Origin of the sequence: Pseudarthrobacter raffinosi, from assembly GCF_023913735.1 — a bacterium.
Classification (GTDB): Bacteria; Actinomycetota; Actinomycetes; order Actinomycetales; family Micrococcaceae; genus Arthrobacter; species Arthrobacter raffinosi.
The window spans coordinates 112,951-170,621 of record NZ_JAMXBH010000005.1 but is presented as its reverse complement, the minus strand read 5'-3'; the positions used below and the strand labels follow the sequence as shown (position 1 = coordinate 170,621).

Below are 57,671 nucleotides of genomic sequence, written 5' to 3'. Positions count from 1 at the left end.
CATGTGCATCGGCGGCATCATCATGGCGCTGCGCGAGGACATCAGCCTGTCGTGGCTGGTCTGGGTCTCCGTGCCCGTGCTGATCGTGGTGGTGGGCTACCTGGTGGTCCGGCTCATGCCCCTGTTCCGTTCCATGCAGAAGAAGATCGACCGCATCAACGCGGTCCTTCGCGAGCAGATCATTGGCATCCGCGTAGTCCGCGCATTTGTCCGCGAACCATATGAAACCGAGCGTTTCGGCGTTGCCAACAAGGACCTGACCGACGTCTCCCTGAAAATCGGGGCCCTGTTTGTCCTGATGTTCCCGGCCATCGGCATGATCCTGCACCTGTCCACGGCCGCGGTGCTGTGGTTCGGCGGCCAGCGCGTGGATTCGGGCGAAATGCAGGTGGGCGCCCTGACCGCCTTCCTGCAGTACCTGCTCCAGATCCTGATCGCCGTCATGATGGGCACGTTTATGGCCATGATGATCCCGCGCGCCTCCGTCTGCGCGGACCGCATCGGTGAAGTGCTCGACGTCGAACCCTCCATCCACGATCCCGAACGTCCTGAGACTCCCGCCACGCTGGCCGGGGTAGTGGAATACCGGAACGTCACCTTTGCCTACCCCGGTGCCGAGACGCCGGTGCTGAGCAACATCAGCTTCACCGCCAAGCCGGGCGAGACCGTTGCCATCATCGGTTCCACCGGTGCAGGCAAGACCTCGCTGCTGGCCCTGCTGCCGCGCCTGTACGACATCGCCGAGGGCGAAGTCCTCCTGGACGGCGTCTCCGTCAGCAACCTGGACCGTGCCGAGATCACCAAGCGCGTGGCCCTGGTACCGCAGCGGCCGTACCTCTTCTCGGGCACCATCGAGCACAACCTGCGCTTCGGCAAGACCGAGGCCACGGACCAGGAACTCTGGGACGCGCTGCAGATCGCCCAGGGCGAGGGCTTTGTCCGCGAGAAGAAGAACGGACTGAACGCCCGCATCGCGCAGGGCGGCACCAACGTCTCCGGCGGCCAGCGGCAGCGGCTCTGCATCGCCCGGGCGTTGATCACAAAACCCAAGGTCTACCTCTTTGACGATTCGTTCTCGGCGCTGGACGTCGCAACCGATGCCAGGCTCCGCGCCGCGCTGAAACAGACCACCGCCGACGCCACAGTGATCATCGTGGCCCAGCGGATCTCCACCATCACCGACGCAGACCAGATCCTGGTCCTGGACAACGGCCGGATCGTGGACCGCGGAACGCATGAGGAACTCCTGGAAACCTCACCCACCTACCAGGAAATTGTTGAATCCCAGCTGAGCGTGGAGGAAATGGCATGAGCGCCGCCAAGAACGTCTCGACAGGCTCGACCACCGAAACGACAGGCTCGACCACCGAAACGAACCCGGATTCCGTAACTCCGGAAGACCTCCTGGAGGACGACGATTTCTTCGAGGAGGAATACAAGCCCTCCGAGGCCGACGGCGACATGTTCGGCGGCATGCCCGCCAAGAAGGCCGAGCACTTCTGGCCCTCGGCGAAGCGCCTGCTGGGGCTCCTGAAGCCTGAGGCTGTGGGCATTTACGCCGTGGTGGCCCTGGTGGTGGTCTCTGTGGTCCTGAATGTCATCGCCCCCAAGATCCTGGGCCAGGCCATGGACGTCATCTTCGGCGGCGTGGTTGGCAAGCAGCTCCCCGCGGGCGCCAGCAAGGACGAGTTCGTGGAAGGCCTGCGCCAGCAGGGGCAGGACAACTTCGCGGACATGGTGTCGCGGATGGAGCTGGTTCCCGGCACCGGGATCAACTTCCAGAAACTCTCAGTCCTGATCGCCATCGTGCTGCTGATGTACTTTGTGGCCAACATCTTCCTCTGGCTGCAGGGCTACGTGCTGAACCGCATCGTCATGAAGGTGATCCGCCGGCTCCGGGACGACACCGAAAAGAAGCTGAACCGGCTCCCGCTGAACTACTTCGACACCCGCCAGCGCGGCGACGTCCTCTCCCGAGTGACGAACGACGTCGACAACGTCCAGCAGGCGCTGCAGCAGGCCTTCGCGCAGCTGATCAGCTCGCTGCTGACAGTGATCGGCATCGTCATCATGATGTTCATCGTCTCCTGGCAGCTTGCTCTCATCGCCCTCGTGGCGTTGCCGCTGTCCGGTGTGGCTGCCGGCCTGATCGGCTCGCGCAGCCAGAAGCTCTTTGCCGCCCAGTGGAAGAACACGGGCGAGCTGAACGGCCAGATCGAGGAGTCCTTCTCCGGGCACGATCTTGTGCGGGTCTTCGGCCGTGACGCTGACATGCTGGAACGCTTCGAAGAGCGGAATGAGGCCCTCTACAAGGCCAGCTTCGGAGCCCAGTTCGTCTCCGGCATGATCTTCCCCGTCATGCAGTTCGTTTCTTACCTCAGCTATGTGGGCATCGCCGTCGTGGGTGGCCTCCGGGTGGCCTCGGGCTCGATGTCCCTGGGCGACGCCACGGCGTTCATCCAGTACTCGCGCGAGTTCACGCAGCCGCTGGGCCAGATGGCCGGCATGGCCAACATGCTGCAGTCCGGCGTCGCGTCCTCGGAGCGGGTCTTTGAATTCCTCGACGCCGATGAGCAGGACTCCGAGACCGCCACCGAGCACCTGCCGGCCAAGACCGACGGGCATGTGGAGTTCAAGGATGTCACGTTCAGCTACACCGAGGACAAGCCGCTGATCGCAAACCTGTCCTTCACGGCAGAACCCGGGCACACCGTGGCAATCGTGGGTCCCACGGGGGCCGGCAAAACCACCCTGGTGAACCTCGTGATGCGCTTCTACGAGCTCAACTCCGGGTCCATCACCCTGGACGGCGTGGATGTCACGCACCTGAGCCGGTCCGAGCTGCGGTCCAAGGTGGGCATGGTGCTCCAGGATGCGTGGCTGTTTGGCGGGTCCATTTACGACAACATCCGGTACGGCAACCTGGACGCCACCGAGGAGCAGGTCATGGCAGCCGCCAAGGCCACCTTCGTGGACCGCTTTGTGCGCGCCCTGCCGGAGGGCTACGACACCGTGATTGATGAAGAAGGCAACAACGTCAGCGCCGGTGAGAAGCAGCTGATCACCATCGCCCGCGCATTTGTGGCCAACCCGTCGCTGCTCATCCTGGACGAGGCCACCAGCTCCGTGGATACACGCACCGAGCTGCTGGTCCAGAAGGCCATGGCGGCGCTGCGGACGGACCGCACCAGCTTTGTGATCGCCCACCGGCTCTCCACGATCCGCGACGCCGACACCATCCTGGTGATGGAGAACGGCAAGATCGTGGAGCAGGGCAACCACAAGACGCTGCTGGCGGCTGAGGGTGCCTACTACCGGCTGTACATGTCCCAGTTCGCCGGTTCCGATGTTGAGGAAACCGTTGTGGACGATTCGACGGCGGTCCACAGCTGAGCGCGCTGGGAACCGGAGCCGCCCGGCGCATCGAGGTCCTGGTCCCGATGCGCTGGGGCGATATGGACGCCTATGGGCACATCAACAACGTCCAGATTGTCAGGATGCTCGAGGAGGCCCGGATCGCAGCGTTCGGGCCTCCCCGGGGTGCCGGCCTGCCCGGCATCGAACCGGAAGTGTCGCTCTTCAACGACGTTCCGGAGGGAACTCTGGCGCTGGTGGTGGACCACAAGATCCGCTACGTCAGGACGTTGGAATACCGCAATGTCCCGGCAGTGGTCCAGGTGTGGATCGGCGCGGTGAAGGGCGCCAGTTTCGACATCCACTACGTGGTGCAGGACCCGGTCACCCGGGAGGAGTGCGTCCGGGCCAGCAGCCATCTGGCGTTTGTGGACGAGGCCTCCGGCCGCGTCCTGCGCCTGACGCCGGAGCAGAAGGAGCGGCTGGCCCCGTTCACCGTTTGAGCCGTTCACGTTTTGAACCGCACGGCGCCGTGCCTGCACACCCGTTGCGCAGGCACGGCGCACACCGGAAACTGGAAATACCCAATAAGGAGCGTTGACCATGGCCAAGAAAAACAAAAAGACCTGGAAAGAGATGTCACCGGCGGCACGGGCGGGATTCGTGGTCATCGGGATAGGGCAGGTGGCGCTGATGCTGGCCGCCCAGCGCGACATCTCCAAGCGTCCGGCGGCGCAAATCAACGGGCCGAAGGCAGCCTGGCGGGTGGCCGCACTGATCAATTTCATCGGGCCGATGGGCTACTTCATCCTGGGGCGCAAGCGGCCCGGAGCCGGACTCGGGGCAGTCAAATAGCAGGCCTCGGATCTGCACACCGCCAGGGTCTTCGGAGCAGGCATCCAGTTTGAGCCTGTAAATTTGAACCCATGACCCCAAATCCCAAGACTGCCATGCACCGCGCCCTCGGTGTCTCAAAGGAGATCGAGGACGCGGCCTGGTTCGTGCTGGGACCGGGCCTGCAGGGCAAGCCGTCGGCCCTGGACGGGAACACCCTGACCTGGACAGCGGAGGCTGCGGCGGAGCTGCTGGAGCGCCTGAACCGGGGAGCCGCGGATGCCAAGGCGCCCATGATGACCAATCTCCGGCAGAACCTCGAGGACGCCTCCCGGGAGGCCAAGCAGCTGGCCGTGGAGCTACTCTTCCTGCAGTCACTGCCCCTGGCGCACGAGGTCAAGTCGCTGAAGGTCAAGCGCGCCCGGGTGGCGGAGGCCGCGTCCTGGCTGGAGCCACCGCTGGAGCTGCCCGAGGAACTCTACAAGGGCATGACGGACCACGGCGTGATCAGGGACCGCACCGCCGAATTCAACTGGACCATCTGGGACCACCTGAAGTGGCTCTGCCGGTTTGTGCAGCATGTGGACCAGCAGGTTCCGGTGGCCATCGCGAAGGCGCTGAAGGACCCGCTGAAGTTCCACGAGCTCGCCGCGGGCACCCCGGCGGACCAGCCCGCCATCCGCCGCAGCATCGAGTACCTGGCCTGGCCCAGCTACTTCGAGCCGGTAGTGGCGGACGTGGAGCGGCAGGAAATCCGCGACGCCTTCGCCTCGCTGGTAGGCGGGGCGAAGGGCGATTCCGACGAGGAAATCACCGCGGACATTAACCGCATCCGCCTGCACCTGGATGAACAGGCGGGCCAGCGCATCGACTGGTACGCCCGCCAGCTGGTCAGCCAGTGGCGCAAAGTCGGGGACCCCGGCCGACGCGCGTGGCTGCTGCGTACCCACAGCGACAACGCTGAACTCCTCACCGCGTGGCAGGACGAGGAGAAGGTGACGCTCGACGTCGAACATCTCCGCCACCTGGACCCCGGCGTGACCGCGGGGCTGGTGCAGCACGCCGTGGACGAGGACTACAAGCATCTCGGCTACGTCGAGCGGGAGGACACCAAAACGGCGGTGTTCGCCTTCCTGACCGTCATGAAGCCGGGCGACCTGGTTCTGTTCCAGCACGCCGGCACCGTGCGGCTGGGCGTGGTGCTGGGCGAACCCGAGCACAACGACGACAACCGCCGCCTGCGGCGCAAGGTGCGCTGGCTGGACGACGACGGCCACGCCACCGCGGACCTGCCCCGCCACGTCCAGCGCCAGCTGGCCACCTCGGGGATCGTTGTTGACGTGACCAGGGTGGTGCAGGCGCTCCAGGCGCTCGTGCCGGCCGAGGCGGAACCGGAGGACAGCGACGCCGACGCGCCTGCCGCCGTCGTGCCCCCTGTGCAGGAGGGCTTCCGCCCGCTCAGCCGCGACTTCGCGGATTCGCTGCACATGGACCTGGAGCCGCTGCAGGAGATCGCGGAACTGCTGGAGGAGAACCGCCAGCTGGTCCTGTACGGGCCGCCCGGAACGGGCAAGACGTACCTGGCCAAGCATCTCGCGGCGGAGCTGGCCCAGGACAGCACGGACGAGCGGGTGAAGCTGGTGCAGTTCCACCCGTCGTACGCGTATGAGGACTTTTTCGAGGGCTACCGGCCGGACAAGACTGACGAGGGCCAGGTGTCCTTCAAGCTCGTGGCGGGGCCGCTGCGCCGGCTGGCCGAGGAAGCCGCCAAGCCTGGGAACGAAAAGAAGCCCTATTTCCTGATCATTGACGAGATGAACCGCGCCAACCTGGCCAAGGTATTCGGCGAGCTGTACTTCCTGCTGGAATACCGCGATGACCGGATCTACCTGCAATACAGCCCCAACGAGCCGTTTACGCTGCCGGACAACCTGTACATCATCGGCACCATGAACACCGCGGACCGGTCCATCGCCATGATGGACGCCGCCATCCGACGCCGGTTCGCGTTCATCGAGCTGCACCCGCAGACGGAGCCCGTGAAGGGGTCGCTGCTGCGGTTCCTGCAGGTGCGGGACCTGGACACCACGCCGGCGCTGCTGCTGGATGCGCTGAACGCGGCCATCGACGAGTGGGACCGGGACCTGATGATTGGCCCGTCGTACTTCATGAAGAAGGCAGCCCAGACGCCGGCCGGGCTGCGCCGGATCTGGAAATACGAGCTGATGCCGCTGCTGGAGGAGCACTACCACGGCCAGCTGACCCGGGCGCAGCTGGAGGAGCGGTTCGGGCTGGAGCAGCTGCTGGGACGCCTTGTTACCAGCTAAGCCAACCCACACTCCCGCGCACGGCGGCGCAGCGCAGCGCGGCCGTGGCCAGGCAGCGCGCCATCTGGTCCTCGACGAGCTGTCCAAGGGCACCGTGGAACGCCTGGATGCCGCCAGTGCGGCCTTCGTGAACGCCAGCGGGCTGGCCAAGGCGTCCCCGATGGGCATGGGCTTGTACCGGATCGAGCCCGCGGGCAAGGTGGGGTCGGTCCGCACGGCCACGCTACAGCTGGATGTGCGCCCCAAGGACCGGCTGGGGCTGAGCCGGCTCCTGTTCCTCCTCAGCTATGCCGGTAATCAGGGCTTCCGGCCCGATTCCGTGGCGGCTGCCGAGGACCGCGAACTCTGGAGCGCGCTGGCCGAATCCCTCGCCCAAATGGCGGAGCGTGCGCTTGGACGAGGAGTCTTGCAGGGCTACCTCACCGTTGACGAGTCCCTCCGCACGGTCAAGGGCCGCATCCGGATTTCCGACCAGATCTCGCGCCGCCCCGGCATGCTGGTGCCGCTGGAAGTGTCCTATGACGAATTCACTGAGGACATCGCCGAAAACCGGATCCTGCGGGCCGCGCTGGAGCGGATGGGACAGGTTCCACGCGTCCGGCCGGAGGTGCTGAGCCGCCTGCGGCAGCTGAAGGGAAAGCTCGACGCCGTCACCCGCCTTCCAGCCGGCGCGCCCCTGCCGCCGTGGACCCCCAGCAGGATGAACGTCCGCTACCAGTCAGTGCTGCGCCTCGCGGAGCTGATCCTGAAGAATGCCTCCGCGGAGGCTGGGGAGGGGAAGCAGCAGACTGCGTCGTTTGTGGTGGACATGGCCCACGTGTTCGAGGATTTTGTGGGCACGGCGCTCCGCGAGGCGATGGCGGCGTATCCGGGGGAGATGCGGCTGAAGTACAACGCGCTCCTCAGCGAGGCTGTCCACGATTCCGACAGGCTGTCTGTTCGCCCGGACGCCGTGCATCTGCTGGGCGGACGCCCCGTGGTGGCCTACAACGCGAAGTACAAGGCCGCCGCTGACCTTGGCGCGTCACTGACCGCCGACCACTACCAGATGCTTGCCCACTGCACCGCCCTGGGTGTGCCCACCGCCTGGCTGGTCTATGCAGGGGCGGGCGAGATGAAACTGCGGCGGATCCTTAACACTGACATCGACATTGTTGAGTTTCCGCTGGATCTGTCGCTGCCGCCGTCGGACATCCTGGCAGCTGTGGCGGACCTGGCGCGGCAGTCCTGGGGCGAAGTGGTCCGGACTGCCCGCGCGGGAGGCTAGACCGGCACCCGGAACGTGAATGTGGTGCCCTGGCCCAGTTTGCTTTCTACCTGGATGGTTCCGCCGTGGGCCTCCACGATGGCCTTGCTGATGGGGAGGCCCAGCCCCACGCCGGGAATGGCTGTCCGGCGGACGTTGCTGGTCCGGAAAAACTTGGCGAACACCTGGGCCTGGTCGTTGGCGCTCATGCCCATGCCCGTATCGCTGACCCGGCAGGCGAGGTGGCCGTCGTCGTGCTCCAAGGACACCAGCACATTGCCGCCGTCGGGCGAGTACTTGATCGCATTGGAGACCAGGTTATCCAGCACCTGGGAGATGCGGGGGCCGTCCACATGGGCCTCCAGCTTGGCTGGTGTTTCGGCTTTCAACGCCACGCGGGAGGCGTCAGCCCGGGGCATCGCGGCGGACACGCTGGCGCGCACCAGTTCAGCGACGTCGACGGCGTGCGGGGTCACGATCAGTTGCCCGTTCCTGGTGGCGAGGAGGTCCGACACCAAGGTGAGAAGCCTTTCTGAATTGCGCTTGATGATGTTCAGCGGCTCCAGTTGGTCGTTGCCGGGATCGTCCTCCAGGAGAAGTTCCACGTAACCCAGGATGGAGGTCAGGGGAGTCCTGAATTCGTGGGACACGCTGGCGACGAAATCGTCCTTGGCGGCCAGGGCGTCCACCAGGTCCGTCACATCACTGAAGACGATCACCGAGCCCGCGAACGTCCCGTCCGGGTCCGTCATGGCCCGGGCGCTGGTGGTGATGGCCCGCTGCTCTTTGCCTGCGCCCAGCCAGACCAGGTAGTCCGTGAACGTCTCGCCCTGGACAGCCCTGCGCACCGGGCGGTCTGCCACAGGGACAGGGGTGGTACGGTCTGCGGCGAAGACCAGCAGCTGGGACTCGTTCGGATCGTCGATGTCCTTCGGGCGGGCCAGTTCGTGGTTGGCGCGCTGCTTCCGGTTCATCAGGATGTCGTGCCCGTCTGCGTCGACGGCGAGGACGCCCAGGTGCACCGTGTCAAGAACGGAGTTGAGCAAGGCTTCCTGCCGCCTGGTGCTGAGCAGGCTGGCCTGGAGCTGCTTGTCTTTCTCCTCCAGGATCCGCTGCTGACGTCTCAGGCTGAGCGTCAGCATGGTGACAGATACTCCGATCCCCAGCATCATCACAGGAAGCAGCAGCGAACGGGCCAGGTTCGGTCCGGAGACGTCTCCGCGCACAAAAAGTGGCGTCCAGATGATCGCCAACGGCATGATGAAGGACAGCCACAGTGACACGCGGACGTAGTATCCGGAGGCGCAGAGCCAGATCACGGGGAAGACCGCGAGCAGGCTGATTCCTGTGAGGCTTTCCTGGCTTCCTTCGCGGCCCACCGCAATGGAGATGAAGTCCAGCAACGGGATCACCAGGAACGTGGTGTGCGGCAGGCGGTCCCATGGCACCACGTAGCACAGCACCATAATGGCAAGTTGGGAAAAGAGGAACACCACGAACAGCGGGGTGTCCATGCTTCCGGGAAAAAACGCCGAAACGAGGACCGCGGCCAGCAGTGTGGTGACGAACAGCGGCATCTGGCTCAGGGCCACCCTGTCCGTCAGCCGGTATTCGTGGAAGGGCCGCCGGAAAAACTTCAGACGGCCCGTGGCCCATGTTGCGGGTTCACTCATGAACGGCGGCCTGAAGTGGGAGTATAGGGGAATGCATACCAGCAGGATATCGGCAGCGGGCTATACTTCTCACGTTGTCAAGCTGGCGGAGGGGGCTGGTATGAGTGAAGCGCGAGTGGGTCTGGTCATCGAGGATGATCAGGATATCCGCGAGTTGGTACGCACGGTCCTGACTCAGGCGGGTTTTGACGTCACCGTGGCCGGCAGCGGCTCCGAAGGGGTTAAGGCTGCGAGAATCTTGAATCCTGACGTTATAACGCTTGATTTGGGGCTGCCGGATATCGACGGGTTCGAGGTATCCCGCCAGATCCGTGAGTTTTCAGATGCCTACATCGTGATGCTCACGGCGCGGGCTGAAGAACTGGATACTTTGATTGGTCTCGAATCCGGTGCAGACGACTACCTCACCAAGCCCTTCCGCCCCCGCGAACTCCGCGCGCGCATAGCGGCGATGATGCGCCGGCCCAGGTCGGTTCCGGACGCGGGGGAGAGCGCTCCCGTTTCTGAACGCCCGGCGGACGCCGTTAGTGACAGCGGAAACGGTCACTACAGCCACAACGGACTGGATCTGAGTTACGCCTCACGGTCGGTCAGCGTGGACGGCCAGGAGCTCAACCTGACCCGGACCGAGTTCGAACTCCTGTATGCCCTGCTCGAGGCGGGACGGACGGTCCGGACCAAATCGGATTTGGTGCGTCGGCTCCGGGACGAGGATTACGACGTCGGAAGTTACATCAGCGAGGCGGACGAACGTTCCGTGGAGGTGCACATGGGCAACCTTCGGAAGAAACTCGGTGATTCACCGCAGCAACCGCGCTGGCTGCAGACGGTCCGCGGCGTGGGCTACCGGTTGGCGCCTGGCGGGCGCTGAGCCTGGAGCCTGTGCAGGGTCTGGCGGCTGCACTGGTTGATGGGCCGGAGGTAGTTGACGGCAAGCTGCGGCAGTGCAACGGAAGGTTCCGCACTCGGTGACTCTTCCCGGATTGAACGTTCAAGGTCCATGGCCAGGCCCGCCAGTCGTTCCGCGCCCACCATTTGGCTCGATGTCTTGAGGCTAAGGATCGCGTCCACGGCCCCATCCAGGTCTCCGGTGGTCAAGGCCAGCCGCAGCTTGCCGATCCGGAACGGCAGGTAGTCGATGAAGTTCCCTACGAAGACGCTGCAGTAGCCCTCGTCCTCGTCGAGTTCGACCCGCAGCCGGTCAAGTACGGAGGGATCTACTAAGGGGCGCCCTGCGTCATCGGATGGTGCCATTTCCGTCCCTTCCGCTCGTGCCTGCCGCCCCCAATAGCGGGATATGACTTGGTTTTGTGTCCACTTTCAGAGTAAATCTGTTACTTGGGGATGCAGCCGTTCGGGAATAGGACTGCGGGATTCCTGAGGAGACTGCGGGTTTTTCATAGGAGTTCATCTTTGCGGGCGCCGATCAATTCGGGAGGCGGCAAAGGCTCAAGTTTGACTCAAGTTCCGGCTGGCGTTTCTTGCCTGCCGCCGGCTTGCCGGGCTATTTGCTGGCGCCGAGGAACTCCACCAGGTGGGCTTCGAGGGCGGAGCCGTCCTTCAACTCGCACTCCCACACGGTGAGCACCTCCCAGCCGGCGGCCATTAACTGTTGGCGCTGGTCGGCGTCGCGGATTTTGGTGCGTGTGCGCTTGGCCTCCCAGAAGGCGGCATTCGCCTTGGGCGCGTGCTGGCCTACGCGGCAGTCGTGGAAGTGCCAGAAGCAGCCGTTGATGAAGATGACCTTTCGCCGGCCGGCGAATACCAGGTCCGGGCGGCCGGGCAGGCGGCTTTTGCCGGCGGTGCCGTGCAAGCGGTAGCGGTAGCCTTTGGCATGGAGGAGGCGGCGCACCAGCAGTTCCGGCTTGGTGTTCTTGCCCCTGATGCGGGACATGTTCCAGCTGCGCCGCTCGGGAGTGAGCCTGTCCGCCATGATTCCAGCCTACGGGCTCCTAGATTTCGTGCTCCGGCTGGTCGCCCAGCTCGAAATGGCGGCCGCTGACGGATGTGGGCACGATCTCCACGTAGAAATCCTTCAGCGTCGGCACCCAAGATTTCAGGCCGAGCGCTTCGACGACGGCGAGCTCTGCTGAGTTGGTCAGGACGCGCGCCGTTCCCCGCAGGACCACGGACCAGGCTTCGTCCGAGAGGATGCCGTCCGTTTCAAGTAGCACCCCGGAGTTGATGGTGAGCTGCGCCAGCTTGTTGCCCGGTGCGGTGCGGAGGTAGATTTTCCGGTCCGAGGTGAGGTAGTTGACGGGGAATATATCCGGTTCGCCGGCAACGGAAACCACCAGCCGGCCGTGGTGGGTAGCTTCCAGGAGTTTCCAGGACTGCTCGTCGTCGAGCTCCAGAACGGGGTGGCCATCTGCGTGCGTAAACATCATGAATCCTATTCTTCTACGTTCGGTAGAAGAATTCTAGGGGTTGCGCGTGGGAATCCGGTTTACAAGGGGCTGGGAGGGCGATTATCCGTGTGACTTTTTATTGGTCCTACGCGGTGGTAGAACCGAGGGCGGGTGGCTGTGGATAACTTTCATCGCTCAAATGTGTCCTGGGCTACCCTTAAGGTCATTGTTCGAAGCGAGGCGTCTTGAAACTATCGGGGGATTAGCTGCCCATGACATCGCACATCATTTCCGCTACTTCGCGGCGTTCGCGCCTGTACCTTGTTGCTGCTGTTGCCGCGTCTGTTTTGCTTTTGACCGGTTGCAACTCGGGTGGCGATCCTGGGGGCACCTCGTCGGCGTCTCCGACTTCGACGGCAAGCCCAAGCGCAACGCCAACCCCGACGGCGACTCCTGCTTATGTGCCCGCCTCGGCTAGCGGCCGCGCTCAGAACGTGCCGGTGCCGGTGCTTCCGGAAGTTGCGAAGACGGAGACGAAAGAGGGGGCCATCGCGTTCGCCCGCTACTGGTTCGAGGTCCTTAGCTATTCCTATGAGACAGGGGAGCTTTCACTTCATGAAAGCCTGACACCTCAAACATGCGCGCCGTGCCAAAAGTCTGCGGAGGCGATAAGAGCTTGGCATTCCGAAGGCAGGTGGTTGGTCGGAGGGCAGATCAGCACCCCCGCGGTAGATACAACGTTCTCCCGGGATGAAGCTGGGAAATACAAGGTATCCGTCCAAGTGCATCAGATTCCACTGTCATACGTCCGCGCAGATGGGACGGTTGCGCATACGGACCCACAAGGTGCGGATCAAGGCAACTTGCTGATCCTTTCGTACAGCTCCGATTCGTGGCGGCTGGACGAAGTCGGAAGCATCGTTGGATAACAATGTCTACCCGTCGACCGCTTGGATATCGCGGAATGTTACTTGCCGCGGGGCTGCTCGTAACGCTCTTTGTATCACCGGCTCATGGTGCCGGTAGTGACGATCCAGAATTTGATGGCGCTTGGACACCGGACTCAGCCGGAGTCGGAGGTTATGTGTGGGACGCCGAGGCCAACGACTTTGTTCAGCAAGCACCCGGGGCCCCAATTTTGGATCCCAACAACTACAAGTACGAACTCCAGTGCCACCTTGGCGGGGGCGACTTCGATTCTGTGTGCTTACGTGATCAGGTTGAGTGCACGAACGGGCCGGACGGCGAAGACGGGATCCCGGTCATCTGGTATTCCATGCCGAGAGGCGTTCCTGGAGCCGTCTGGGCAATTCATTCGGGGCCAACTTGTCTCTACGATGCTCGGCCCGAGGACCTCCTGCCGCGAATAGCCGCCCAGATCCAGCAGCAGTTCGAGAGCCTGCCCATCAGCGCAGGAACGGTCGTCGCGCAGCCCAGCCCCAACACGCTCCGCGGGGCCGAAACCAATTTCTACGCAGACGCGTCCGAGCAACAGTTTGACGTGACGATGCTGGGGCAGCAGGTGCATGTGGTCGCCACTCCGGTTCAGTACACCTGGAATTACGGCGACGGAACGGTCTTCGGCCCGCAAGCTTCCATGGGCGGGCCGCTGCCACAGGATCGCTGGGGTGAGAAGACCCGAACGAGTCACGTCTACGTAGACACCGGCGACTTCCAAGTCGTCCTCACCACGTCCTTCCAAGGCACGTATTCCGTGAACAACGGACCACCGCTGCCCATACCGGGCCAGGGCCAGTTCAGCGCGCCGCCTCAGTCCATCAGCGTCTGGCGGTCCATCACCCGGAACTACGCCGACGACTGCAACCAGAACCCGCAGGGACAAGGTTGCCCCGGCGTCGCATCGCCCCGGTAGCCCCCGCAGAGAGTGATCCCCGCCTCCATCGGAATACTTGCACGCGCCGCGCAGTTGGGCACAGCAGTACCAATTCACCTCGAAAGGAACTGCGCATGCTGTTTTCCCCCTTGACTCTTGGCGAGCTTGAACTGCCCAACCGCCTGGTAATGGCACCGCTGACCCGTCTCCGCTCAGGCGAGGACGGTGTTCCGGGTCCCGTGGTTGTGGAGCACTACCGGCAGCGGGCATCCTTGGGACTCATCGTCAGCGAAGGCATCTACCCGAGCCCCGCCGGACGCTCATATCCGGGTCAGCCCGGTCTCTTCACCGCGGAGCAGATTGCCGCCTGGAAGAAGGTCACCGACGCGGTGCACGCTGAAGGCGGCCGGATCTTCGCCCAGATCATGCACGGCGGACGGGTTTCCCATGCGGACATCACCGGCGGCCATACCATCGTGGGTCCGAGCGCCGTCGCCATCGAGGGCGAGGTCCGCACCCCGTCCGGCAAGCAGCCGTATCCCGTCCCGCACGCGCTGACCATCGGTGAGCTGCCCGTCGTGATGCAGGAAATCGTCACCGGTTCGATTAACGCCATTGAAGCGGGATTCGACGGCGTGGAGCTGCACTCGGCCAACGGCTACCTTCTCCACGAATTCCTTGCCCCGAACTCCAATGTCCGCGACGACAGCTACGGCGGCTCGCCGGAGAACCGGGCCCGTTTTGTGATCGAAACTGTCAACGCCGCGGTGGCTGCGGTGGGTTCGAGCCGCGTGGGCATCCGCATCTCGCCGGAGCACTGCGTCCAGGGCATCGCCGAAGCGGATGCGGTCGATGTCCGCGCCACCTACGAGGTGCTGGTGGACAGCATTGCCCCGCTCAACCTCGCCTACGTCAGCATCCTGCACCACGAGCCCACGAGTGAGCTGGTCCAGAATCTCCGGGCGCGCTTCAACGGCACGTTTTTGGTGAACTCCGGCTTCGGCACCATGACCACTCGGGAGGAAGCAACCGCCTTGGTGGCCGACGGCCATGCAGATGCGGTGGTGGTGGGGCGCCCCGCCATTGCCAACCCGGACCTCGCACGTCGCTGGAAGGAAAGCCTTCCGCTGAACGAACCGGACCCGTCCACGTTTTATGCAGACGGCTCCGTAGGATACACGGACTACCCCGCGTATTCGGCTTAGCGGTCACTGCTGGCCTCGGCCAGAGATTAAACGACGACGGCGGCACCCGGCTTGGGTGCCGCCGTCGTTGGCTGCTCGGTGTGCTGTCCCGGCAGCGCGCGCCAAATAGCCATCCGACGGCTGTTTTGGCTCATCTTTCAACGTTGGCCCGCCCAGGTTCACAAGCGCTGAGCGGTAGACATAAGAATACTCCAGTGAATGGATTATCGCTAGGGAAATAGCTAAAGGTATGCTTCCCGGCCCGTTCCTTCGCGCATCACCAGCTTGTCGTCCTCGATGGACACGAGCAGGCTTTTGGGCTTTCCGCTGACTTTGGTAATGGCTTTCAGGCCGCGGTTGGTGACTTCCACTCCCACCTGCGCCCCTTTCGCGGGCAGCTCCACGGACGTTTCGTAGGCTTCTCCCAGCAGCGGGTTGGTGGACACGCCCATGTCGCGGCGGACCTCCTTGCCGTTGACCATGACGGTGATGTTGGCCTCGTCGAATCCTTCCTGAAAGACGATGAGCAGTTCACGCATGGTGGCCCTCTTCCTCGAAGTGATTGCCTGTGACGGCATATCAACTACAGCACTTCACGGCCCGGAGCGGAATACCCCGGCCGGTTGCCCGGCCGGGCGCCGCTGGAGACCACCAGGCCCGTAGGGCAAAATGTTCAGGTGACCCAACTCGCGCACGTCCCGTCCGCCCCCATGTCTGCCCCAACTCCGGACAGCGCCATCCACGCCCAGATCGCCGCCGAGCTTGGCGTGAAGACCTGGCAGGTCAAGGCTGCAGTGGACCTGCTCGACGGCGGGTCCACCGTTCCGTTCATCGCCCGGTACCGCAAGGAAGCCACCGGGACGCTGGATGACACGCAGCTGCGCGAGCTCGACGAGCGCCTGCGCTACCTCCGCGAACTTGAGGACCGCCGTCGTACTATCCTCGAAGCGATTGCCGCGCAGGGGCAGCTGACCCCCGAGCTGCAGGCAGCGATCCTCGCCGCGGACACCAAGTCCCGGCTGGAGGACATCTACCTTCCGTTCAAGTCCAAGCGCCGCACCAAGGCCCAGATCGCCCGTGAAGCCGGGTTGGAGCCGCTCGCCGATGCGCTGCTGAAGCGGCCCGACCTGGACCCGGAACGCGAGGCTGCCAGGTACCTGAACGCCGAACACTCCATTGATGACGCGGCCGCCGCGCTCGCCGGCGCCCGTTCCATCCTCGTCGAGAGGGTTGCGCAGGATCCGGACCTCGCCGCAACCCTGCGCGAGCGGCTGTGGACGCAGGGGCGGATGGTGTCGCGGGTGAAGAAGGGCAAGGAGTCCGACGGGCAGAAGTTCGCCGATTACTTTGAGTTCGCCCAGGCGCCCACCGGGATGCCCTCGCACCGCGTGCTTGCGCTGTTGCGCGGTGAGAAGGACGGCGTCCTGGAGCTGGATCTCGCCGAGGCGGATCCGAACGACGACGACGCCCTGGCCGCCGCGCGTTCCCGTTACGAATCCGCTGTGGCCAAGTGCCTCGGGGTCGCCGACCGCGGCCGTCCCGCCGATTCGTGGCTGATCCAGACCGCGCAGATTGCCTGGCGCTCGCGTGTGCTGGCCCGGCTGACCGCCGACCTCCGCGGACGGCTGTTCACAGACGCAGAAGACGAGGCTGTCCGGGTGTTCGCCGCCAACCTTCGCGACGTCCTCCTGGCCGCACCCGCCGGAAACCGCGCCACTCTTGGGCTGGACCCGGGGCTGCGGACCGGCGTGAAAGTTGCCGTTGTGGATGGGACTGGCAAGGTGGTTGCCACCGACACCGTGTACCCGCACGCTCCTGCCCGGAAGTGGGACGAGGCCCTCGCCACCTTGGTGCGGCTGGCCCGGAAGCACAACGTGGAGCTGGTGGCCATCGGCAACGGAACCGCGTCCCGGGAGACGGACAAGCTTGCCGCGGAACTGATCAAGCTGCTGCCGGCCGCGGAGACGAAACCGCAGAAAATGGTGGTTTCCGAGGCCGGGGCGTCGGTGTACTCCGCTTCGGCGCTGGCCTCGGCGGAGCTGCCGGGCATGGATGTTTCCCTGCGCGGTGCCGTATCCATTGCGCGGCGGCTTCAGGATCCGCTGGCCGAACTCGTGAAGATCGATCCCAAGTCCATCGGCGTGGGGCAGTACCAGCACGACGTCACGGCATCGAAGCTGGAACGCAGCCTGGATGCTGTGGTCGAGGACTGCGTGAACGCGGTTGGCGTTGATGTGAACACTGCTTCGCCCGCGCTGCTGAGCCGGGTGGCCGGCGTCGGACCTTTGCTGAGCGAAAACATTGTGGCGTACCGAAACGAACACGGGCCGTTTGCCAAGCGCAGCGAGCTCAAGAAGGTGCCCCGCCTGGGTGCGAAGGCGTTTGAGCAGTGCGCCGGCTTCCTGCGAATCACCGGCGGAGCAGAGCCGCTGGACGCATCGAGCGTGCACCCCGAGGCGTATCCGATTGCCCGGAAAATCCTGGTGGCCGCGGGCTCGGCGCCGGCGTCGTCACTTGATCCACGCGCTTTCGTCGACGGCACGTTTGGTTTGCCCACGGTCCAGGACATCCTGGCGGAGTTGGACAAACCAGGCCGCGATCCCCGACCCGCTTTTGCCGCGGCGACCTTCTCCGAAGGCATCGAGAAGATCTCCGACCTCAAGCCCGGCATGGTGCTTGAGGGGACCGTCACCAATGTGGCCGCGTTCGGCGCATTTGTGGACGTGGGAGTGCACCAGGACGGCCTGGTTCATGTGTCGGCGCTGGCCAACCGCTTTGTCTCCGATCCCCGCGAGGTGGTGAAGTCCGGGCAGGTTGTCCGCGTGAAGGTTCTGGAAGCCGATCCGGAGCGGAAACGGATTTCGCTCACGCTAAGGCTCGACGACGAGCCGTCGCCTTCGGGTGGGCGGCAGCCCGCGCCCGGAGGCCGTCCGGCACGAGCGGCCGATGACGCTGCGGCACGCTCGGCCAGCCGGGGGCCACGCCCGGAGGCCAGCGGGCGCAAAGTCGCGTCGGCACCAACAGCAGCCACGGCGAGCCCGCCGAACACCGCGCTGGCCGAAGCCCTGCGTCAGGCGGGCGTTGCCACCTAGCAATTCCGGGTCCGTTCTGCCAGGCGGAGCGGCCGCCGGCGCTACCGCCGGCCGCCCCAGTCCCCAACCTCCAGCGCGGAGCCCGGTCAGCTCAGCTGCTTGGCGTGCTCCTCATGCGGAAGGAAGCGGACCGTCATCGCTTTGTAGCCGGGCGTGTTGGACTCCCGAGCCACGAGCCCGCGGTGCACGAGGGCGTTTGCCTCCGGGAAGTAGGCCGCGGCGCACCCGCGCGGGGTGGGGTAGTGCACCAGCCGGAACTTGTCGGCGCGGCGCTCCTCGCCCTGGAACGTGCTGATGACGTCCACCAGTTCGCGGTCCTGGAAACCGAGCTCGGCAGCGTCGTCCTTGTTGATCAGGATGACCCGGCGGCCGTTGGAGATGCCCCGGTAACGGTCATCCAGCCCGTAGAAGGTGGTGTTGTACTGGTCATGGCTGCGGATGGTCTGCAGGATCAGGTGCCCCTCGGGCGGGGTCAGGTACTCCAGCGGGCTGACCGTGAAGCGCGCCTGGCCGATGTCCGTCGCGAAGCTCCGCGTATCCCGGGGCGGGTTGGGCAGGATGAAGCCGTTCCTGGTCCTGAGCCGCTTGTTGAAGTCCTCGAAGCCGGGCAGGACACGGGAAATGTGGTCGCGGACAACGTCGTAGTCATCGGCCATCGCCTTCCAGTCCACGGCGTGGTCGTCGCCCAGGGTGGCCAGGGCCATGCGCGCCACGATGACGGGTTCCGCGAGCAGGTGGTCTGAGACCGGCTTCAGGCGTCCCTGCGTGGAGTGGACGCAGGACATTGAATCCTCCACGGAAAGGATCTGGCGGCCGCCCGGGTGCTTGTCATCGGTGTCTGTCCGCCCCAGGGTGGGCAGGATCAGTGACGTCCGGCCATGAACCACATGCGAACGGTTGGGCTTGGTGGAGATGTGGACAGTCAGCCCGACGCGCTGCATGGCAGCCTCCAGCATCTCGGTGTCCGAGCAGGCCAGCGCAAAGTTTCCGCCCATGGACACGAACACATCGACGTCGTCGCGTTCGAACGCCTCAACGGTTTCCACTGAGTCGACGCCGTGGCCCCGCGGGGAAGTGATACCGAACTCCTGGTCGAGGGCGGCGAGCAGCCATTCCTTGGGCTTCTCCCAGATTCCCATGGTGCGGTCGCCCTGAACGTTGGAGTGGCCGCGGACCGGGCAGGCGCCGGCGCCGGGCTTGCCGAAGTTGCCCTGCACCAGCAGCAGGTTGATGATTTCCTTGAGGGTGTTCACCGAATGCGGCTGCTGCGTCAGACCCAGCGCCCAGCAGATGATGGTGGCTTTGGAATTAACCAGCATCTGCGCCACTGTGGAGATCTGCAGGCGGGAAAGTCCGGTGGCCTTCTCGGTCTCTTCCCAGTCGATGCACTGCCGGGCGGCACGGTAAGCCTCAAACCCGGCTGTATTTGCGTCGATGAATGCGCGGTCCACCACCGATCCGGGAACGCGTTCCTCCTCCTCAAGCAAAAGATGGCCCAGGGCCTGGAACAGCGCAAGGTCTCCGCCTACCTTGATCTGCAGGAACTCATCGGCAAGCGATGACCCGTTGCCGATGACTCCGGAGACCGACTGCGGGTCCTTGAAGTTGAACAGTCCCGCTTCCGGCAGCGGGTTCACGGCAACGATCTTGCCTCCGTTGCTCTTGCAGTCAGCCAGGGCGGACAGCATGCGGGGGTGGTTGGTGCCGGGGTTTTGCCCGACGACGAAGATCAGCTCGGCCTCGTGGATGTCCTCGAGGGAAACGGTGCCCTTGCCGATGCCGATGGTCGGGTTCAGGGCGGTGCCGGAGGATTCGTGGCACATGTTGGAGCAGTCCGGCAGGTTGTTGGTGCCGATGGAGCGGGCGAACAGCTGGTACATGAACGCCGTCTCGTTGGCGGTCCGGCCGGACGTGTAAAAGACCGTGCGCTCCGGGGTGCTGGCCCGGACGTGCTCGCCGATGAGGTCGAAGGCTTCCTGCCAGGCGATGGGGGAGTAGTGGGTTTCCCCGCTCCGGACCACCATGGGATGGGTGATGCGGCCCTGGTTGCCGAGCCAGTATTCGGTCTTGGTCGAGAGCTCCGCGATGGAGTGTTCCGCCCAGAACTCCGGGGTGACCGTCCGGAGCGTGTTTTCCTCCGCGATGGCCTTAGCGCCGTTTTCGCAGAATTCGGCGGGCTTCCGCAGTCCCTGGGATTCCGGCCATGCGCAGCCGGGGCAGTCCGTTCCGTTCCGCTGGTTCAGCCGCAGCAGGGACTGGACGGTCCGGGTGACGCCGGCCTGGGCGAAGCCGCGCTCAAGGGCAACTTCGACCGCCTTCAGCCCGGCGGCCGACTTCTTGGGTTTGCCGACCAGCAGGTCATCTTCGTTGATGTCATCGACAGGAGCTCCACGTTTCATGGCTTCATACTCGCCGGTAATGGGGGTGAAAACGAAATGGGCGGTATGGTGGCGCGCCCGGTGTGCCGCGCTGGAACCGCTTACCGCGGCAATCCCACCGTTGGGCGCAAAGCGTGGTGATGCTGGTGTGACGTGCACCATAATTTGCGGAGGACCGGGCCGACGTTGCCGCGGACATTGAGGAGAAAATATGGGCTGGCTGGATCGTGAACACACTATTGCCCCACCGGGGTTCAACCGCTGGCTAATCCCGCCGGCGGCGCTGGCCGTACACCTGTGCATCGGGCAGGCCTACGCAACCAGCGTGTACAAGACAGCGCTGGTCAAGCATTTTGATGCCAGCCTGACCGAGATCGGGGTGATCTTCTCCATCGCCATCGTGATGCTGGGACTGTCCGCTGCGATCATGGGGACCTGGGTGGACAAGCACGGCCCCCGGAAGGCGATGTTTACCTCGGCTGTCTTCTGGGCCAGCGGCTTCCTGGTCGGATCATTGGGGATCTTCAGCGGCCAGTTGTGGCTCGTCTACCTGGGCTACGGCTTCATTGGCGGCATCGGGCTCGGCATCGGCTACATTTCGCCGGTGTCAACGCTCATCAAATGGTTCCCGGACCGGCCGGGCCTGGCCACCGGCATGGCCATCATGGGCTTCGGCGGCGGGGCGCTCATCGCCAGCCCGGTCTCAAGCGCCCTGCTCAAAATGTACGACCCCGCTTCCGGAGCGAAGGACTGGGTGGCCAGCGGCGACGCCGTCGGAAAGCTCTTCCTGTCGCTCGGCGTCGTCTATCTCGCCTACATGCTCTTTGGTGCCTTCACCATCAAGGTTCCGGCCCATGGCTGGACGCCCGCGGGTTTCGACCCTGCCAAGGTCAAGGCGGCAAAGCTGGTCACCACGGAGCACGTTTCGGCGGCGAATGCGGTGAAGACCAAGCAGTTCTGGCTGGTCTGGATCGCCCTGTTCTGCAACGTGACCGCGGGCATCGGCATCCTGGAGCAGGCAGCACCGATGATCCAGGACTTCTTCCGCCAGTCCGACGGCGTCTCCCTGGTGAGTGCCGCCGTCGCCAGCGGCTTTGTGGGACTGCTGTCCATCGGCAACATGGCGGGCAGGTTCGCCTGGTCAGCTACGTCCGATGTCACGGGCCGCAAGCGTATCTACATGGTGTACCTCGGCGTTGGCGCCGTTCTTTACACCGTGCTGGCACTGGCCGGCTCGGCCACCACGGCCCTGTACGTGATCCTTGCCTTCGTGATCATCTCTTTCTACGGCGGCGGTTTCGCCACCGTGCCCGCCTACCTGCGGGATCTGTTCGGGACGTTCCAGGTGGGTGCCATCCACGGCAGGCTCCTGACTGCGTGGTCTGCTGCGGGCATTGCCGGGCCGCTGATCGTGAATGCTTTCCTGGACGCCCAGGGGAAGCCGGGCCAGCTCACAGCGGCCTCGTACCAGCCTGCTCTTCTGACCATGGTCGGGTTGCTCGTGATCGGCTTCGTGGCCAACCTGATGATCAAACCAGTGGACGCCCGGTTCCACGAACCCCGCCCGGACAGCGTCCGGTCCGAAGTACCCGCAATGGAGGCCTGAGATGAGTTCAGTACAGCTTGCAGTCGGCTGGTCGATCGTAGGTATCCCGCTGGCCTACGGCGTGTTCCAGACCCTCACCCGAGTGGCCGCCCTGTTCGGGTGAGCTGACACCCGGGAGCGAACCAGGACGCTCCGGCCACCGCTACGGTGGCCGGAGCGTTGCTGTCTGACGGTGGATGAACAGCTCGCCAACTCTGTGGAAACAGGCCGGAGTTTGGCCGCGCCCGGCCTGCGGCGCCGCTACGTTAGTCCGTATGAAATCAACGGTTCCAGGGTTTACGCGGAAGAAAAGCGGGTCGCTGACGGCAGCGGGCGCGTTGGTTGCTTTGACGCTGATGGCTCCGCCGGTCGCCGGCGCGGCAACCGGCGGGGCCGGGCCAATCCCGGTCTTCGGGGAGGTGGCGCCTGCAACCAAACTCGACCTCGGCGCTCCGGACCTGCCGGAAAGCCGCACGGTGAGCACTGTTGCGCCTGGCGTGACCAGGACGTCAATTTCGCGGGGAACAGCAACCACCGCCCTGTTCTGGACGGCGGAGGTCACCATTCCGTCGTCGGACCCCAAAGTTTCCGCTTCCGCCTTGTCCAGCGAGCCCACTGCCCGACGGGTGGCTGCAGAGTTGGTCGCCGCGGGCTTCACTGCGCGCGTGGAACGGGTCGTCTCGCCTCAGCTGGCCGATGCTGGCGGCGAGCTTGGCTTCCGGGTTCGAGTCGGGGAATTCGCCAGCCGTGAGGACGCTGCTGCCACCATTGCCGGCGTCAAGGCAGCCGGCTACGCCGCGTCGGCCTGGTACGTCGGCTGGGACGGGGATCCGGCCAGTGCCGACCAGTCGCGGGGCCCGTGGAACCTTCAGGTTCTGACCATCGACCCGAAGGAGTTCGATGGCGAAATCGCTGCGACGTTCGGGCCCGACCTTGAGCGGCGGGAGACCACCAGCCAGCTCGCGGCGGACGCCGGAGCCGTTGCCGCCGTCAACGGAGGCTTCTTTGTTTTCGATCCTGCCGCCGGCGCGGAAGGCGACCCTGCCGGGGTCGGAGTCTACTCCGGGCAGATGCTGAGCGAGGCAGTAGGTGACCGGCCGGCATTGGTAGTCGACGGCAAAAAGGCGAGGGCCGGCGTCGAACGCCTCAGCTGGGAGGGTACGGTGTCCGACGGCGGCAGCGTCCTTCCCTTGGACGGTATCAACCGCGTGCCGGGGCTTATCCGCAACTGCGGCGGGACGCCGGATGACGTGGTGACCAGTGAGCCGCTGCACGACGTCACGTGCACAGACGCAGACGAGATCGTTTCATTTTCTCCGGAATTCGGTGCAACCACACCGGCGGGGCCAGGACTGGAGGTCGTGCTGGACGCCACCGGCACAGTGACCGCGGTAAACCGCAGCCGCGGCGCCTCCGTTCCTGCCGGGGGTGCCAGCATCCAAGCGATCGGGACCGACGTCCAAAGGCTCCTGGAACTGGCAAAGCCCGGGGCGCACCTGGGGCTGACGTCAGAGCTGGTTGCCGCGGACGGGAAAGAATTCGAGGCAGGTCCGGGCTCGCACGTGCTCAACGGTGGGCCCGCGTTGATTGAGGACGGCAAGATCGGAGTGACAGCGCGGCGCGACGGCATGGTGCACGACAGGAACCCGGGGATGTTTTACGGCTGGGCGCACAAACGCAACCCGAGAACGATTGCCGGAACGGACGCTGCCGGGCGGTTGGTCCTGGTGACGGTGGACGGGCGGCAGACCGGTTCCCTGGGACTCAGCCTCCAGGAGTCCGCACAGGTGGCAAAGTCCCTGGGACTGACTGAAGCGATCAATCTGGACGGCGGCGGATCCACCACCATGGTGGTCAACGGCGCAGTGGTGAATACGCCGTCCAATGCGGGGGCCGCCGAGCGGCCGGTAGGCGATGCGCTGGTGGTCCTGCCCGGCCGCGAGCCAGCCGCACACTGACAGGTCCGGTGCCTGCGCTTTTTTGACGGGTCAACCGGCCACGCTGGATGCGATCGCGCCGAAAACGCGCAGCATCATCGTCTTCCCGCGAGGGACCGACCAGGACCGTGAGCTTAGCTGCCTATGTGGGTCACCCCGAAGGACGCCCAAACACCCAGACAGCGGCCGGCGCCGCAGGGGCCGCAAGTGTACGCTCGCGCCCGGCCTCAGGTGTTGGCTCGCCATGGTGGGCAGATAGGCGGCTGGCTTAGGGGTGGCGGACTGCGGTGCGCGCCAGAACTGCCCGGTAACCTTCCCGGAACGTCGGGTAGGTGAACTCAAGCCCGGTTCCGCGGAGCAGCGTATTCCTGCAGCGTTTGTTGCCGCCGCGGGCCTCGCCGGCGGGTCCGACGGGCGGTTCCGGATACCCTATTTCCAAAGCCAGGAACCGCAGTACGTCCCCAAGTTCAGCGGGAGAGTTGTCCACGCCGACATATACCGGCGCAGGCATAGCTTCCATGGTGGCCAAATGCACTATCGCCGCAGCGGCGTCGTCCCGGTGGATCCGGTTGGTAAAGCGCTGCTCGTCGGGAATCACGGCAGTCCCGTTACGGACCTGATCAATCAACCGGGTCCGGCCCGGACCGTAAATCCCGCCCAGCCGCAGCACAACGGGCGAAGTACCAGTGCCGCGCAACCGCGACACCAGGAGTTCCTCCGCCTCGAGGAGGACACGTCCGGAGAAACCGCCAGGTGCCGCCGTCGTACTCTCATCAACCCAGCCACCGGCAGCGTCGCCGTAGACAGCGGTGGAGGACACAAAGAGCACCCGGCGCGGCGTCACGCCGTCGCGTTTCAAGGCGTCCAGAACGTGCGCCAGCCCGTCCACATAGGCGGCACGGTAGGCCGCTTCCGTGGGTGAGTCAGCCGCAACGGCCACGACGACGGCGGCCGTGTCCGCCGGGACAGCGGGCAGATCCGCAGAGCCAAGGTCGGCCGCCACGCCTTCGATCGCAGAGGGCAGTTTTTCGGGCGAACGACGCCAGCCCACCACCCGATGACCTGCCGCACCGAAGCGCAGGCCCGCTTCGGTGCCAAGATCGCCGCAGCCGGCCAGGAGGATGGTCACGGACTCAGGGAGCGGGAACCGGGAAGAACACCCGGGGGTCCTGCAGGAGGGCCGGGTAATCGAACGCGGACCGGTCGATCACCTCGGTGACGCTGAAGGTGCGGCCGAAGCGGCCGTCGGCGAGCGTGATAGGACGGCCCAGCACCTGCCCAACGGCGAACTTGCTGCCGTCCTCAAACGAAACCGCGACAGTCGTCTTGCCGGGGAGGGTGGCGAACGCTTCCTCCTGCGCCTGGCGCTTCCGGGTCGGCTTCTTCACGAGCTGCTTGGGCGGCAGCTTGCGCGGCTGCTTGGACGGGCGGCGGGAGCCGTCGTCGACATAAACGGGGGAGTAGCCGTCCTCAGGGGCGGAGGGCGCAACAGCGCCGCCGCGGCGGATCGGCGGCAGTGCCACGGTATCCAGCGTCTGGGGATCGATCTCGGCGTGCGGGTCGCGGAGGATCCAGAGGATGTCGCCCTCGGGTTCTGCCGGATAGAACTCGTGCTTGGGCTCCGGCCAAATGAAGTCCAGGTCCAGATCGGCGTCCGGGAACACAGCCTTGTAGAACTTTGGTTCCTTGCGGAGCAGCTTCGCGCGGTGGCTCAGGTGGAAATCAGGGTTTCCGAGCCACTCCGGCAGCGGGATCTTGGCCGCGTAGTCCGGGTGCGCGGCCTGGGGCGCGAACTCGGTGATGTTGGCGCGCGTGTTGTCTGCATGGCCGCGGTTGGTCCATTCGTCCACCATCGCCAGGCCGTACATGGTGAGCGCCGGAACGTGGCCCATCCACATGCGGACGGCGGGGTGGTCCAGCCAGCCGTACTCGGGAATCACCAGAGCCCGGAGGGTCTGCAGCGCCTCGACACGCTGCTTGCCAAGCCTGGCGGTGTCCAGTGCTGCGGCGCTCTGCCGGAAATCGGGATACGGAAGGAAGGTTTGCATCCCTTCAGTCTGACGGCATGCGGCGGATGTTCCAATTGCAGTGCCCGGCGCCACACGCGAGGAACCGGTGGTAGGGCCCCTTGATCGTGACGGAGCGGCGGAATATTTCACATAGTGGACCGATACATACAGCGGGAGCTGCTAACCACTAAGATCACCGAAACGCCCCACCGTCCCGGAAGCCCTCTCATGACAATTTCACCTGAAGTGACCGCCGGTTCAACGCAGCTGTTTGTGCCCAAGTTTGGGCAGATGCTTGATCCGGAGGCCAAGGGCATCCTGGTCCTTGATGAATTTACCCTTGATCCGGCCGCGGCGCGCCACGAGCAGCACGGCTTTCGTGCGGCCATGGCCTCAGTGGCCCTGACCCTTCGCCGGATCGTCGCGCTGCGGATCGTGATTGCGCTCGTGGCGATCGGCAACCTGCCCCTGTTCCTGATGTCCAGCGGCTGGTGGATCTACGCTGTCTCCCTCGCGTTGGTGATCGGTGTGCACCTTGCCGTCTCCTTGCTCAACAAGCACGAGCCCAAAGTGCGCCAGCGCCAGATGCTGGAACTTCACCTGCACCGCGAGAAGAGCGCCAACTACCGCAAGGTCCGCGACGCCGTGAAGTACATGATCGACACCCCCAGCCGCATGAACGAGCACCTCTACCTTGAACTGCTGGCGGCCAAGCGTGTGGCATTGAACCTCGCCCACGGCACGGTGGCACTGCTGGATACCACCGACGACGCCGCGTGGAAGGTTCGCATCGTCCGCGAGATTCCGGCCGCGGTCAAGGCAGCAGCCTAAGCACGAAGGATCGCGGACGGTAGGAAGATCAGGTCCCTGCCGGCCATTCAGAACACAACAACGGACGACGCCGGAGCTCCCCAGCGAGGGGCGCTCCGGCGTCGTTGTTTCCCGGGGGTGTTGCTGCCGGGCCTTTGTTGTTTCCGTGGGCCGTCGTTCTTGGGGAAAGGGGCGGATCCCGCGGAAAGTGTTGAAGCTTTAGGCGGGAAGCTGGAGGACCTGCCCGGAGAACACGAGGTCCGGGTTGGCAATTATGTCAAGGTTGGCGTCCGCCAGGCTCTGCCAGCCGCCCTCAACGCCAAGCTTGTCGGCGACGGTGCTCAGGGTGTCGCCGGGCTCAAGCGTGTAGGTCTCGCCACTCAGTTCCACGGGCGCGGCGTGCTGCGGAGCCGTCACGGCATCCGTCGCGGCAGGCACCGCTGGCACGCTCTCCACAGGCACCTGGACTGGCACGCTCTGGACCGGTGCACTCTGGGGAGCCACCGCCGTCGTACCCCCTCCGCCGCTCAGGCCAAGCTCCGCGGCGCAGGACGGCCACGCTCCCCAGCCCTGCGATGCCTGGACCTGTTCGGCCACGGCGATCTGCTGCTCGCGGCTGGCGTCGGCTGCGGAACCGGTTCCGCCGTAGGCAGCCCACGTGCTGGCGCTGAACTGCAGGCCGCCCGAGTAGCCGTTGCCGGTATTTGTGGCCCAGTTCCCGCCGCTTTCACACTGCGCCAGTGAATCCCAGGTTGTGCCGTCGGTGGCCGCGTTTGCTGCGGTGACGGAGAGTGCAAGGCCGGCTGCGGAAATGGCAGCGACGGCTACTCCACGGCGTGCGGCAGTACGAATGGTGGTGTTGTTCATGGTGTGATGCTCCTGAAGGCCACCAGCGCTCGGTCCGTCCCCGGAGGTTATTGCGCCACTGCCCGCCCCTGACGATATAGAGGTCAATTTTCGGTGTCTGCCGGCCGGGCAGTTCTGGTGGAGGCAGCACCGGGCATTCATGTCGCCCGCTTGGCGGGCTTGTATTTCACGCTAGGACATCGCCGGTCCGTTATCAAACCGAGATGATTTCTGGTGGTCCGCTGGTGACCGGCTGGGGAAGTGCCGCGGCCAGGTACGGTGCGGTGCGGCTGGCGGTGGAACCCGCGACGTCGGCGGCGGTTCCGGCGGCGACAATCCGGCCGCCGGCGTCACCGCCCGAGGGGCCCAGGTCAATGACCCAGTCCGCCGCCGCCACAACGGCCATTTCGTGTTCCACCACCACCACGGTGTTGCCGCTGTCCACCAGGCCATGGAGCTGGGCCATCAGCAGTTCAACGTCGGAGGGGTGGAGCCCGGTGGTTGGCTCGTCCAGGAGGTAGAGGGTATGTCCCCGCTGGGCACGCTGAAGCTCGGTGGCCAGCTTGATGCGCTGGGCCTCGCCGCCGGAAAGCTCCGTGGCGGGCTGGCCCAGCCGGAGGTAGCCCAGGCCCACATCCCCGAGGCTCTTCAGGCTGCGGGCCGCGGCCGGAATGTCGGCCAGGAATCCGGTGGCCGCATCCACCGTCAGGCGCAGCACTTCCGCCACATTCTTGCCCCGGTAGGTCACCTCCAAGGTCTCGGGGTTGTAGCGGGACCCGTCGCACTCAGGGCACGGCCCGTAGCTGCCCGGGAGGAAGAGCAGTTCAACCGCCACAAAGCCTTCGCCCTGGCAGGTTTCGCAGCGGCCTCCGGCCACGTTGAAGGAGAACCGCCCGGCGCCGAACCCGCGTGCCCTGGCCTGCTCCGTGGCCGCGAATTCCTTGCGCACCGCATCGAACAGGCCTGTGTAGGTGGCGAGGTTGGAGCGGGGGGTTCGCCCGATAGGTTTCTGGTCCACCGTGACCAGCCTGTCGATCCGTTCCGCGCCACTGACCGGTCCCACAGACAACGCCGTGGCCGGGCCCGCATCATCATCAGGTTCGGCCAGCTGCGGAGCCTGGTGATTCTTCAGCCCGGATCCCACAACTTCCCCGAGGACATGCGTCACCAGGGTGGACTTGCCGGAGCCGGACACCCCTGTCACTGCCGTCAGAACGCCCAGCGGGAACCGCGCATCCAGGTCCTTGAGGTTGTGCCGGCTAATCCCCGCGAGCTCCAGCCATCCGTCGGGCTCCCGGACCTGGCCTGCACGAGGCGTTGTGCCTGCACGAGGTGGCTCGCCGCCGTCGGGCCCGCTGGACCCGCCGCCGCGCGCCCCGCCGTCGTCGAACAGGAAGGGCCGGGTGACCGACTCCTCGATGGCCGCGAGCCCGGCAACCGGACCGCTGTAGAGCACCTCGCCGCCACCTTCCCCGGCGCGGGGACCTACGTCCACCAGCCAGTCGGCCCGGCGGACCACGTCCATATTGTGTTCCACCACGAACACCGAGTTACCGGAGGCCTTGAGCTGGTCCAGTACCGCCAGGAGCGGTTCGGCGTCGGCCGGGTGGAGGCCGGCGGACGGTTCATCGAGCACATAGATCACGCCGAACAGCCCGGACCGGAGCTGGGTGGCGATCCGGAGCCGCTGCATTTCGCCGGGGGAGAGGGTGGGGGTGGCACGGCCCAGCGCCAGGTATCCGAGGCCCAGATCCAGGAGAACGGTGATGCGCTGCAGGAGGTCGGCGGTGATGGCCACGGCCACCTCGTTTTCCTCGCCGGAGGACTGCCGGCGTGACGCGGTTCCGGCTTCCTTGAGCCCGGCGGTTGGGCGGATGATTTCGGCCAGCTCGGCCATCGGTGCGGCATTGAGGTCGGCTATGTTCCGGCCGGCGAAGGACACCGCAAGGGCTTCGGGCTTGAGTCCGGTGCCGCTGCAGCGCGGGCAGGGGCCGGACTCCATAAACGCCAGGACGCGCTCGCGCATGGCGGCGCTCTGGGAGTCCGCCAGGGTGTGCAGGACATAGCTTTTGGCGCTCCAGAAGCGGCCCTTGTACGGCTTGGCCACGCGGTCCCGCTCGGGCGTGACTTCCACGACGGGCTGTTCGTCCGTGAACAGAATCCAGTCGCGCTGCTTCCTGGGCAGCTTCCGCCAGGGCACGTCCACGTCGTAGCCCAGGTGGCTGAGGATGTCCCGGAGGTTCTTGCCCTGCCAGGCGCCGGGCCACGCCGCGATGGCACCTTCCCGGATGGTCAACGCGGGGTCCGGGACCAGGGATTCCTCGCTGACGGTGTGCGCGATCCCCAGTCCGTGGCATTCAGTGCAGGCGCCGGCCGCTGTATTCGGCGAAAACGCGTCGGAGTCCAGCTGACCGGCGCCGACCGGGTAGGTGCCCGCCCGCGAAAACAGCATGCGGAGCGAATTGGAGAGCGTGGTCACGGTGCCCACGGTGGAACGGCTGCTGGGGGCGCCGCGTCGCTGTTGAAGGGCGACGGCGGGCGGCAGCCCGGAGATCATCTCCACCTTGGGATTATGGCCCTGCTGGATGAGGCGGCGTGCGTACGGCGCCACGGATTCGAAGTAACGGCGCTGCGCTTCGGCGTAGATGGTGCCGAAAGCCAGTGACGACTTTCCCGAGCCGGAGACCCCCGTGAAAGCCACGATGGAGTCGCGGGGTACATCCACGTCCACGTTTCGCAGGTTGTTCTCCCGCGCGCCCCGGACACGGACGAAGCCGTCCGCCAGATGGCGGGGAGTGGGAAGGGAAAGATCGTCAGCCTGTTTAGGGTTCCGCATTGATCCGACTCTAGCCGCGAACCGGCCGGCGGGCGATATCCTGACCCGATGGACAACAACCGGGACACCGCCGCCGATCCGCTGCCACAGACGGGACCAGGCACGGAAATGCCTGAGACGGAACTTCCAGGGACGGAAGCTTCGGAGACGAATCTGCCCGAGACCGAAGCGGCGCAGCTGGTGCCTTTGGCGGAACTGCACCTGCACATTGAGGGCACACTGCAGCCGGAGCTGATCCTCGAACTGGCCGAACGCAACGGCATCACCCTCCCGTACTCAGGCCTGGAGGAGCTCCGGGGACTGTACGAGTTCACAGACCTGCAGTCCTTCCTGGACCTGTACTACGCCAACATGGCGGTGCTGCAGACCGAGCGGGACTTCGCCGATATGACCCGCGCCTACCTCGCCCGCGCCGCCGCCGCGGGGGTCCGGCACGCGGAGATCATGATGGATCCGCAGGCCCACCTGTCCCGCGGCGTCAGCCTGGAAACCTGCGTCAAAGGGGTGGCGTCGGCGCTGGCCACCTCCCAGGAGGACTTCGGCATGTCCACCCTGCTGATTGCCGCATTCCTGCGGGACCAGTCCGAGGAATCCGCGCTGGAGGTCCTGGACGGACTGCTGGCCATGAATGCCCCCATCGCGGCCATCGGCCTGGACTCGGCCGAGGTGGGCTACCCGCCGGCCAAGTTTGAGCGGCTGTTCGCCAAAGCCCGCGAAGCGGGCCTGCGGCTGACCGCGCACGCAGGCGAGGAGGGGCCGCCGTCGTACATTATCGAAGCGCTGGACGTCCTGGGAGTGGAACGGATTGACCACGGCATCCGCTGCATGGAGGACCCCGACCTGGTGGAACGGCTCGTGGAGGACCGGATTCCGCTGACTGTCTGCCCGCTCTCGAACGTGCGGCTGCGTGCCGTGGACACCCTGGCGGACCATCCGTTGCCGGCCATGCTCGCCGCCGGGCTCAACGTCTCCGTGAACTCCGACGATCCGGCGTACTTCGGTGGGTACGTAGACGACAACTTCTCCCAGCTGAAGGCCGTTTTTGACCTTTCGGACTTCGACAGGGCACGGCTCGCGGCCAATTCCATCCATTCGTCGTTCGCCTCCGAGGAGCGCAAAGCGGAGCTTCTGGACGAGCTGAACGGCGGGTAGCTCCGCGGGGTTCCGGCTCGCTACACTAGTGCCCGAGCGCGTCCGGGAAGAGCCCGGCGATACTCGGGATTTGCGCTCCAGGGTTGAGTAAACAGCCCCGTAGCCGAGACTCCTGCCTCAGTTCTGCTGTAATCCGCGTCATAGTCGGTCACGACACGCAGAGTTAACCAATTCAAGTCGCGCGATTTAACAGGGTCTTGGCAGGATGCCTAGTGACAGATCGCATTACGCAAGGGGAATCATGGCCAAGTCCATCGCAGATAACACCGACCTCCGACTCAAGACCGTGCTGCACGTCCTGACGGAAGGCGTATGGTCCGGCGGTTCACTCAATGCCGGCGAGGTTCTGGCGGAAGCCACCGCCCGCGTGCCGTTCAGTGATCACGAGGCCACGCTGCTCAGCGGTGGCATTCCGCGTGGACACAAGACGCTCACGTCCGCCACGGCCAAGCTGGTGAAGGCCGGCTGGCTGGTCAAGGGCCGTTCCGGCTGGACCATCACCGATGACGGCATGCGCGCCACGGCCGCCTTCCCCGATGCGGATTCCTTCGCCACAGCGCTCGACGCCGGCACTCCGGTTCCTGCCGACGTCGCCATTCCGCCGGCGCCGGCACCGGCAGTCAAGGCGGCTCCCGCCAAGAAGGCCCCGGCAAAGCGGACGCCCGCTAAGAAGGCCGCCGACGCTGTCGGGAAGGCCGCGAAGGCCATTGAGGACGCCATCGAGGACGCCGTAGAGCCCGTGGTCAAGGCCGTCCGCTCGCGCAAGGCAGCGCCCAAAACTGTAGCTAAGGCTGGGACCAAGGTAACGGCAGAAGCGCCTGCTGTGGAGACTTTCCCGCAGCCCGAGGCCGTTGCGGTTGCCGGCGACTTCAACACCATCCTGGGCGCGCCGGAAAACTGGGCCCCGCAGTACGACGAGGCCCAGCTGACGCTCGATGCCCTGGACCAGCTGTGGAAGATCAGCGCCGACCTGCCCGCCGGCTCGTACACCTTCAAGATCGCCCTGAACCGGTCGTGGGACGAGAACTACGGCGCGTTCGGCACGTTCGATGGCCCCAACCACGAACTGCACCACGACGGCGGCACGGTCACCATCCGCTACGACCACCGCACGCGGGACATCACCATCAACTGACCGGACCCGCCCCCGCCTGCTGAGTTTTCGTCCAGATAACGGCATCTGGGGGCGGATTTTGGGTCGGTATCTGGACAAAAACTCCGGAGTGAAGCAGTGTGGAAACCGGTCGTCCTGGCCGGTTTCCACAGCACTGTTCCCACAAAGGAGATGCAAAAGTGACCCTACCTTCAGGCCTTACCTCGGGCGTCTGGACGCTGGACATGTCGCACAGCGAGATTGGCTTCACTGTCCGGCATGCGGGCATCAGCAAGGTCCGGGGACGTTTCACGGACGCCTCGGCCGAAGCCCGCGTTGGCGCATCCCTCGCCGACGCTTCGCTTCACGCCACGGTCAAAACGGCCAGCTTCGATTCCGGCGACGCCAACCGCGACGGACACGTCAAGGGCGCGGACTTCTTCGATGTGGAGGAGTACCCCGAGATGACGTTCCGGGCCACCTCGGTGGAGGGCGACGGCGAGGATTACACTCTCACGGGCGATCTCACCATCCGCGGAATCACGAAGCCGGTGGAGCTGGAGGTCGAGTTCACCGGGGTAGCCGTGGACCCCTTTGGTGCCACCCGCGCAGGATTCTCCGCGGAGTGCGAAATCAGCCGCAAGGAGTTTGGCCTGACCTGGAATGCTGCCCTGGAAGCCGGCGGCCTGCTGGTCAGCGACAAGGTCAAGATCAACGTCGAAGCTGCGCTGGTTAAGCAGTCCTGACGGCCATGAGGTTTTCCGGGCGACGGGATGACTCCAGCCGGGACATCCCAGGCCGGGACATCCCTGGCCGGGATAATCTGCGCCGGGATAACGGCGATATCCGGCTCTCTGCCCGCGTCTTTGGCGTGGTGCAGGGGGTCGGATTCCGTTTCTGGACGATGGGCAAGGCCGACGAACTGGCCCTCAAGGGTGTGGTGAGGAACCTCGACGACGGCTCGGTGTCCATCGTGGCTGAAGGGCCGGAGCAGCAGATCCAAAAGCTCCTGGACTGGCTGAGGTCGGAGAACGCACCCGGCCGGGTGGAACGCGTGGAGGAGTCAATCTCCGCGGCCGACGGATCGTTCCGGGATTTCAGGGCCCGCTGAGAGGGCCCCGCTGACTGGTTCCGCCGAGAAGGCCCGCGCGGGAGCGGGCTATGTGGAAGTTGGTGACGTTCTTTCGGCGCCGTCTGGAGACTATGGGGACGTTGCTTCGGCCAAAGTGGCCTGGCGTTCTTTCGGCCCCGGCGGATAGGCGTGCCGCCGTCCGGCAAGGATCAGCACAAACGCGACGACGGCGGGGATTGCGGCGGCGGTCGGGATCAGGAGCGGCCCCGCGATGGTGAGGGCGGCGGCGCCGAACATCGCGCCGATCATGATCCCGATCTGGATGGTCAGCACCGTCAGCCCGTTGGCGGCGTCCCTATACTCGCCACCGGCCCGGAGGATGGCCGACTGGTTGTAAATCCCCATCGCGCCGATGCCCGTGCCCCAGACCAACATCAGGACCAGCGTGACCGGCAGCGCCAAGGCCGGCAGGACGCTTCCCACCAGCGGGAGCAAGGCCACGGACACTACAACGCCGGCGACAGTGATCAGGAGCCAGCGTCGCGGCCGGGAATCCACGGTGATGCCAGCGATCCAGATGCCCACCAGCCCGGCAACACCGAGAACACTGATGGACAGCGGGATGCTGAAGTCAGGCAGCCGAACCTCGCGCAAGAACGGCGCAATGTAGGTGAACAAGGCGAAATGGGCCATAAGCATCAGCGGCCAGCCAACGGCGACAGTCTTCACTCCCGGCTGGCCGATCGCCTTGCGGATGGATGGGTGCGGAGCATCGGGGATGCGCCGCACTGGGGGAAGCAGCCACACGGCAAGGAGCGCCAGCACCACCCCGGAGGCGGCCAGGACCAGGAACGCCGCGCGCCAGCCGACGATGTTGCCCAGGGCGGTGCCCACCGGGGCGCCGATGGCCAGTCCCAGGCTGTTGCCGCTGAACACGATGGCCAGTGCCTTGCCCACTTTGTGGGCGGGGACGATCCGCGTCACAAACGGGGCCATGGCAGACCACAGCAGGCCGTGCGCGATGCCGCCCACCACGCGTGAGCCCATGGCCGCGCCGAAATCGGAGACGATGGCCACCAAGGCGTTGCTGGCCGCGAAGAACAGGATCAGCGCGATGAGCAGGTAGTGGCGCGGGACCCGCGACAGCAGCAGCGATAAAGGGATCACGGTGACCACGATGATGGCCGCATAACCGGCCGTCAGGTACCCGGCGGTCGCCTCGGAGACCCGGAAGTCGGCGCTGATCTGGGGCAGCAGACCGGAGGGAAGGAGTTCAGTGGTGATGGCGGTGAAGCCGATGGCGGCAAGGACTATCAGGGCGCCGACAGGCAGCCTGTTGCTCTGGGAGGTCACGCCACGAACTTACCTTGATTCAGCGGTGAGAACACGGTTTCTCAGAGTGTTGCGCGGCTGTGAGTAAGAACACTGTGGATACCCGCGCTGAGGCCGATGAAAGCGCCAAGTTCCTCAAACAGCGCCGGTTTGGCCGGCATGTAATTCGTGAGCTCGGGGGAGCGGATGATCACGGCCCGCCACTGGCCCCGCGACACTGCCACGTTGATCCGGTTCCGGTTCAGCAGGAATTCGGCCCCGCGGGGAGCCTCGGCAACTGCGGAGCAGGCCATGGACACCAGGACCACCGGCGCCTCCTGGCCCTGGAACTTGTCCACCGTGCCCACCCGGACACCCGGCAGCCCGGCGTCGTGCAGGGCCTGCCGGATCAGCTGGACCTGGGCGTTGTAGGCGGCCACCACCAGGATGTCTTCCGGGTTCAGCGGCCTGGCCGGCTTGTCGTCGCCGGGAAGCCATTTCAGCCCGATGTGCCGCTGGGCCTGACTGACCACCTCCGCAGCTTCCTCGGCGGAGGACTTGGTGTTCCCGCTGTGGTCCACAAAGACTGTTTCCACCCCGGCCGGCAGTTCCGCGAGGCTGCGGAGGGATGCCGCAGGCGCAGCCTCGAGTTTTCCGTCGTAGCTGAGGACGGACACGGCCCGGCACAGGTCCGGGTGCATGCGCCAACTGTCCGCCAGGAAGTAGCCCAGTTCGCCGGGGAGGGTGGCGTGCCCGGCAGCGAGCCAGCCCAGGGCGGACTCGTCCACGGGCTCCGGGTGCGAGCCCTGCGTAACCTGCGGCAGCTGCTGCGGGTCACCGAGGAGCAGGAGCCGCGTGGCCGCGCGGGCCACGGCCAGGGTGTTGGCCAGCGAGAACTGGCCGGCCTCATCAATGACCAGCAGGTCCAAGGATCCAGCGGGGACGGACCTGCCTGTCATGGTCCAGGCGGTGCCGCCCACCAGGCAGCCGCCGGGGGAGGCGAGCAGCGCGGCGACGTCGTCGTCGGACGTGCGGTGCCACAGCACGGGATGCGGGGCGGCCAGCTTCTTCGCCACCCGCGCCGGATCCACACCGGCGGTTTCGATCGCGGTGCACAGCATGTTCTCCACCACTGCGTGGGACTGCCCCACCACCCCGATCTTCCAGCCCTGGTCCACCAGCCGGGCAATGACATGCGAGCCGACGTAGGTCTTGCCCGTCCCGGGAGGGCCCTGCACGGCAAGGTACGAATGATCGAGGTCCAGCAGCGTTGCGGTGATCGCCGTGACGTAGTCCGCTGCATCGGCCGCGTCCTTGCCGACGGCGGCGGGACCCGGCATCGAATGGAAGCGCGGCGGCACCTTGCGCAGGATGTCGACGCCGGGGTGTTCCGGAAGGACGGGGACCGAGGCGCCGACCCTCTGGGCCAGCTCGGCCAGGGCAGATTCGATGCTGGCGGTGCGGATGGGCTGGTCCTCGGTGAGCGCCTCCGGAATATGCGGGTAGGCGGGGACCTTTCCTGTTTCCCGCTCTTCGATGGTGATCATGGTCTGGCCGGCCACCCGCGGGTGGTCCTCCACAGCGGTCACCAGCGTGCCAAAGGTGAAGCCGCGGCCCGTGGGGGTTCCCAGCGGATCATCCAGGCCATCAGGGACCGGGGAATCGTAGAGCCGGCACCAGGTGCTCCCGGGTTTGAACTCCGACCCTTCGCTCATGACTCCGGTCAGCCTCAGCGTGCGGGTGCGCATCCGGGCCGTGGGCTTTGCGAGCTCCCAGTCGGTCAGTATTTCCGCGGTATCCACCACAAACACGTTGCGGTCCTCAGACCAGTGGTCGATCTCGGACTCGGTGCGGTCGAAGTGTTCCCACCAGAACTGCTTGCGCTCGCGGCGGTGGTATCCGGTAGCTGCCGCCACCATGGCGATGGCCCGTTCGTCGTTGGTCCACGGCCGGTTGTCCGGGAGGCCGGCCAGGTAGGCCTGCAGGCGGCGTTCCTCCGGTGTTGGTTCGGGTTCCGGAATTGGTGGCGGGGCAGCAACGGCGGACGACGACGGCGCCGGCCGCCCGCCGTCGTCGGCTGTTCCGGTTGACGCCGCGCGTGAGGCAGACGTCCCGCGCAGACCCAGCAGCCAGTCGCGGAGGCGGAGTGTGGAGAGGCAGTCGTACTCGTTGTAGTCGGAGATGGAGGCCAGGATGTGGGCGGCCGCGGCGGCGTCGCCGTCGTCCCGGGCGGCGCAGTAACCGGCATACGCCACCACGGACGCTCCGGCGTCCTTGACGTCCCCGGAGCGGAGGTTGCTGCCCATGTACAGGGGCTCGAGCTTCTTGATGGAGTAGGAGGGCTCGGAGATCCGCAGCGAATGCCGGGCGGTGGCGTAGAGGTCCACAAGCAGGCCGTCGCGGAGCCAGTTGTCCACGATGTCCTCGCCGGCGAGGTGCGTGACGGACAGGTTCCGCAGCGCTGATTTCTCGTAGGCGGCGTAGTGGTAGACGTGCATGTCGGGGTGCCTGGCCCGGCGCTCTTCCACGTAGGCGAGGAAGTCAAGGAAGGCCTGCCGCTCCTCGTTGCGTGAATGCGCCCAGAAGGGCCGGAACACGGGCTCGTCGGCGGCGTGGGCGTCAGCAGCGTCATCGTCAAACACAGGCGCCTCGATGACGCCGAACAGGTACTCCAGCCCCCACTTGCTGGTGGCGGGGTCCTGCCAGAGGGGATCGCCCTCGAAGTCGAAGAAGATGTCTCCGGGGCTGGGTCGCGGGATTGCCGCCAGGGCGTTCTCCGGCAGCACCTTGAACGTGACGGTGTGCTCCTCGCCGTCCTTGGCGAAGGTGCGGGAACCGTCCGGAACGTCCCGGCCCAGCTGCATCCTGGCCTGGTCGCGGAGCCGGGCCACCGAGCCGGTGGCCTTGCTGAGCGGGAGATCCGCCAGAGCGTCGATGGTGGTGATGTGATCGGCGATGAGTTTCTTCCGCCGGAGGGTGGTCATGCCGCCCACCATCAGGAGGTCGCGGTGGGACTGGACCTGCTCGGCGCAGTAGTTGCACCGCCCGCAGAACGCGACGCCGGGCTGTTGCCACTGCACCGCCGAACCGGCCTCGCGGTGGGCGGCGGTCAGGGTGCGGAAGCGGTCGCGGCGCTCGCGGAAGACCGGCAGCAGGTCCGGCAGGGAGTGGTAGCTGCGGACGTAATCGCTGTCCAGCACGGCGCCCAGCACCAGCGTGACCCGGGGCGATGGGTCCAGACCCATGCCGATGAGCTGGTCGCCGTAGGCGGCGAGCTGCAGGAGCGCGCCCACCTTGGCGTGCCGTGCCAGCTTGGTGTCCCACACCTCGTAGCGTCCAGGATTGCCGGTGCCGGCTGCCTCGTTGACGATGAAGTCGGCGTAGCCCAGGAATTCTCCGTCGAAAAAAGTTGCCTGAAAGACGACATCGGCCCCTGCGCGGAGCGCGAGTTCCGTTTCAGCGTGCTTGGCCAGCAGCTCGCCGCGCGTGTTTTCCCCGCGCTCGATCGAGTACACCCCGGCCCCGCGGCTGGCGTCCCAAGCGCCGTACTGCGCGATCAGGCCGGCCAGGACCTTGGCCTCGTGCTTGTCACCGAGCGCCCCGGCACGGCGCTGCATTTCGTCGTCGGGAAACTGCGCCTTGGGGGACCGGCCCAGTTTCTCGTCCAGGATGCGGAGCGTGCGGTACTCACATTCGCTGGCGGCCACCAGATCGCTGGCGGAAAACACCAGGTCCTGCGGCGCGCTGGGGCGGGGATCAGCGAGGCGCGGATCAACAGTACCGGGATCAGCGCTGGCTGGATCGAGCAGAAACACGGGGCCTCCCCATTGACGTGCCTGGCCGGAGGGCAGTTCCCCTGGCGCTGGTTTGAATCTAGCAAGAGGGGCTGACAATAAGGCCCCCGGCTAGTCCTGTGCTGCCCGCACCTGCGCGTCGTCGTGCTCGGTGTGGGCTTTGCGGAGGAGGTCCATGAATTCGGTTTCGTTGCGGATAAGCCGTTTGTACTTCTCCGGCAGGCTGCGGATCTGGTCTTCCTCCCGGACCATCCGGGCGAAGAGCTTGTCCCGCTCCGCCATGTCCGTTTCGTAGTTGAGGTCCAGGTATTCGGTGGCGTGCCGTTTGGCGCCGGAAACCGCGTTCTTGGCCTTGCCCTTGGGGCTGAAGATCGAGGCCAGGACGGTGACCGCCAGGACGCCCAGGATCACGGTCAGGGACACGCCGGTGCTGACTTCGATGACGTTGACGTGCTCGCCGTCGTTGATGAACGGCAGGTTGTTCTCGTGCAGGGCATGCAGGATGAGCTTGACGCCGATGAAGCCGAGGATGGCGGCGAGACCGTAGGCAAGGAAGATCAGCCGGTCCAGCAGTCCGTCGATCAGGAAGAAGAGCTGGCGCAGGCCCATGAGCGAGAACGCGGTGGCCGTGAAGACGATGAAGACGTTCTGCGTGAGGCCGAAGATGGCGGGGATGGAGTCCAGTGCAAACAGGATGTCGGTGCCGCCAATGGCAACCATCACCAGGAGCATCGGGGTGAGGACGCGCTTGCCGTTCTCATGGGTGAAGAGTTTGTCGCCATCGTAATGGGCCGACGCCGGGAGGTACTTTTTGGCGAGCCTGACCACCAAACCTTCGGAGTCGTCGTCGTGATTGTCCGGCTTGAGCAGGTTCCCCGCTGTGATCAGCAGGATCAGGCCGAAGATGTAGAACACCCACGCGAAGCTGTTGATCAAAGCGGCGCCAAGGAAAATGAACGCCGTCCGGGCGATCAGCGAAAGCACGATGCCGAAGAGCAGCACCTTCTGCTGGTCCGCACGGGGGACCTTGAAGCTGGCCATGATGATCAGGAACACAAAGAGGTTGTCCACGGACAGTGCCTTCTCCGTGATGTACCCGGCAAAGTACTCGGTGCCCATAGTGGTGCCGCCGAACAACAGCACGCCCAGGCCAAAGAGGAGGGCGATCCCCACATAGATGGAGGACCAGATGGCCGATTCCTTGAGGGTGGGGGTGTGGGCCTTACGGACATGGAAGAAGAAATCGAAAGCCAGCAGGCCCACAATTCCCGCGATGGTCAGGGTCCAGACAAAGGGAGGGACGTCCATCAGTCCACCCTACCTAGGCGTTTGCCGTTAGTCCTGCTTGACTTGGATGACCCCCTTAATAAGGGTGGACTGGGACCGTCACACCGCGCTGAAAACCGGTGCGCTGCCGATGTGAGCTTGAACCAAGGAGAGTGCAACGTGGCACGCAAGAACCCGCACGTAGAAGAGGCCAACGAGGCTGACATCGAGGTCAGCGGCCACCCCAAGACGTGGGCCGCCGGCGTCCCGGGCGTCTACCACTCGTTGGAGCCGGCCGTGCAGCACATGGGCCTGGTCAGGACCGGGAAAACCCTGCTTGCCCTGAACCAGAAGGACGGTTTCGACTGCATGAGCTGCGCGTGGCCGGACCCGGGGCACCGCAAGACGTTCGAGTTCTGCGAAAACGGCGCCAAGGCTGTCACCTGGGAGGCCACTCCGGTGGTGATCGGCTCCGAATTCTGGGCCGAGAACCCGGTCAGTGAGCTGCGGCAGCGGTCCGAGTACTGGCTGGGGATGCAGGGGCGCCTCACCGAGCCTGTCCACAAGCCAGCGGGGGAGGACCACTACCGGCCGGTCAGCTGGGAGCAGGCGTTCACCATCGTCGCCGAGAAGCTTAAAGGGCTGTCGAGCCCGGACCAGACCGCCTTCTACACCAGCGGCCGGACCTCCAACGAGGCCGCGTTCCTCTACCAGCTGTTTGTCCGGGCCTACGGGACCAACAACCTGCCGGACTGCTCCAACATGTGCCACGAGTCCTCTGGCTGGGCCATGGGCCAGACCATCGGCATCGGCAAGGCCACCATCTCCTACGATGACTTCGCCAAGGCGGACCTGATCATCGTGATGGGCCAGAACCCGGGCACCAACCACCCGCGGATGCTGACCGCCTTGGAGGAAGCCAAGGAGGCGGGAGCCAGCATTGTGGCCGTGAATCCGCTGCCGGAAGCGGGCCTGATGCGCTACAAGAACCCGCAGAAGGTCAAGGGGATCATTGGCCGCGGCACGGAGATCGCCGACCAGTTCCTGCAGGTCCGCATCGGCGGGGACATGGCCCTGCTCCAGGCCGTCTCCAAGCGGGTCCTGGACGCCGAAGCTGCGAATCCGGGCACGGTGCTGGACCACGCGTTCCTCGCCGAACACTGCCAAGGTCTGGAGGAGCTTCGCGAGCACCTTTCCCAGCTGGACGAGGCTGCCGTGCTGGCGGCCACTGGCCTGCGGACCGAGGATATCGACGAACTCGCAGACCGTTATCTCAGGGCGGAGAAGGTGATCATCACCTGGGCCATGGGCATCACCCAGCACAAGAAGGGTGTGGCCACCATCAAGGAGATCATCAACCTTCTGCTGCTCCGGGGCAATATCGGCAAGCCCGGCGCCGGTGCCTCTCCCATCCGCGGCCACAGCAACGTCCAGGGCGACCGCACCATGGGCATCTGGGAGCAGATGCCGCCGGCATTCTTGGACGCCCTCGGCAAGGAATTCAGCTTTGAACCGCCGCGCGAACACGGCGTCGACGCCGTCGAAACCATCAGGCAAATGCGCGACGGCGGCATCAAGGTTTTCGTGGCCATGGGCGGTAACTTCGTGGGAGCCATTTCGGACACCCACGCGGCGTTCGCGGCGATGGAGAACACCGAGCTCTCGGTCCAGATTTCCACCAAACTCAACCGCTCGCACACGGTCACCGGCGCCGAGGCGCTGATCCTGCCCACGATGGGCCGCACGGAGATTGACATGCAGGAATCGGGTCCGCAGTTTGTGTCCGTGGAGGACACGGTCTGCGCCGTGCATGCCTCACACGGGACGGTGGAGCCGGTGGCGCCTGGCCTGCTGTCCGAAGTGGCCATCGTCAGCAGGCTGGCCCAAAAAGTGGTGGGTGACTCCGTGCAGGCGGACTGGGCCGGGTTCGAGAAGAACTACGACCTCATCCGGGACCACATCTCGCACGTGGTCAGCGGCTGCGAGGACTACAACCGGAAGATCCGGCAGGACGGCGGTTTTGTGCTCCCGAACGGGCCACGGGATTCGCGGACGTTCACCACCCCGACGGGCAAGGCCATGCTCACCGTAAACGAGCTCGAACATATGGAGCGGCCGGCCGGAACGCTGATCCTGCAGAGCATGCGCTCGCACGACCAGTTCAACACCACGATCTATGGCAACAACGACCGCTACCGGGGCATCAAGAAGGGCCGCGAAGTGGTGTTTGTCAGCCCTGGGGACCTCGCCGAACTGGGACTCAGCGACGGGCAGCACGTGGATATCCACGGCGTGTACCAGGACAACGTGGAGCGGGTGCTGCGGAACTTCCGGGTGGTCTCCTACCCCACGGCGGCCGGCTGCGCGGCAGCCTACTACCCTGAGGCCAACGTGCTGGTGCCGCTGGACAGCGTGGCCGAGGGCAGCCAGACGCCGGCGTCGAAGGAAGTGATCGTCCGGCTGGAGCCGGTAGCCGGTTAACGGTGGGGAGCGAGACCCGGTGGCCGGGGCTCCCTACTGGCCCGTGTCCGCCCAGCCCCCAGCCGCCGGGCCGCCGTCGTGCCCGTCCTCGCACAGCCGGAAGGCGACGTCGGCCGCCTGGGTGACTGCCGCCGTCGACTTTTCCTTGGATCCGGCGCTGCCGTTGCCGGCGGCGAGCCCTGCGGCGTAACCCACCAGGAACGTGGTGACCGGTGCAGCCGCATGGATCACCGAGCCGGCAGACTTCCTGGCCAGATCAAGGAGGAGTTCCTGATCCACCTCCAGGTCCAGGATCTGCAGTGCCTGGGCCAGTCGCTGGGTCCACTGGTCCAGGACCTGGGCTTCGTTCTCGTCAACAGTCATGTTCGCTCCTAGGTTGCCGGTTCGCTGCTGGTGGGCGGCAGGGGGAGTCCTGGCCCATTGCCAACGACACTACAAGGCCTGGGCGGCTGCGTCACCGGGCTGCGGCAGCGTCCTTGACACTCCGTTTTGCCCTGAGGAATGTCGAAGGTGCCGGGGCAGTTGGCGGTCTCTTGGGAGTTCAGTTGCTGACCGGCCCCGTGAAGGGACGTGGGTGCAGGCAGTCGTTCATGGATTCAGCTCCTCCGGCCTTGCGGTCGCCGTGGCAGCGGCCGCGCTGCTGGCCTCGCTCGCAGGCTGCACCAGCGCCCCGGATCCGCCAGATCAGCAGTCCCCGACTGTTCAATCCTCTCCGGCGACGGCGACGGCGACGGCCCCGAAGACGCGGGCCTTTGTTGCTGTGCTGGAAAAGTACAGCGAGGAAATGCGCGCAAGAGGAGCGACGGCCGTCATCATCCAGCTGAAGTCAAGGCTGGGCGAATGGTCCTCGGCCGAAGGCATCCGCAGCCTTGAAACCCAGGAACCCGTGCAGTTGAGTGACCAGACCCATATCGGCGACATCACCACCACCATGGTGGCGGTGTCCGTCATGAAGCTGGTGGAGGAGGGAAAAGTCCTTCTGGATGACCCTATCCAGAAGTACCTGCCGGACTTCGAGAACATCATCAAGCCGCCTGGACCCATCACCATACGCAGCCTCCTCAGCCACCGGTCCGGGATGCCCGACTATTGGGTATCGCCCATCCACATAGTTGACGGGCCCTTCACCCATGAACAACGTGTGTCGTTCGTTGCGGGCATGCCCTGGACCGGCGGATCGGGCAGCCTGTACAGCTACTCCGGCACGAATTATTCGGCGTCAGCCCTCCTCGTCGAGAAGCTGCGGGGCAAGGACATCGGAGAGGTCATTCACGACGACAACGTGGTGCCCTTGGCGCTGCAGGACACCCTGATGACGGGGGAGCAGCCGGGCCCGCAGCGGATGCTCCACGGCTACACCCGGACGGAAACCGGCGAGCTGGAGGACAAAGCGCTCGCTCCTTTCCACACCGGTTCCCCCGACACCGGGATGATTTCCACCGTCCCGGAACTCAACACCTATTTCGCGGCCCTGCAGAAAGGGACCCTGCTGACGCTCCAAAGCGTGCAGGAGATGCATCATCCAAAGTACGAAACGTTCGGCCTTGGCCTTGTGAGGCAGTACGACGAGTGCTCCAATAATGACTATTTTGGCCATGTCGGCGTGGTGCGGGGATATGCGGCACTCGCGCTGATCAGCGCAGACGGGTCCCGGCAGGTGGCCATGGCGGTGGCCCGTGAACCCGTCCCGGACCCCGTTGGTTTCGAAGACTGGCGGTCGCTCGAGATGGCCGAAGCAGCCGTGAACGCGCTCAATCTGGCCTGTTAGCGGGAGGCGAAATAAGGGCGGGGGTACCGAGGTTAGGCTGTACGAGAAGCCGAACCGAGGAGATCCCGTGCACGATGTCACCATCCGCCACAACCCGGAGCGCCAGCGCTTCGAAGTGCTGACCGGCGGGAACGTCATTGGTAAAGCCGTGTACAAGGAGTACGACGGCGGCGGCTCGCCGCAGCGGATTTTCTACCACACGGTGATCAATGAGGAATACGGCGGCCAGGGACTTGCGGGCAAGCTCGCCAAGGTGGCGCTCAATGAAACGGTTGAGGAGGGCCGCGCCATCGTCCCGGTCTGCCCCTTCATCAAGAAGTACGTCCGCAAGCACCCGGATTACGCGGTGGCCGCGGTGGCCATCACGCCGGTGCACCTGGAGTTCTTGAACACCGCATTGGCCCCGCGCGCTCGGGCGTAGCGGTCAGTTGCCGGCCGCGCTCAGCCGAGCCGGGCGTTGACCGCGGAAGCAGAGAAAACTTGGTTCACCAACAGGGAGGACATCCCGCGGATTCCGGCGTCTTCGCCCAGGGCTGCAAGCCGGACGTCAAGGTGACGCGTGGCCCGGGGGAGCGACATGGGGTACAGCGTTTCGCGGATGCCGCCGATCAGCGAGGACGAGGCAAGGTCTCCGGCAATGAGCAGGACTGCGGGGTTAAGCAGGCACACCACGGTGGCCATCACTTCGCCCAGCCGCCGGCCCGCTTCGTGTGTCAGCCGCATGGTGTCGACGTTTCCCGCCAGCAGCTGCTGGCGCACATCCCGCCCTGAGGAAGCCTCGATGCCGAGGCCTGCGAGCTCGCGGGCGATGGCGCCTCCGCTGGCTCCCGCGGCCAGGCAGCCGAAGGACCCGCATTGGCACCGCAGCCCAGCGAAAGCAGGATGGCGGACATGGCCTATGTCGCCCGCGCCGCCGTCGACGCCTTGGTAGATCTGCCCGCCGATGACCAGCCCCGTGCCGATGCCGGTGGAAACCTTCACCAGGCAGAGTGAGGTGACGCCGGCAAAGCCCGCGCTGTATTCGCCGACAGCCATCGCGTCCGCGTCGTTTTCCACCAGGACCGGAACCGGGAACGCGTCCTGGATGAACTCCACGATCGGGTAGGCGTCCCAGCCTGGCATGATGGGCGGCTGGCTGGGCCGGAGGGTGTGCGGATCCACCGGGCCGGGGATGGAGACGCCCACCCCCGAGACCTTCGACGCCGGCGTCTTGGACCGCTTAAGGAGTCTGTGTCCCGCTTCGATGATGCCGTGCAGGACTTTCTCCGGTCCGTCGTCGACCGCAATATCCAGGGGCTCATCGGCCACGATGGCCCCGCTGAGGTCGGTGAGGGCGACGCGGGTGGAGGTTGTTTCAACCGACGCTGAAATCGTGCAGGAGTGCTGGAGGTTGAAGGCCAGGTCAGTGGGGCGGCGTCCGCCGGATGGCCTGGCAGTGCCGGCCTCGCGGATCAGTTCGGCCTTCAGGAGCGCATCCACGCGCTGTGCCACCGTCATGCGGGACATGCCTGTTTCCTCCTGGAGGTCCCCGCGCGTCCGGGCTTTACCCGACCGGATCAGTTGAAGGACGTCCCCTGGTCCCACGTACATCTGCGGCTCCTACGGTTTAAAGGCACTTTGGCAATCCTAGGTGCTCCTGAGGTGGAGGAGGCACAACCTGCTTGCGCCCGTGTCGATTGACTCTGCAGCTAATGCTAGACAGCTAGACAACATTTGGATAGCCTTTAGGCACAAGTCCCGGCTTTGTGACTGCGCTCACGGCCGGGAAGTTTTTCAGTACCTGTTTGCTGGCCCGGCCGAAGCGGTCCGGGCCAGACGGAAACGGGGGCCCAGCGCGCGAATCCGCGGCACCGTTTCCGGGGCCGCCGAAGACAGGAGCATCGAAGTGATGAGAACCAGAGGCCGCTCACAAGTGGCCGTGATTGCGGCAGCGTCGCTGACCATGGCAATGCTGGCAGGCTGCACACCCAACGAAGGTTCGAATGGCGGCCAAACCACTGGCGGCACGCAGGCGATCACCGTCTGGACGGCGGACACCCTGCCGGATCGCGTCGCCAAAACGGAGGAGATCATCGCCAAGTTCACCGCCGCCACGGGCGTTCAGGTTGACCTGGTGGGCGTGCCGGAGGACCAGTTCAACCAGGTCCTGACCTCATCCGCTGCAGCCGGGGACCTCCCGGATGTCATCGGCTCCATTTCACTTGCGCAGGTCCGCACGCTCGCCGCTAACGACCTGGTGGACCCCGCAAGCAACAAGGCGGTCATCGAGAGCCTGGGTGCAAGCACATTCTCCGAGCGGGCCCTCGAGCTGACGCGGGACGGCGACCAGCAGCTGTCGGTCCCCGACTCCTCCTGGCAGCAGCTCCTCTACTATCGGAAAGACCTCTTCGACAAGGCCGGCATTGCGGCACCGAAGACCTATGACGACATCAAGGCAGCGGCGCAAAAGCTGGACACCCCGCAGCTCGCAGGCCTTGCGGCAGCCAATAAGCCCGGCGAGGCGTTTACCCAGCAGACCTTCGAACATATTGCGCAGGGCAACGGGTGTGAAATGGTCAATGCCCAGGGGGACATCACTTTTGACAGCCCCGAGTGTGTGGGTGCCCTTGAGTTCTACCGCGACATGCTGACCCAGTACTCGGTTCCGGGCGCCCAGGATGTGGACACGGTCCGCGCTTCCTACTTCGCCGGCCAGGCAGCCATGGCTATATGGTCCACCTTCATCCTGGACGAGATGGCCGGCCTGCGTGACAACGCCAAGCCCACGTGCCCGGAGTGCGTTGCCGATCCTGCCTTCCTCGCCAAGAACACGGGCGTCGTAACAGGTATCCAGGGACCCGACGGCGAGCAGCCAGCCCAGTTCGGCGAGATTGTGTCCTGGACAGTCATGAAGGACTCTGCCTCGGATTCCGCGAAGAAGTTCGTGGAGTACTTTATGACCGACGGCTATGTTGACTGGCTGTCCATCGCCCCCGAAGGCAGGCTTCCGGTCCGTGCGGGAACGGCGGACAAGCCGACTGAATACTCGGACAAGTGGAAGACCATGCCCGCCGGTGTGGACCGGAAAGAACCTCTGGGCAACTTCTACTCCGAGGACGTCCTTTCAATCCTTGAGCAGGGTCCGGATGACCTGAAGCGCTGGGGCATCACCCAGGGCCAGGGCGACCTGGTGGGCGCAGCCTTGGGCGAACTGCCCATCGCCAAGGCGGTCAGCGACGTCACTTCCGGCGGAGTCGATCCTGAAACCGCAGCCAAGCAGGCCGCGGAATCCCTTCGCTCCATCCAGGGTTCGCTGAAGTGAGTTCGGTCAAAAAAGACGTTCCTGCCGGGCCGGCGGCATCAGCCGCCGGCCCGCGGGGGCGCCGCATGCTTTCACCGATGGCCAGGGAGGAGCAGCGGGCCGGACTTACGTTGCTTTCGCCCACGCTGGTCCTGGTCCTGGTCATGGTGGTTCTCCCGATCCTCTGGACCCTGCTGCTTGCGTTCCAGCGAGTGCGGATCCTGAATATCCGTGCCGCCGGCATCTTCGGCCCGTATACGGTGGCCAACTTCGACAGCGTGTTCTCGAGCAGCTTCTTCACGTCGCTCGGCACTACGCTGGCCTACTCCATCTTCGGCACCGCTGGGGCGATCATCCTGGGGCTGATCGCGGCACTGGCCCTCCGGAAGCCGTTCAAGGGCAGGACCCTGATCCGCGCGTCCATGCTGATCCCTTACGTATCACCCATCGTGGCCGTGACATTTACCTGGACCACCATGCTGGATCCGCAGTTTGGCCTCATCAACTATTGGGGAAAGCAGCTGCTCGGCTGGGAGGAATCCATCCCGTTCCTCAGCGAGCGGGCCAGGGAAGTCTCCTTCCTCGGCCTGAACTTCGAAATCCCCACAGCACTGATTGCCGTTATCGTTTTTGAAATGTGGCGGTCCTTCCCGTTCGCCTTCCTGTTCCTCACTGCCCGGATCAACGCTATTCCGGACAGCTTGGAGGAGGCCGCCAGGGTGGACGGGGCAACCCCCATCCAGCGCTTTGTCCACATCATCCTTCCGCAACTGTTGCCCACCATCGCCATGCTGTCCGTCCTGCGGTTCATCTGGACGTTCAACAGCTTTGATGACATCTACCTGCTCACCGGCGGTGGCGGCGGCACCGAAGTGGTGGCCGTGACCGTGTTCAACTTCCTGACCGCGCGCGGCGATATCGGTGCCGCGTCTGCCCAGGCGCTGGTGCTGGCCGTAATCCTCGGCCTGATGGTCGGAATCTACATCAAATTCTTCGGCAAGAAAGAGGAGGTCTCCTGATGGCTGTCCCCGTCGAAACGAGACGCCCGGCCTCCCCGTCCCGGCCCCCGGAGGGTTCGCGCTGGACGCGGGACGTGATCGAGACCAAGGTCTTCGGTGTGCTCCGCTGGGTAGTGATCGTGGGCCTGGTGCTGGTGACGCTGTTCCCGTTCTACTACATGTTCATCCTCTCCCTCAGGCCCCTTGACTCGCTGCTGCGCGATCCCGGCTCGCTGGCCATTCCGTTCGGCGAACTCGATTGGAGTTCCTACCGCAACATCATGACTCCGCAAGAGGACGGCGGCCAAGGCTTCCTGAGGTTCATGGGCAACAGTGCCATGGTGGCGCTGGGAACGGTGCTGATTTCGCTGCTGGTGGCCATTCCAGGCTCCTACGCCATCAGCCGGCTGAACTTCTTCGGCCGCCGCCAGATCAGTGCGCTGTTCCTGGCCGTGTATCTGTTCCCCAGCATCCTGCTGGCCATCCCGCTGTTCACCTTCTTCACGCGGCTCGGCCTGCGCGGCCAGCTGGTGGCGCTGCTCATCGTGTACGTGGCCCAGGTCATCCCGGTCACCATCTACATGCTGCGCAATTACTTCGACACCATTCCCACCAGCCTGGAGGAAGCCGCGGCCCTGGACGGCTGCAGCAGGCTCGGCGTGCTGCGCCGTATCAGCCTGCCGCTGGCCATGCCGGCCATCATTTCCAACGGCCTGTTCGTGTTCATGATCGCGTGGAACGAGTTCCTCTTCGCCCTGCTGTTCCTGGTGAACACCCGTTCCAACTGGACCGTCTCGCTGGGCCTGTCCCAGCTGGCCGGCAGCATTGAAGTGCCCACCACCGTGCTGATGGCCGGTTCGGTGATCCTCACGCTGCCCATCATCATCATCTTCTTCGCTGCTGAGCGGCTCCTCACCGAGGGCCTCACTGCCGGCGCGGAGAAAGGATAATGGCGGGCGATTCGGCCGCAAGGCCGTCCACTCCGACTACTGGACGCCGTCCTGCCCGGGCAACTGGACAACGGCATGGTGCCGCACATGCGGTACGGCGGCGCCGGCCCGGACACCTGGCTGGGCCCGGCGCCTGCAAACCGCGCCACATTACGCGTTCGGCAGGATCTCGGCCAGCGGGACCCGCCGTTGTTCGAGGGCGGAGAGGGCCACCGCCTCAACCAGCGCCTGGACGTGTACTGCCCGCTCCACATCGACTGTTACCGGGGTGCCCAGCCGGACGGCGTCTGCGAACTCCCGCCGCAGGGCAGGCCAGCATTCGGAGTGGTCCATCCCCTCGGTGGTGTAGTCCAGGCTGCCGGCTGTTGAATAGACGCTGAGCGCGGTTCTGGGCCGGGGCAGCCGAACGGAGCCGGACAGGCACGCCTGGCCGGTGGCGCCGTCACGGTGGAATGTGGTCAGCGTGACATAGTCTTTGCTGCCTTCGGCGCGGACTGCCTGGATCGGTCCGGCGGCGAGTTCCATGAGGTCCAGCAGGTGCGGGCCCAGGTCGTACAGCACGCCCAGCTCGTCGCGCCAGCCTTGGCTGGCTTTGCCGGCCGGGAATCCGGTGTTGAGGAATCCTCCGTCAAGGAATCCGCCGTGGAGGTACGTGCCGGTGATGCCGAGGACGGCCGCTTCGCTGCGCAGTTCCGTCGCCTCCGCGAGGAAGCTGCGGGTCCGTTGGTGGTAGCGCTTGGTAAGGACGACGGCGTTTGCCGCCTTGTTGCGGCGTACGGCGTCCGCCACGGCTACTGCCTGCTGCAAGGAGGCGCCCAGCGGTTTCTCGAGCAGGAGTGCCAGGCCGGCGTCGGCGGCGCGTGGGGCCAGTTCGGCCTGCACCGGGGGCGGCACGGCGAAGTCGACGGCCTCGCAGGACGCGAGCAGCTCTTCGAACGTGCCGAAAGCCCGCACGCCGTGCTTCGCTGCAAGCGTCTCGGCGGTGCTCCCGCTCGCGGACCACACGCCTGCAAGTTCGGTCTCGGCGCCTGCGCTGTGCAGTGGTGCGTGCATGGTTGCGGCCCATTGGCCGGCGCCCACCAGCCCGACTTTCACAGCCGGATAGCAGGCAGGGGATTGACTCGCGGAGGCGTCGGAAACCATGTGATGAAGATACTGCAGATTCTGCCTAACGTCTATACACAAGTAGGCTAGTTGTTATGCTAATGTCGTTTGCATCACAGTCCTAGCCACCTCACCTACCTAAGGATCGATCCGAAGTGTCCCGCTTCCTCCGCATGGCCGCGCCGCGCAGCGTCGCCGTGATCGACCAGCCTTCCGTTCCGCTCGAAGCCGGTCAGGCGCGGGTGCGGACCATCTATTCCGGCATCTCGGCGGGCACCGAGCTCACTGCCTACCGCGGCACCAACCCCTACCTGACATCCATCTGGGACCCCGCGTCGCGGCTGTTCGAGCCCGGGCTGGAGGCCCCTGGGTATCCGCTGGATGGCTGGGGATATTCCGAAGTCGGCGAAGTGGTGGAGCTGGCGCCACCCGCAGGACAGGCGGTGGACACCGTTGATGCCGATCCTCCCGTGCAGGTGGGCGACATGGTCTGGGGGATCTGGGGCCACCGGGACGAGGGCGTTCTCGCGGCAGAATCACTGCGGGGCCACGTGCTGCCGGAAGGGATGGATCCCCTCGCCGGCGCGTTCGTGCGGGTTGGCGCAATCGCCCTGAGTGCCGTGCTGGCCGCGGACCTGGGCCCCGGCTCCACCGTGGCCATCTTTGGCCAGGGCGTCATCGGACTGCTTGCCACCCGCTTCGCAGTGCTTAACGGGGCAAAGGTGATCGCCGTGGACGGAATCCAGGCCCGCCGCCGGCGTGCCCTCGAATGGGGTGCCCTGCATGCCCTCGGCCCCGCCCCGGAACTGGCAGGGGACATCCGGCGCATCACCAGCGGTGCCGGCGTGGATGTGGCCATCGAGCTCAGCGGAAACTACCGTGCACTGCACGAAGCCACCCGGGCGGTAGGTGCCGACGGCACCGTCATCGCCGCCGGCTTCTATCAGGGCGAAGCCGCCGGTGTCCGGTTCGGTGAGGAGTTCCACCATAACCGGGTTCAGCTCCTCGCTTCCCAGATCGGCTCCGTTCCTAACCGGCTCCGCTCCCGCTGGACCGTGCCCCGGCAGCAGCAGACCGTGGTGGACCACCTCGCGGACGGCCGGGTGAACGCGCCGGCGCTGGTAACCCACACCTTTTCCCTGGCGGATTCCGCCAAAGCCTACGAACTCCTGGACACGGACCCGGAGTCCGCCCTCCAGGTGGTATTGGAGTTCCCATGACCCTCATCACCGTCCAGGAGCAGCACCTGCCCGGTACCAGCCTGGAAGAGAAATTCGACCAAGCGCTTGCCTGGGGCTTCGACGGCATCGAACTGCGGTCCGCCGGCGGGCTGCGGTTCCAGGCGCGCCTGCCGGAACTGCGCCGGGCCCGGGATGCCGGTGTGGTCATGCCTACCGCCTGCGTGGAGATGCCCCACTTTGTCGGAGCCTTCGACGACGAACTGCGGAAGGACGCCGTCGTCCAGCTCAAATCGCAGCTGAGCGTTATGGCCGAGATCGGCGGCCGGGGCGTCATGACGCCGGCCTCCTACGGCATGTTCTCCAAGCGCCTTCCTCCATTCATCCCGTCGCGCTCCGAGGAAGAGGACACCGCCGTGCTGGTGGAATCATTCACGGAGCTTGGCGAGCATGCGGCCGCCGAAGGGGTGGTGATCTATCTTGAACCCCTGAACCGCTATGAGGACCACATGATCAACACCCTCGCCGACGGCGTGCGGCTGCTGACGCTTGTGGGCCTGGACGCCGTACGCCTGGCTCCGGACACCTATCACATGAACATTGAGGAAAGCGACCCTGCAGCGGCCCTCCAGGACGCCGCCGGATACATCGGCCACATTCAAGCAAGCGATTCCAACCGCCTCGAACCCGGTGCCGGGCACATCGACTGGGCCCTCTTTGGTGCGACGCTGAAATCCATCGGCTACCAGGGCACAGTGGCCCTGGAATCCCGGCTGTCCGGACCGGCGGAGGAAGTCCTTCCCCGGGTGCCCTCCCTGTTGGGGCGATACCTGTGACGGCCGTTTCGGGGACCAGCGACGGCGGGTCATCAGTAGTGGCCGAGCTGATCGCCGCGCGCTCCACGGCGGTGCTGGAGGCCAACTGGCGCACGACCCACACGGTTCCGGCCGCCGGCCTCTATCCCCACCAGTGGAGCTGGGATTCGTCCTTCATTGCCATGGGCCTCAGCCGGATCTCACCCCGCCGCGCGGGCCAGGAGATGGATGCCCTCTTCGCCGGCCAGTGGGATGACGGCCGGCTGCCGCAGATCATCTTCGATCCCCACCGGGACGAGGACTACGCCCCGGGGGCATCGTTCTGGCAGTCCCGCCTCATTCCCGGCTCCCCGAAGCAGGTGGAGACAGCAGGCTTGGTCCAGCCGCCAAACCATTCGTGGGCTGTCTGGAAAATCCACCAGGCCGACCCCGCCGAATCCCGCCGCCGGTCCTTCCTGGAGCGGAACTATTCCAAGCTGGTCCACTGGCACGAATACCTGTCCGGCCGCCGCGACCGCGGCGGGTCCGGCTTGGCCTGCATCGTGCACCCCTGGGAGTCCGGCACGGACAATTCGCCGCTGTGGGACACGGTGATGAAACGGATCCCGACGGACAACAAAACCGATCTGAACCGGCCCGACCTGCAGCACGCCGACGCCGGCGAGCGGCCCAGCCAGAAGGAGTACGGCAAATACTTCTGGATGGCTGAGCGCTACCGGGACCACGGCTGCGACGACGCCGATGCGGACTACCCGTTCCTGATGGAGGATCCGCTGTTCAACACGCTGCTGGCGGTGTCGGAGCTGGCCCTGGCGGACATTGCCGCCGAGGTGGGCCTGCCCGGCGAGGCCCACCGAAACCGGGCGCAACAGATCACCGAAGCGCTGGAGGACCTGTACGTCCCGGAACTGGGCTGCTACTCAGCCCGCGACATCACCGATGGAACAGTGGTCAAGAAGGCGACCATCAACGGCCTGATCCCGCTCCTGCTGCCTGGACAGGTCCACACCGACGCCCTGCTGGAGACCCTGAACGGACCCCGCTTCATGGACGGGCGCGCCCTGATGGTGCCCAGCTACGATGCCACGGCCGTGGACCACAATCCGGCCCTGTACTGGCGCGGCCCGGCCTGGTTCAACATGTCCTGGATGGTCGCGGAGGCGCTGGACAGGCTTGGCCACACCGACCAGGCGGCGTTCCTTCGGGGCAATATCGGCAGGCTCGCAGCGGAGCACAACTTCCCCGAGTACGTAGACCCCTGGACCGGAGCCGCGCACGGGACCCGCAGATTCAGCTGGACCGCCGCGCTGGCCCTGGAAACCACCTATCATCGGAGCACGCCATGACCGCCGTTGCACCCCCGTCCGCCGCCTCGGTCCTCGTGGCCCACGGCGCCATGATGCGCGGCGCTGCCGACGGAAGCGTGGGCCGGGCAGACGCACCCGCGCAGGGAACCGAAGGCCTCTACATTGCCGATACGCGCCTGCTGTCCCGTTGGATCCTGGAGATCAACGACTCCACCTTCTGGGATGTGGGCAGCGTCCGTGAACCGGGCCGCCGCGAGACCGCCCTCAGTCCGGCGGCACGGCGGAACCAGACGCACGACCTCTTCGTCCTCCGGACCCAGGAGCTGGACGCCGGAGGCCTCACCGATACCCTGCGCATCCGCAACCTTGGCCGGGAGCCAATCACCGCCCGCCTGGTCCTGCGGGCCGGCACAGACTTCGCGGACCAGTTCACCGTCCGCACCGACGGCCGGATCTTCGATCTCAGCGCCGCCGCCAGCAGCATGGACGTCCACGACGACGGCTCGCTGGCCTTCGATTACAGCCACACTTTCCGGGGCCGGACCTTCCAGGCCGGCGTCCGCCTGGCCGCGAGCATCCCGCCAACGGTCCGCAGGGAGCCTGCCGACGGGCGCTTCGTCGGCGCCGCCCTGTCCTGGGATCTGGCGCTGGCAGCGGGCGAGACGCAGGCCCTGACTGTTTCTGCGGTCGCCAGTGGCGGGCAGGCACCCCCGACGGTTCCGGCCGCCGTCGTACGTTCCGGCGATGGGCTGACCGCCTTGGCGCGCCAGAGCCTGAAAGACCTTGATTCGCTGCTGATGCCCTGCCCCGTCAAGCCCGAACTGACCATCCCCGCGGCCGGGCTGCCCTGGTTCCTCACGCTCTTCGGCCGGGATTCCCTGCTGGCGTCGATGCTCACGCGTGAAGAATGCCCGCAGCTGCTGGGCGATGTGCTCCGCGCGTTGGCTGCAACGCAGGGAACAGCGGATGATCCGGCGCGGGTGGAGCAGCCAGGGAAGATTGTCCACGAGGTGCGCGTGAGCGAGCTGGCCCAGCTGGGTGCCGTTCCCTACGGCCGCTACTACGGCACGGTGGACTCCACCCCGCTGTTCCTGATGGCGATGGGGCAAGTGGAGGATCCCGTGCTGCTCCGCGACCTGGAGCAGCCCGCCCGGGCCGCCGTCGAGTGGATCCTCGGCGACGGCGGCCTGAAGGACACCGGGTTTGTTCGCTACACCCCGGACCCCGCGGGCCTGCTCCACCAAGGCTGGAAGGACTCGTTCGACGCCGTGGCCGGAGCCGACGGCCGCGAACCGGTGGGCGCCATCGCCCTTGCCGAAGTGCAGGGCTACACCTGGCGCGGCCTCAGGGAATGCGCCCGCCTTGCAGCCGAGCAATGGGATGACCAGGCCTGGGCAGGCACCCTTCACGGGCTCGCCGAGGAGCTGAAGCTCCGGTTCCGGGACGCGTTCTGGATGGACAACCAGAACTTTCCCGCCCTGGCCGTGGACGGTGAAGGCCAGCAGGTTGACGCGCTGGCTTCCAATGCCGGCCACCTGCTGTGGGCGGGGATCCTCGATGCCGACGACGCCCGTGCGGTCGCTTCCCGGTTGCTCCGGGACGATTTCTTCACCGGGTGGGGGATCCGGACCCTCGCCGAAGGCCAGCACTATTACCACCCGATGTCCTATCACAACGGCTCCGTCTGGCCGCATGACAGCATGCTGGCCGCGGAGGGAATGGCAGCCTACGGGCTGACCGACCAGGCACGGGCCGTGGCAGCGGGGATCCGGGAGGCGGCCGCGCACTTTGGCAACAGCTTGCCGGAACTGTTCGGCGGGTTCTCGCGGGCGGATTTCCCTGTGCCGGTTACGTACCATCACGCAGGTTCGCCGCAGGCCTGGGCTGCGGCCGCGGGCCTGGCCGCTGTCCGCCTGACCAGTAGCTTCGAGCGGGCGGACTAGGAAAAGCGCACGGGGTGCGATGCCGCCACCGGGCTTATCGTGGAAGTATGGACTCTCCAAAGGCGCAGCTGTACTTGGATATCACAGCTAAAGGCCTGTGCCTGCTGGGCGTCGCGCTGATGATCTTCGGCCAGGGTGGATGGTTCTACGTGGGCGTCGCCACCGTGGTCCTGGGCGTGCTGTTCATCGGCGCCTCGCTGATGGCCACCCGCAACCTGCGGCACAGGGGATGGGACGGCAGAAACCGGCCAACAGCCGGATAGCCCGCCCCACCCCCTCGCCCGCCAGTCCCGCCGGAGCCACACGGAGCGGCACCCAGTCCTCGCCGACGGTAGCGTCCCTAGGCCTGGGCCGGGTCCAGTGGCCGGGGAGCGATCGGCTGGTCGTTGGCCGTCAGGTCGATGCCCATGTCCTTGGCGAAGACCAGCCGGGTGTCCTTGTAGATTCCGGGGTGGTTCTCATCCAGCTCAAAGACCCGGGCGCCGCGCAGGCGATTCCGTTCAGCGCCGGGGAGCCCATAGGCGCCGAAGCCGGTTCCGGGGGCGTAGCCGAGCTGCACCCCGTAGTAGTTGCCCACGTAGGTATTGACGTGATCGTGGCCCACAAAGTAGCCGAGCACATCCCCGCGTTCCAGGAAGGCGCTGAACAGGCCGGAGTTGATGGGGCCGGGGCACTCGTCCTCGTTCCGTTCGCCGACGATGTTGTGCTTCGTGCGGGCCCGGGTGTGATCGGCGTCCGTCCGCGAGTCGAGGCTGGCGAACCACATGTTGCGGTGCTCGTGGAGCGCAATGTGGCCCCACATGAGGGAGGGGACCTTCTTGCCGTACTTCTGCTCGGTGGCGATGGACAGGCTGCGGTACCAGGTGACCTGGTCCATGCGTACCCAGTCCCAGTCGGGGTAGCCTTCGAAGTCCTGTCCATTGATGGCGTCCGGGGCATATCGGCCGGTGTCGATGAGCCACAGGCCGAAGGCCGGCTCCTTGGACTTGGCCGACTGCACGAGCAGCAGCGAGTTCGACGTCCCGGTGAGCCCCGGCGTGGAGTCGCCGTTCATGTTGAATTCGTAGGTCTGCAGAAACTGCAGCATTTTGGCCTCGGTCATGCCCGTCCGTGCCACGGAATCTTCGTCGTGGTTGCCGAACGTGACGGCCCAGGGGATCTGCCGGTGCTCCATGGGCTGGACCACGTGGTTGAGTGCCTGCTTGACCTCCAGCTCAGAGTCGCAGCCGCCGTTGATCACATCGCCGTTGATCACCACGAAGTCCGGCTTCTCCGCGTCCAGGGTCTTGTCCATGAGCTCGATGGTGCGGCGGTCCGTTTGCTCGTCGTCCTGGGTGTCGTTGAACTGGATCACTTTGAAGCCGCCGTCTGGGCGGAATGCGAGGGTGGGCTTGGGTGCCTTCGCTCCCGGTGCCGCGTAGCTTCCGGCTGCTGCGGCCACTGTCAGTCCCAGCGCGCCAAGGGTTCCGGCGGCGGCCAGCGCGGCCCGCCGGCTGAGGGTGGGCTGGTGGATTCCGGTGGTCATCGATGCCTCTTTCACTGATGCGGCCGTACCTCCGGCCGTCGATCCTGCGACAGTACGCAAGACAGGTATCGGGTTCCGGAACACTTGGTGAACGCCACATGCGGGACTCGCTGAATATCGGCTCCCTCCACCTACGATTGCGGCATGTCAACTTACGAAGTCACTCGCAGCGCCCTTATTCCTGCCCCTGCGGAACACGTGTTTCCGCTGGTCAACAGCTTCCTGGAGTGGACCAAATGGTCGCCCTGGGAGAACGTGGACCGGGAACTCAACCGCTCGTATTCGGGCAGTGACGCCGGTGTGGGGGCCAAGTATGCCTGGAGCGGCAACCGCAAAGCAGG

General features: G+C 65.5%; 48 protein-coding genes (2 of these 48 only partly in view). 31 read left to right on the top strand and 17 right to left on the bottom strand.

The annotated features are described in order from the left end of the window. The 6 genes from NG698_RS06325 to NG698_RS06300 all read left to right on the top strand — a co-directional run. Positions 1–1,312, top strand: the 3' portion of a protein-coding gene (locus NG698_RS06325; protein WP_058929912.1) for an ABC transporter ATP-binding protein. Its footprint begins 422 nt before the window's first position; the window shows 1,312 of its 1,734 coding nt (coding positions 423–1,734); the start codon falls outside the window, past its left edge; the stop codon is at positions 1,310–1,312. Next, a complete protein-coding gene (locus tag NG698_RS06320) occupies positions 1,309–3,393 on the top strand; it encodes an ABC transporter ATP-binding protein (RefSeq protein WP_374210084.1) in 2,085 nt (694 codons plus the stop codon). Before NG698_RS06325 ends, NG698_RS06320 begins: the two co-directional genes overlap by 4 nt. Positions 3,394–3,440: 47 nt before the next feature. Beyond that, positions 3,441–3,857 (top strand): acyl-CoA thioesterase, encoded by a 417-nt coding sequence (locus NG698_RS06315; protein WP_056346767.1) that lies wholly within the window; start codon positions 3,441–3,443, stop codon positions 3,855–3,857. A gap of 100 nt (positions 3,858–3,957) precedes the next feature. Further along, a complete protein-coding gene (locus NG698_RS06310) occupies positions 3,958–4,209 on the top strand; it encodes a PLDc N-terminal domain-containing protein (protein ID WP_141139620.1) in 252 nt (83 codons plus the stop codon). Positions 4,210–4,280: 71 nt separating this feature from the next. After that, positions 4,281–6,515, top strand: coding sequence for an McrB family protein (locus tag NG698_RS06305; protein ID WP_252608882.1), 2,235 nt, complete (start codon positions 4,281–4,283; stop codon positions 6,513–6,515). Between the two features lie 64 nt (positions 6,516–6,579). Next, a complete protein-coding gene (locus tag NG698_RS06300) occupies positions 6,580–7,782 on the top strand; it encodes a 5-methylcytosine restriction system specificity protein McrC (protein ID WP_252599433.1) in 1,203 nt (400 codons plus the stop codon). Here the strand turns inward: NG698_RS06300 and NG698_RS06295 are convergent. Further along, on the bottom strand, positions 7,779–9,434 hold the full coding sequence (locus tag NG698_RS06295) for a sensor histidine kinase (protein WP_252599387.1): 1,656 nt from the start codon (positions 9,432–9,434) through the stop codon (positions 7,779–7,781). The two genes, NG698_RS06300 and NG698_RS06295, sit on opposite strands and share 4 nt — an antisense overlap. Positions 9,435–9,534: 100 nt before the next feature. Between NG698_RS06295 and NG698_RS06290 the strand changes: the two genes are divergently transcribed. Further along, positions 9,535–10,305, top strand: a complete 771-nt coding sequence (locus NG698_RS06290) for a response regulator transcription factor (RefSeq protein ID WP_252608879.1) — start codon at positions 9,535–9,537, stop codon at positions 10,303–10,305. On the opposite strand, the gene NG698_RS06285 is transcribed toward NG698_RS06290, so the two are convergent. The 3 genes from NG698_RS06285 to NG698_RS06275 form a co-directional block, all read right to left on the bottom strand. Next, the gene (locus tag NG698_RS06285; protein WP_252608876.1) at positions 10,278–10,688 is read right to left on the bottom strand and encodes an Hpt domain-containing protein; all 411 of its coding nucleotides are present in this window, start codon (positions 10,686–10,688) and stop codon (positions 10,278–10,280) included. The two genes, NG698_RS06290 and NG698_RS06285, sit on opposite strands and share 28 nt — an antisense overlap. Before the next feature lie 250 nt (positions 10,689–10,938). Further along, positions 10,939–11,367 (bottom strand): very short patch repair endonuclease, encoded by a 429-nt coding sequence (locus tag NG698_RS06280; protein WP_252608873.1) that lies wholly within the window; start codon positions 11,365–11,367, stop codon positions 10,939–10,941. 19 nt (positions 11,368–11,386) lie between these two features. Continuing rightward, the gene (locus tag NG698_RS06275) at positions 11,387–11,821 is read right to left on the bottom strand and encodes a pyridoxamine 5'-phosphate oxidase family protein (RefSeq protein ID WP_252608870.1); all 435 of its coding nucleotides are present in this window, start codon (positions 11,819–11,821) and stop codon (positions 11,387–11,389) included. Positions 11,822–12,054: 233 nt separating this feature from the next. Between NG698_RS06275 and NG698_RS21930 the strand changes: the two genes are divergently transcribed. From NG698_RS21930 to NG698_RS06265, 3 genes are all read left to right on the top strand, one after another. After that, on the top strand, positions 12,055–12,711 hold the full coding sequence (locus NG698_RS21930; protein ID WP_374210083.1) for a DUF6318 family protein: 657 nt from the start codon (positions 12,055–12,057) through the stop codon (positions 12,709–12,711). A 209-nt stretch (positions 12,712–12,920) separates the two neighbouring features. Then, complete coding sequence (locus tag NG698_RS06270; protein ID WP_252608867.1) at positions 12,921–13,655, top strand: PKD domain-containing protein; 735 nt, start codon at positions 12,921–12,923, stop codon at positions 13,653–13,655. A gap of 95 nt (positions 13,656–13,750) precedes the next feature. Then, a complete protein-coding gene (locus tag NG698_RS06265; RefSeq protein WP_252608864.1) occupies positions 13,751–14,821 on the top strand; it encodes an alkene reductase in 1,071 nt (356 codons plus the stop codon). Positions 14,822–15,042: 221 nt separating this feature from the next. Here the strand turns inward: NG698_RS06265 and NG698_RS06260 are convergent, their stop codons facing one another. Beyond that, the gene (locus tag NG698_RS06260) at positions 15,043–15,339 is read right to left on the bottom strand and encodes a hypothetical protein (RefSeq protein WP_056346782.1); all 297 of its coding nucleotides are present in this window, start codon (positions 15,337–15,339) and stop codon (positions 15,043–15,045) included. 171 nt (positions 15,340–15,510) lie between these two features. Between NG698_RS06260 and NG698_RS06255 the strand changes: the two genes are divergently transcribed. Continuing rightward, positions 15,511–17,892: a Tex family protein gene (locus tag NG698_RS06255; protein WP_252608921.1), complete on the top strand. Its 2,382-nt coding sequence runs from the start codon at positions 15,511–15,513 to the stop codon at positions 17,890–17,892. A gap of 86 nt (positions 17,893–17,978) precedes the next feature. Here NG698_RS06255 and NG698_RS06250 read toward each other — a convergent pair whose 3' ends face one another. Next, positions 17,979–20,291, bottom strand: coding sequence for an FdhF/YdeP family oxidoreductase (locus NG698_RS06250; protein WP_252599379.1), 2,313 nt, complete (start codon positions 20,289–20,291; stop codon positions 17,979–17,981). A gap of 190 nt (positions 20,292–20,481) precedes the next feature. On the opposite strand from NG698_RS06250, the gene NG698_RS06245 reads away from it, so the two are divergent. The 3 genes from NG698_RS06245 to NG698_RS06240 all read left to right on the top strand — a co-directional run bounded on the left by NG698_RS06245 (position 20,482) and on the right by NG698_RS06240 (position 23,813). After that, a complete protein-coding gene (locus NG698_RS06245) occupies positions 20,482–21,876 on the top strand; it encodes an OFA family MFS transporter (RefSeq protein WP_252599377.1) in 1,395 nt (464 codons plus the stop codon). Position 21,877: 1 nt separating this feature from the next. Next, positions 21,878–21,979 carry an MFS transporter small subunit gene (locus NG698_RS22020; RefSeq protein ID WP_445260433.1) on the top strand — a complete coding sequence of 34 codons (102 nt, stop codon included), beginning with the start codon at positions 21,878–21,880 and terminating at the stop codon, positions 21,977–21,979. Positions 21,980–22,130: 151 nt separating this feature from the next. Further along, positions 22,131–23,813 carry a phosphodiester glycosidase family protein gene (locus tag NG698_RS06240; protein ID WP_252608861.1) on the top strand — a complete coding sequence of 561 codons (1,683 nt, stop codon included), beginning with the start codon at positions 22,131–22,133 and terminating at the stop codon, positions 23,811–23,813. A gap of 247 nt (positions 23,814–24,060) precedes the next feature. Here NG698_RS06240 and NG698_RS06235 read toward each other — a convergent pair whose 3' ends face one another. After that, entirely contained in the window at positions 24,061–24,921 is an 861-nt protein-coding gene (locus tag NG698_RS06235; RefSeq protein ID WP_252608858.1) for an SDR family oxidoreductase, read from the bottom strand. Positions 24,922–24,925: 4 nt separating this feature from the next. Continuing rightward, positions 24,926–25,840 carry an MSMEG_6728 family protein gene (locus tag NG698_RS06230; protein ID WP_252608855.1) on the bottom strand — a complete coding sequence of 305 codons (915 nt, stop codon included), beginning with the start codon at positions 25,838–25,840 and terminating at the stop codon, positions 24,926–24,928. Positions 25,841–26,029: 189 nt separating this feature from the next. Here NG698_RS06230 and NG698_RS06225 point away from each other — a divergent pair, with 189 nt between their 5' ends. Next, positions 26,030–26,632 carry a hypothetical protein gene (locus NG698_RS06225; protein WP_252599370.1) on the top strand — a complete coding sequence of 201 codons (603 nt, stop codon included), beginning with the start codon at positions 26,030–26,032 and terminating at the stop codon, positions 26,630–26,632. 198 nt (positions 26,633–26,830) lie between these two features. Here NG698_RS06225 and NG698_RS06220 read toward each other — a convergent pair whose 3' ends face one another. Continuing rightward, positions 26,831–27,478 carry a LysM peptidoglycan-binding domain-containing protein gene (locus NG698_RS06220; protein WP_252599368.1) on the bottom strand — a complete coding sequence of 216 codons (648 nt, stop codon included), beginning with the start codon at positions 27,476–27,478 and terminating at the stop codon, positions 26,831–26,833. Between the two features lie 193 nt (positions 27,479–27,671). Beyond that, on the bottom strand, positions 27,672–30,293 hold the full coding sequence (locus tag NG698_RS06215; protein WP_252608852.1) for an excinuclease ABC subunit UvrA: 2,622 nt from the start codon (positions 30,291–30,293) through the stop codon (positions 27,672–27,674). Positions 30,294–30,401: 108 nt separating this feature from the next. On the opposite strand from NG698_RS06215, the gene NG698_RS06210 reads away from it, so the two are divergent. The 4 genes from NG698_RS06210 to NG698_RS06195 all read left to right on the top strand — a co-directional run bounded on the left by NG698_RS06210 (position 30,402) and on the right by NG698_RS06195 (position 33,649). Next, positions 30,402–31,445, top strand: coding sequence for an adenosine deaminase (locus NG698_RS06210; protein WP_374209876.1), 1,044 nt, complete (start codon positions 30,402–30,404; stop codon positions 31,443–31,445). A gap of 241 nt (positions 31,446–31,686) precedes the next feature. Continuing rightward, complete coding sequence (locus tag NG698_RS06205) at positions 31,687–32,580, top strand: pullulanase X25 domain-containing protein (protein WP_252608849.1); 894 nt, start codon at positions 31,687–31,689, stop codon at positions 32,578–32,580. A 158-nt stretch (positions 32,581–32,738) separates the two neighbouring features. Then, on the top strand, positions 32,739–33,284 hold the full coding sequence (locus NG698_RS06200; protein ID WP_248762204.1) for a YceI family protein: 546 nt from the start codon (positions 32,739–32,741) through the stop codon (positions 33,282–33,284). A gap of 59 nt (positions 33,285–33,343) precedes the next feature. Then, on the top strand, positions 33,344–33,649 hold the full coding sequence (locus tag NG698_RS06195) for an acylphosphatase (RefSeq protein ID WP_374209875.1): 306 nt from the start codon (positions 33,344–33,346) through the stop codon (positions 33,647–33,649). 90 nt (positions 33,650–33,739) lie between these two features. On the opposite strand, the gene NG698_RS06190 is transcribed toward NG698_RS06195, so the two are convergent. The 3 genes from NG698_RS06190 to NG698_RS06180 all read right to left on the bottom strand — a co-directional run bounded on the left by NG698_RS06190 (position 33,740) and on the right by NG698_RS06180 (position 40,023). Continuing rightward, the gene (locus NG698_RS06190; RefSeq protein WP_252599360.1) at positions 33,740–34,963 is read right to left on the bottom strand and encodes an MFS transporter; all 1,224 of its coding nucleotides are present in this window, start codon (positions 34,961–34,963) and stop codon (positions 33,740–33,742) included. Between the two features lie 41 nt (positions 34,964–35,004). Further along, positions 35,005–38,736: a TM0106 family RecB-like putative nuclease gene (locus tag NG698_RS06185; protein WP_374210082.1), complete on the bottom strand. Its 3,732-nt coding sequence runs from the start codon at positions 38,734–38,736 to the stop codon at positions 35,005–35,007. 90 nt (positions 38,737–38,826) lie between these two features. Next, positions 38,827–40,023 (bottom strand): TerC family protein, encoded by a 1,197-nt coding sequence (locus tag NG698_RS06180; RefSeq protein WP_252608847.1) that lies wholly within the window; start codon positions 40,021–40,023, stop codon positions 38,827–38,829. A gap of 138 nt (positions 40,024–40,161) precedes the next feature. Here NG698_RS06180 and NG698_RS06175 point away from each other — a divergent pair, with 138 nt between their 5' ends. Continuing rightward, positions 40,162–42,462 carry an FdhF/YdeP family oxidoreductase gene (locus NG698_RS06175; RefSeq protein ID WP_252599358.1) on the top strand — a complete coding sequence of 767 codons (2,301 nt, stop codon included), beginning with the start codon at positions 40,162–40,164 and terminating at the stop codon, positions 42,460–42,462. Between the two features lie 33 nt (positions 42,463–42,495). On the opposite strand, the gene NG698_RS06170 is transcribed toward NG698_RS06175, so the two are convergent. Beyond that, the gene (locus tag NG698_RS06170; RefSeq protein WP_248762200.1) at positions 42,496–42,825 is read right to left on the bottom strand and encodes a DUF6457 domain-containing protein; all 330 of its coding nucleotides are present in this window, start codon (positions 42,823–42,825) and stop codon (positions 42,496–42,498) included. A gap of 211 nt (positions 42,826–43,036) precedes the next feature. Between NG698_RS06170 and NG698_RS06165 the strand changes: the two genes are divergently transcribed. Both NG698_RS06165 and NG698_RS06160 read left to right on the top strand, forming a co-directional pair. Continuing rightward, positions 43,037–44,230 carry a serine hydrolase domain-containing protein gene (locus NG698_RS06165; RefSeq protein WP_252608844.1) on the top strand — a complete coding sequence of 398 codons (1,194 nt, stop codon included), beginning with the start codon at positions 43,037–43,039 and terminating at the stop codon, positions 44,228–44,230. Positions 44,231–44,297: 67 nt separating this feature from the next. After that, positions 44,298–44,651, top strand: coding sequence for a GNAT family N-acetyltransferase (locus NG698_RS06160; RefSeq protein ID WP_252599354.1), 354 nt, complete (start codon positions 44,298–44,300; stop codon positions 44,649–44,651). Positions 44,652–44,671: 20 nt separating this feature from the next. Here the strand turns inward: NG698_RS06160 and NG698_RS06155 are convergent, their stop codons facing one another. Continuing rightward, on the bottom strand, positions 44,672–45,820 hold the full coding sequence (locus tag NG698_RS06155; RefSeq protein WP_252599353.1) for an ROK family transcriptional regulator: 1,149 nt from the start codon (positions 45,818–45,820) through the stop codon (positions 44,672–44,674). 298 nt (positions 45,821–46,118) lie between these two features. On the opposite strand from NG698_RS06155, the gene NG698_RS06150 reads away from it, so the two are divergent. From NG698_RS06150 to NG698_RS06140, 3 genes are read left to right on the top strand one after another with little or no spacing between them, the layout of a single operon-like run. Continuing rightward, entirely contained in the window at positions 46,119–47,531 is a 1,413-nt protein-coding gene (locus tag NG698_RS06150; protein ID WP_252608843.1) for an ABC transporter substrate-binding protein, read from the top strand. Beyond that, a complete protein-coding gene (locus NG698_RS06145) occupies positions 47,528–48,529 on the top strand; it encodes a carbohydrate ABC transporter permease (RefSeq protein ID WP_252608841.1) in 1,002 nt (333 codons plus the stop codon). The genes NG698_RS06150 and NG698_RS06145 overlap by 4 nt, the downstream gene beginning before the upstream one ends. Then, the gene (locus NG698_RS06140; RefSeq protein WP_252599350.1) at positions 48,529–49,458 is read left to right on the top strand and encodes a carbohydrate ABC transporter permease; all 930 of its coding nucleotides are present in this window, start codon (positions 48,529–48,531) and stop codon (positions 49,456–49,458) included. Before NG698_RS06145 ends, NG698_RS06140 begins: the two co-directional genes overlap by 1 nt. 150 nt (positions 49,459–49,608) lie before the next feature. Here NG698_RS06140 and NG698_RS06135 read toward each other — a convergent pair whose 3' ends face one another. Next, positions 49,609–50,601: a Gfo/Idh/MocA family protein gene (locus NG698_RS06135; RefSeq protein WP_252608839.1), complete on the bottom strand. Its 993-nt coding sequence runs from the start codon at positions 50,599–50,601 to the stop codon at positions 49,609–49,611. Positions 50,602–50,717: 116 nt separating this feature from the next. Here NG698_RS06135 and NG698_RS06130 point away from each other — a divergent pair, with 116 nt between their 5' ends. From NG698_RS06130 to NG698_RS06110, 5 genes are read left to right on the top strand one after another with little or no spacing between them, the layout of a single operon-like run. Then, the gene (locus NG698_RS06130) at positions 50,718–51,782 is read left to right on the top strand and encodes a zinc-dependent alcohol dehydrogenase (protein ID WP_252608836.1); all 1,065 of its coding nucleotides are present in this window, start codon (positions 50,718–50,720) and stop codon (positions 51,780–51,782) included. Continuing rightward, complete coding sequence (locus tag NG698_RS06125) at positions 51,779–52,576, top strand: sugar phosphate isomerase/epimerase family protein (RefSeq protein ID WP_252599347.1); 798 nt, start codon at positions 51,779–51,781, stop codon at positions 52,574–52,576. The genes NG698_RS06130 and NG698_RS06125 overlap by 4 nt, the downstream gene beginning before the upstream one ends. Continuing rightward, positions 52,573–53,901 (top strand): MGH1-like glycoside hydrolase domain-containing protein, encoded by a 1,329-nt coding sequence (locus NG698_RS06120; protein ID WP_252599345.1) that lies wholly within the window; start codon positions 52,573–52,575, stop codon positions 53,899–53,901. The genes NG698_RS06125 and NG698_RS06120 overlap by 4 nt, the downstream gene beginning before the upstream one ends. Continuing rightward, the gene (locus NG698_RS06115) at positions 53,898–55,805 is read left to right on the top strand and encodes a glycogen debranching N-terminal domain-containing protein (RefSeq protein WP_252608834.1); all 1,908 of its coding nucleotides are present in this window, start codon (positions 53,898–53,900) and stop codon (positions 55,803–55,805) included. The genes NG698_RS06120 and NG698_RS06115 overlap by 4 nt, the downstream gene beginning before the upstream one ends. Before the next feature lie 47 nt (positions 55,806–55,852). Then, positions 55,853–56,068, top strand: coding sequence for a hypothetical protein (locus NG698_RS06110; RefSeq protein WP_252599342.1), 216 nt, complete (start codon positions 55,853–55,855; stop codon positions 56,066–56,068). Between the two features lie 77 nt (positions 56,069–56,145). On the opposite strand, the gene NG698_RS06105 is transcribed toward NG698_RS06110, so the two are convergent. Further along, positions 56,146–57,330, bottom strand: a complete 1,185-nt coding sequence (locus tag NG698_RS06105; RefSeq protein ID WP_252608831.1) for a metallophosphoesterase family protein — start codon at positions 57,328–57,330, stop codon at positions 56,146–56,148. Between the two features lie 144 nt (positions 57,331–57,474). On the opposite strand from NG698_RS06105, the gene NG698_RS06100 reads away from it, so the two are divergent. Next, positions 57,475–57,671, top strand: the 5' portion of a protein-coding gene (locus NG698_RS06100) for an SRPBCC family protein (protein ID WP_252599339.1). Its footprint extends 271 nt past the window's final position; 197 of the gene's 468 nt are visible here — the first part of the coding sequence; its start codon is at positions 57,475–57,477; its stop codon lies beyond the right edge, outside the window.

Coding starts and splice junctions, on each gene's coding strand:
- NG698_RS06320 (WP_374210084.1), top strand. CDS start 1,309: ATGAGCGCCGCCAAGAACGTCTCGACAGGCTCGACCACCGAAACGACA.
- NG698_RS06315 (WP_056346767.1), top strand. CDS start 3,441: ATGCGCTGGGGCGATATGGACGCCTATGGGCACATCAACAACGTCCAG.
- NG698_RS06310 (WP_141139620.1), top strand. CDS start 3,958: ATGGCCAAGAAAAACAAAAAGACCTGGAAAGAGATGTCACCGGCGGCA.
- NG698_RS06305 (WP_252608882.1), top strand. CDS start 4,281: ATGACCCCAAATCCCAAGACTGCCATGCACCGCGCCCTCGGTGTCTCA.
- NG698_RS06295 (WP_252599387.1), bottom strand. CDS start 9,434: ATGAGTGAACCCGCAACATGGGCCACGGGCCGTCTGAAGTTTTTCCGG.
- NG698_RS06290 (WP_252608879.1), top strand. CDS start 9,535: ATGAGTGAAGCGCGAGTGGGTCTGGTCATCGAGGATGATCAGGATATC.
- NG698_RS06285 (WP_252608876.1), bottom strand. CDS start 10,688: ATGGCACCATCCGATGACGCAGGGCGCCCCTTAGTAGATCCCTCCGTA.
- NG698_RS06280 (WP_252608873.1), bottom strand. CDS start 11,367: ATGGCGGACAGGCTCACTCCCGAGCGGCGCAGCTGGAACATGTCCCGC.
- NG698_RS06275 (WP_252608870.1), bottom strand. CDS start 11,821: ATGATGTTTACGCACGCAGATGGCCACCCCGTTCTGGAGCTCGACGAC.
- NG698_RS21930 (WP_374210083.1), top strand. CDS start 12,055: ATGACATCGCACATCATTTCCGCTACTTCGCGGCGTTCGCGCCTGTAC.
- NG698_RS06265 (WP_252608864.1), top strand. CDS start 13,751: ATGCTGTTTTCCCCCTTGACTCTTGGCGAGCTTGAACTGCCCAACCGC.
- NG698_RS06260 (WP_056346782.1), bottom strand. CDS start 15,339: ATGCGTGAACTGCTCATCGTCTTTCAGGAAGGATTCGACGAGGCCAAC.
- NG698_RS06255 (WP_252608921.1), top strand. CDS start 15,511: ATGTCTGCCCCAACTCCGGACAGCGCCATCCACGCCCAGATCGCCGCC.
- NG698_RS06250 (WP_252599379.1), bottom strand. CDS start 20,291: ATGAAACGTGGAGCTCCTGTCGATGACATCAACGAAGATGACCTGCTG.
- NG698_RS06245 (WP_252599377.1), top strand. CDS start 20,482: ATGGGCTGGCTGGATCGTGAACACACTATTGCCCCACCGGGGTTCAAC.
- NG698_RS22020 (WP_445260433.1), top strand. CDS start 21,878: ATGAGTTCAGTACAGCTTGCAGTCGGCTGGTCGATCGTAGGTATCCCG.
- NG698_RS06240 (WP_252608861.1), top strand. CDS start 22,131: ATGAAATCAACGGTTCCAGGGTTTACGCGGAAGAAAAGCGGGTCGCTG.
- NG698_RS06230 (WP_252608855.1), bottom strand. CDS start 25,840: ATGCAAACCTTCCTTCCGTATCCCGATTTCCGGCAGAGCGCCGCAGCA.
- NG698_RS06225 (WP_252599370.1), top strand. CDS start 26,030: ATGACAATTTCACCTGAAGTGACCGCCGGTTCAACGCAGCTGTTTGTG.
- NG698_RS06220 (WP_252599368.1), bottom strand. CDS start 27,478: ATGAACAACACCACCATTCGTACTGCCGCACGCCGTGGAGTAGCCGTC.
- NG698_RS06215 (WP_252608852.1), bottom strand. CDS start 30,293: ATGCGGAACCCTAAACAGGCTGACGATCTTTCCCTTCCCACTCCCCGC.
- NG698_RS06210 (WP_374209876.1), top strand. CDS start 30,402: ATGCCTGAGACGGAACTTCCAGGGACGGAAGCTTCGGAGACGAATCTG.
- NG698_RS06205 (WP_252608849.1), top strand. CDS start 31,687: ATGGCCAAGTCCATCGCAGATAACACCGACCTCCGACTCAAGACCGTG.
- NG698_RS06180 (WP_252608847.1), bottom strand. CDS start 40,023: ATGGACGTCCCTCCCTTTGTCTGGACCCTGACCATCGCGGGAATTGTG.
- NG698_RS06170 (WP_248762200.1), bottom strand. CDS start 42,825: ATGACTGTTGACGAGAACGAAGCCCAGGTCCTGGACCAGTGGACCCAG.
- NG698_RS06155 (WP_252599353.1), bottom strand. CDS start 45,820: ATGTACGTGGGACCAGGGGACGTCCTTCAACTGATCCGGTCGGGTAAA.
- NG698_RS06150 (WP_252608843.1), top strand. CDS start 46,119: ATGAGAACCAGAGGCCGCTCACAAGTGGCCGTGATTGCGGCAGCGTCG.
- NG698_RS06140 (WP_252599350.1), top strand. CDS start 48,529: ATGGCTGTCCCCGTCGAAACGAGACGCCCGGCCTCCCCGTCCCGGCCC.
- NG698_RS06135 (WP_252608839.1), bottom strand. CDS start 50,601: ATGGTTTCCGACGCCTCCGCGAGTCAATCCCCTGCCTGCTATCCGGCT.
- NG698_RS06125 (WP_252599347.1), top strand. CDS start 51,779: ATGACCCTCATCACCGTCCAGGAGCAGCACCTGCCCGGTACCAGCCTG.
- NG698_RS06115 (WP_252608834.1), top strand. CDS start 53,898: ATGACCGCCGTTGCACCCCCGTCCGCCGCCTCGGTCCTCGTGGCCCAC.
- NG698_RS06110 (WP_252599342.1), top strand. CDS start 55,853: ATGGACTCTCCAAAGGCGCAGCTGTACTTGGATATCACAGCTAAAGGC.
- NG698_RS06105 (WP_252608831.1), bottom strand. CDS start 57,330: ATGACCACCGGAATCCACCAGCCCACCCTCAGCCGGCGGGCCGCGCTG.